Source organism: Methylobacterium longum, from assembly GCF_022179385.1.
In the GTDB taxonomy this organism is placed as follows: domain Bacteria; phylum Pseudomonadota; class Alphaproteobacteria; order Rhizobiales; family Beijerinckiaceae; genus Methylobacterium; species Methylobacterium longum.
Map to the genome: position 1 here is coordinate 1 of NZ_BPQS01000038.1, position 49,996 is coordinate 49,996.

Sequence of the window (49,996 nt, forward strand, 5' to 3'; positions counted from 1 at the left end):
CGCCGGTCCAGGTGAACACCGGGACGGGGGTGAACACCGGCGGCGGGGCGGCCCGGCGCGGCAGGTCGGCGGCCGAGGCGGCAGCGGTCAGGGCCGTGAAGGCGGCGAGTGCAGTCAGCAGCTTGGTCATCGGGGTCCGTCCAACGTTTCGATCTGACGATAAAGCTACCGATCCCTGACGAAATTGGCTGTAGTTTTACGGACACACCGATCGATGATGCGGCATGACCGCATAGTAAACCGTCGGTGAACGTGGATCAGCTAGGGGCAATACATCGCGCTATGCGCGGCTGAGCGGCACAACATCTTGGTGTCGCTTTGGTTGCAGCCTGTCGCCGAGTTGTCCGAGGGGTGTTGCGGCGAGGGCACAATCGGCGGGAGCCGCGGCTCTAAAAAGGAGTGCGCCTCATCGGGGACTTCGCCCCGTCCTGCCGATCCGGCCCGAGCACCGCTACTTCTGCCCCATTGGCTGGCCGCAGGGACAGATGGTGTGCCACCGCGGCGACGGCCGCTGGTGGGACGCTGAGGTCAATCGCTGGCGCGGTGGATGGGCCGCCGCATTCGGGCACATCAGGGGCGGACAAGCTCGGTCGCGCTCGCCGGATCCGGATCATCCTGGCGACACCGCATTGGGATCACGACACCGCCAACAACGCCGACGCCAACCTCGCAGTCTTGTGCCGGCGCTGCCACAGGATCCACGATCAGCCGGAGCATCGGCGGCGGTGACGCACGCTGTTCCGGCGCAGGGCGCTCGGCGACCTGTTCGGCGGCCCGTATGCCTGAACACGTCACTGTGAGGACCCCGTAGGGATCTCGTTAACGAGCCCGTCGCACCCTGACCGTGGTCGCTCATCCGCGGCCGCACCGGCCCGTGCCGGTGGATCGCCCCCACCCTGCTGATGTGCGTGGGGGCGTCTGCACGTGGTGGAGATCAAGGGATGCGTGGATCTGTTAAAGCCGCTGGCGCTGCTGCCCTGGTTGCTCTCACGCTATGTGGCACGATGCCGGTCGCCCAGGCCGGCGGCGGCATCGGGGTCGGCGGCGCGGTCGCACTGGGCGCGATCGGCGGCCTGGCCGTCGGCGGCGCCATCGCGTCGGCCAACAACGGTTACTACCCTGGCCGGCCGGTCTACCGCGCCCCGCCGCCGGTCTACGTCGAGGAAGTCTGCCACGTTGAGCGTCGCGGCTACATCGATCCCTACGGTGTCGAGCACATCCGCCGCGTTCGCGTCTGCGAGTAACACCGCATCCACCCGCTGAGCGGAGGCTGCGCGCCTTCGGAGGGGCCGTGCCTTCGCCGCGGCAGCGGGACTCCTCGGGATCAGCTACGGTGCAGGCGTCTCCCTGAGGCGCCCTCCATGCTCGTCCCGGCGCTCACCGTCCGCCGATGCCTGCCGCTCGGGCTCAGGCTCGCCAGTCTTGTGGTCCCGCCCGGCAGCGTCGCCGGGACTGAGTTTCAGAATGCGACGAGCGACTTGGCCTTCGCCCTGTCGGGCACAGCATCGGACCGCGTCCCGTGAAGACCCGCGCGGCGCTCATCCCGGGCCCGGCCCTGCTCCTCCGCTTGCAGGCGCGGAACCGGCCTCGACCCGGGCGGTCGACCCGACTGATCTGTCGACCACGGAGCCGCGTGGCACGGATGCGTGCGCGCGGCTTATGGTAGATGCCCCGAGCGTGGCAGCCGAGCCGGCGGCTTGCGTACTGCGCTGGGCGAATGCACGGCGCACGAGGGCGCCTATGTTGCCGCCTTGAGGGCAGTCCGTCCGGATCACGCCGACATGCCCATGCATGGCTGGGCACCGACGAGGGCGGCATATGTCGCCGTCGTGGTGGGCCCGGTGAAAGCCTGGATCAAGGCGCTGCGGCACTGATCGGACCGGGAGCCAGGGTAAGCGACCCCTTCATCAACTGTGCGCAAAGGCACGGAACGCCCTAATCCTGTCGCCCGCGTGGACGTTCTACCGGCACGCCCACCGGAAACTGGCGGCCATGCTGATCCTCAACCCACTCACCGGCCAGACTGTCGAGATCGTCGTGCCTCCGCCATGGTCCAGGACGGCTTGAGATCGCAGCAGCTTACGCCCATCTCTGATAGGACGGGCGCGCAGGACGGCCATAGGTCGGGCACCTTCGCCTACAGGCTGCCGCCCCTTTCTGACACGCCCTGCACAGGCCCCGCTCTGATTGAGCGGAACGCACACCCATGACGCTATCTGATCTCAACAAGCCCGCGGACCTCACCCTCTGGTCCAGCCATGACCCGGCCCACACCGTGCAGAGCCGTCGCTTCCCGACGTTGCGCGCGGCACTCGCCGCTGCAACCCAAGCGATGGACACCAGCGACGCCCGGCCGTGGATCATCACGGACGCCGGCGACATCCTGGCGCCGAGCTGGATCACGTCACATCGCCTGTAGTGGCCGTGGGCCGGCGCCCGCGGAGTCCAGTTTTCCCGCCGCGCCGGCCCTCACGCGACTGCCCGACCTAGACCGTACTAGGCAGCCTTCTGGTTGATCTTGCTCTCGGCCATGGCGGTCAGCTTCTGATCCGTGGCCTTCTCCTCATCCAGCGTCTGCTGCAGCACGCCGGCGCAATCATCTCGGCCAAGCCGTTTCGCCCAGGCGATCAGGGTGCCGTATTTCGTGATTTCGTAGTGCTCTACGGCCTGAGCCGAAGCCACCAGCGCCGCGTCGAGCACTTCCTTGTCGCTGATCTCGCCTGCGGTCTCGTTTGCCTCTTTGATGATGCCGTCGATGGCCGGGCAATCGACTGCCTTCGGCTTCTGACCATGCATCTGGAATACCTGTTCAAGGCGCTTGATCTGGCCTTCAGTCTCCTTCAGATGCGCTTCGAAGCCTTGCTTGAGTTGCGGATTGGTGGCCTTGCTAATCATCTTTGGCAAAGCCTTCGTAATCTGCTGCTCGGCGTAATAGATGTCCTGTAGCTGATGCACGAACAGCTCGTCCAAAGATTTGATATCGGATGTAAACAGGCCCATGGCTGCCTCCTGAAAATTTATTCGGTTATCGTTTCCACGGCGACAGATGATCAGTCTGCGCGCTTATGGAGGAAACGGTCCGGAGGGAGGCGATGTTCCTGCTGAGCCCGATCACTGCACGGTCCAGGGCTCCCCAAGGGGCAATTTCTCTAAGGTAGGGCTGGCATGAAGAGCGTAACAGGAGTTCTGTCCTGCAACCGGCAGATCTGCGACATCAACCCAACGAGCCGACTGCGGGCAAATCCCGATCCGCAGAGGGGCGGTGCTTGGTGATCTGCACCCGCGGCAGCCGCGCCATCGCTTCCCTGTAGCCCGGCACGACAGCCTCAGGCACGAGGACAACGCGTGCAGCGGCACGGTCTTTCAGGGTGGACATAGGGTACTCCGTTCAGCGCAGGGCCAAGCCCCGTGTGCGCTGCAACGGATATGGGGTGCGCCGCGGCATGCCGCTGCCGCGCGCGACGATGTGCCGGCCCTGCCAGTTGCGCCACGATCGCCCCGAGCACCGACGGCGGCACACGCTGTCCAGGCGCAGGGCGCTCGGCGACCCGTTCGCCGGGTCCCTACGCCTGAATCATTACCTGCCTGATACCGCCTGCGGATTGCGCCCACGCGGATAATCAGGGCTCAAGTGGGTGCTGGATCATTGGCACGAGGGCAACGCTCGGATACTGGTTGTCGCTGCGTATCCGGGAGAAAGGCCATGGAACATGGCGGTCGAAAGGTTGTTCCGGATTTCTCCGCCTATCCAGACATGGTTGTAATCTACCTGGGGATGAAGGTTCGGGCGCTCTACGGTGTGAAGGCGCTCCTCGGATTTGGTCCTAAGATCGAGAGGGCGGGTGCTGGAATGCCGGACGGCCTGCTGCACTATGAAAACAACATCATATTCAGCTTCCGCCCGCTGCATGTCGGTATGCGCTGGTACTGGCGCGACATGAATAGCCTGATCGCCTGGGCAAAATCTGAGCCGCACCGGCAGTGGTGGAAGGACTTCCTGCGAGATACCCGAGGCGTCGGCATCTGGCACGAAAGCTACCACATGCGCGGGGGGATGGAGGCGATCTACGGGGACATCACCCAGCCTGTGGGCTTCGCTGCCTTCATGCCGATGCACGAAGCGCGCGGTTCAATGGCCGCGCGCCACCGAGCTCATGCCAAGTCCGACCTGGCCGATCTACCGCTGGAGAACCTTCCGGACGCGCCCACCATCGGCTGAGCCCATCCAGTCGTCACCATCACCCTGCTAGCCATCAGCCCGTCCCTGCATCCGCGACAGCTGGGAGATGTGCAGGTTGATCAGCGGCAGCGCACCGCGGGCGACGCGGCGCAGCCCTGGATCCTCGCCGGACTGAGCATAGGCGCCATGGATGGCGAGCGCCTCCTGGTGGCCCTGCAAGGAGTTGGCGACGAAGGTGGCGTCGTACTGCGGGCCTGGGGGCATCGCGGTCAGCTGGGAGAGAATCTGCGCCTTCTGCGCGTCCGTGGTCATACCGCTGGGCGGCGGTGCGATCCCGAGCGCGCCGCCTGCCACGCCGGCGGCGGTGCCAACCGCAGCCACTGGCGCAGCAACGAGGCCGCCGATCAGGCCCCCAGGACCGGCCGGTGCAGCCGCCATCGGAGCACCACCCGTGTAGGCGCCGAGCTTGCGCGAGAGGTTGACCTGCTCAATCACTTCCGCCCGGGAGAACTTCTTGACCGCCGGGTTCGTCGTCTTCTCGTGCGCGTCACGGGCAGTGTTCTCGAGGAACAGGCCGCCGGTGGTGGCCATCTGAAGGTAGACGCTCGACGGGATCGCGCCGGCCGGGGTGACCTGCGCAACGGCAGTACGCGTGATGGCCAGGGCGGCGGTGGCGCCCAGCATCGTGGTGAGGATGTCGCGACGGTGCATCATCGGATGGCTCCGGGTCGTGAGAGAGGACACCGCGGCGCCAAACGTCGCTGTGGTGCCACTCCCGCGAACCGGACGACCGTGCTCAGGTATCCCGGCGTGCAGCGGCTGGGACAAACCGCCACGCATCACCGCCGGATCGTGGACGCCTCAATCGCTGCTTTCACCGTGTCCAACGTCGTCGCCGGCATCGAGCAACCAGCCGAGCAGATCGAGGCCGACATCGCCGGCTTCATCGCCGACAGGCTTGCCCAGCGCCTCACGTGGGGGCTGCGCCCGCACCTCGGCGAACAGCTCGCGGGCGGCCGGTCCAAAGCCTCGTCCGACAGCACCCGCTCGCGCCCGGCCGGCATGAGTGTATCCCCTTGCCGCGAGCGGGCCGCTCGGCCCCGCCCCGATCTGTTCACGGGGCGGGGGAGCGTCCGATCTCACCAGCGGTCGGGCCGATACGCGACGCGGCCCACAGGCAGGGTGCCAGAGCCGGGTTATCGAACCGGCCGCCGCGTTCGCTGGTGCTGTGTCCCAGATCAGGCCGCCTGTGATGCGCTCCGGCAACGCATCGGCCGGCTTAGTACTGCGTATCCCGCTCGATAAGGAGACATGGGCCGCTATTCTGATCGGCCCCAGTTCGTACGGACAGGCACATGGCGGACGGCCAAGCACGCATTCAGCATGGATCGGTTCGAGGCGAGGCCCTCGTCGCGGCCTGGAACCGCTCGGATCGGGCTTACGTCATCGACCAGCTGGCCGAGACGGTGCGGCTGGAGGCCGCCCGCCCGAAGATGCCGGAGCCGGCCGCTGTTTTCCGCCTGACCACCAGGGCCGAGTTTGAGGCGGAGTTGGAGGCGTATCCTGGGCCGCTGCCGGTCTTCAGGATCGTCGGCCTGTTCGAGGACCCCCGTACCCTCTGTCTGGTGCTTGAGGATGCTGACGGCGACACGCTGGCGGTAACGATCGAGATGGATGAGGCGGACAAGATCGCCTGTATCGTGAGCTACAGGCCGAGGGCCGAGGAGGCCTGATGCGGGTCGATCGCGCGCCGCCGAGCGCGTCAGTCCACCCCGCAAGCCAGCAGATCGCGCCGGCGCTGCTCGGAGTTCCCCTGGGCCTCGTCCTGCCAGCTGACTTCAGGCGGGTCGGAATCGGTCCTGACCGGTCGCTCGCCGGGCATGTAGAGGCTGCGGGGATCGGCAGGCAGCGCGCCCGTCGTCTCGGGATCCTGATTGCAATCACGCGCCGGCTGATGGGCTTGTGCGACGGCGGGGCCCGCGCACACGGCCAGCGCCGCGGCGATCGCGAGTAGTTTCCTCATGGGGTGTTCCTGATCAGCCAGCGTACGCACACATTCCGAACCCCCAGCGGAAACGGGGTAGGGCCCGCGGACTTAATGCAAGGCTTCGGACGCCAGCCACGTCCACGTCGGCAGGGCAGACATGCGTGGCCAGCCTCGCCGCTCGGTCACGGGTCGGCGGGGGTCTGTGTCGTGCCTGAACGGCAGCCGAAATACGTGACGCGCTCCAAGCCGGTTTCGGGAATGTGATGCGGGACGGCGTGACCGGCCGCGATCAGCACGAGGCCGGCCACTGCGAGCGCCACGCCGGCGGCCATGGGAGAGAAGGGATCCCGGCGGTCGGCCAAGCTGCGCGCTGCGACGCGCTCGTTCATCCGCCCGCTTGACGCCTCACACCAGCGCGAGGCCCAAAGGTTGCGCCCCGTTCACCGCCTCAGCCTATCGGTCGCTTCTCGGATTCGGAGAGATCAAGCCTGAGGTCTTACCTGAACAGCGGCAGGCCTGATCCGAGAAGACCCAGGCCGATCACGATGAGACTGCCACCCGTCCGCTCCAGAAGCGCGCTGCGCTGCGGCACCCTCAACGCGCCTGCGGCCAAGCCGAGGCCGAGGCCGAGACAGATCAGGCTCAAAAGAGGCATCGCTGGACTCAACGAGGGCAGGACAGCAGCGGCATGACTGCAGCATGCGGGAGGAGTCAGACAATTACCCCACCAATATCTAACCCCAAATTTGCGAATGTGCCTGAATTGGCTTCTAACTACCCACTAAAAATACATATTAGCTGCCATTTCATCAGACTTTCGTGCGGCTTGCCGGTTCTGACGGAAAACCTTCCAATTGCGACGTGCGGTGCGGGTCGGTTCGCTTGGAGCGATCGACGGCTTCCGACCTCAAGCAGGCCTCGTGATCGGGTGTTGAGCGTCGGATTGTGGTCGCGGGAACCCAGCGCCGTCGCCGAGCCGACGCGGTTACCTGCACGCAAGGCCCGCTTCGGCTGCAGGGGGCCATGCGGCAGTCGCGTCGAGGGCACCCGCATCGATGCAGATGTCCTCAGGGGTCCAAGCGAGGAGCAGCCCGGCGGCGAGCAGTGCTGCGACGCCCACCAGCACGATGCTGACGCGCTCTGGGTTGAACCAGCGAGTTTGCAGTACCGCACAGCCGCAGGTGAAGGCAGCCGCCTCCGTCAGCGGTAGAAAGCTGGCCATAGACAAGGTGAGGACCTCTTCAGCCCAGGCTACTGGGCAGCCGCCGCCTTCGGCACGGTGGGCGTCAGCGCCGTCGCAGCGGCTGCCAGGTTACGCCGGGCTTCCGCGACCGCAGCAGCCTTCGCGTCGCTCTGCGCGTTCAAGGCTTCCAGGAAGGCGGTCCAATCGGCCTTCGCTGAGGCCGGGATCTCGCCGTCGAGTTTCGCCCTCAGGCTCGCTACCCGCGCCTCAGGGGTAGTTGCCTGCGGTGCTGCCACGTCGGCATCGTACACGCCCACGGCGCACATCTGATCGCCCGCTCTCGTGTAGTACGTGGTCTTCGGTTCCTCGATCGTGCCGCCGGGTTTCGGGAACAGGTAACGGATTGAGGAGATCTGCCCGGACTTGGCCGTCTCCAGCATGGTCTTGATGAAATAATTGCCGGTTTTGTCGTGCAGGTCATGGACGTCATGGCCCTGCAGGATCGGATTGGGATGGGCGTTCATCATCCCGTCCGGTCCGACACAGAACACGTAGGTGTCGGCGGTGCGAAAGCCGTCCGTTCCCTTGGTGAACTTGATCAGTGCGGCAGCTCCGTCGCGGTCGACGGTCGCCACGACGCGCTTGAGCATCCACTTCGCACCCATCTCAGCGCCGGAACCACTGTCATCACAGGACAAACCCGCTTCGCTGTCGCCACAGGCCAGAACCGGGGTCGTTGCCACGCTCCCCACCAGGATAAGGACAACGAGTACCGAAGTTCTGGTGATCATCGCGGAACTCCGAAATCTGGTTTCATTCCCGGATCTGCAGCATAAGAGGCGGATCTCGGCGGGCTTGCAAGGTGCAAAAACAGGCATCACGCGTTCGTCATGCCGTCCGATCACAGACCGCCGCCGCATAGCTGTCCGCGCGCCACCACCCGCGAGGCTTCTCATGGGGTCGCTTCGGTCGAGGTCGCCCGCTGCCCCGGGCACCCTCGTCCCGGTTCCGTGTCCACGCCCTGCCTCCGTGGATCTCCCCTATCCGCGGGGTGAACCGTCTTGCCCCCTATGCTGCCGAGCCGCGCAGGCGCCCCGGATCGATCGGCCCGCCGGAGCCATTGCAGCCACTCCCGGCTGCTGATGCGGATCACCTTCGGATCCGATTTCCGGGCCCGGTGACGCACTCCAAGGTGCCCGGTGGTGAAGCGCCTCGCCAGCGCGGGCGGCATCGGACCGGGGCGAGCCAGCCGGCGGCGGCGCTGATGCGGGCCCGGCCCGCGCCTGCGGCAAGGATCCTTCCGGCGTGGGCGGCACGGAAGTGGCAGGGTGGCGCCGTCGCGGCCGCCCCGGAGCCGCGCACCGGGAGCGTCGGGATGGGCAGGGTATCGGCGATCGCCACCGCGGTCCGCGCGCAGCGTCACCGGGTCGAGGCGCTGTTCGAAGAGCTCGCCCGGTGCGGCCGGACGGATCCCGGGTTCACGCGGGCCTCCTACAGCCCGGAGGAGACCGCGGCGCACGCGGTGGTGACGCGCTGCGCCGCCGATCTCGGCCTCGCGACGGATCGGGACGCGGCCGCCAACACCACGATGACGCTGCCCGGACGGGACCGGAGACTGCCGCCGATCCTGATCGGCTCCCATCTCGATACCGTGGCCCACGGCGGCAACTTCGATGGGGCCGCCGGGGTGGTGGCCGGCCTCGCCGCCGTCGCGGCCATCCGCGCGATGGGATTGACCCCGGCGCGGGACATCACCGTCCTGGGCATCCGCGCCGAGGAGAGCGTCTGGTTCCAGGTCTCCTACATCGGCAGCCGGGCGGCGCTCGGATCCTTGCCCGACGGGGCGCTCGACGCGGTCCGGATCGACAGCGGCCTCAGCCTCGCCGCCCACATCACCCGGGAGGGCGGCGACCCCGACGCGCTGCGCAGCGGCCCGCCCGCCCTCGACGCCGACGCGCTCCACGCCTTCCTGGAGGTCCATATCGAGCAGGCGCCGAGCCTGGAGGAGGCGGGGATCCCGGTCGGTCTCTGCACCGGGATACCCGGCAACGTCCGCTACCCCGACGTCCGGATCCGCGGGCGCTACGACCATGTCGGGACGCCCCGCCGCTTCCGCTGCGACGCGGCCATGGCGGGCGCCGAGATCGCCCTGGCCCTCGACCGGGTCTGGGCGGACCGCGAGGCGGCCGGCTGCCCGATGGCTGTCACCTTCGGCCGGTTCCACACCGACGCCGCAGCCCATGGCCTGACGACCGTCCCGGGCGAGTTCCGCTTCAGCCTCGATATGCGCGCCTACACGCCCGAGGCGCTGGCGGGGCTGGAGGAGGCGTTCCTGGCGGCCGTGGCGGAGATCGCGGCGCGCCGCCGCGTCACGGTGGCGCTCGGGCCGCGTGCCGAGGCGGGTGTCGGCGCCGTTGCGCCTCGGATCCGCGACGGGCTCGCGGCGGCGGCGGACGCGCTCGGCATCGCGACGCGGCCCCTCGGCAGCCCGGCCTCCCACGACGCCGCCGCCTTCGCCAAGGCCGGCGTGCCGATGGCCATGCTGTTCGTGCGCAACGCCAACGGCAGCCACAATCCCGACGAGGCCATGGCGATCGACGACCTCCTCGACGCCGTCGCGATCCTCACCGCCTGGCTGGTGGAGGAGACCTGCGGCGGTTGAGGGCAGGCCCCCGTCAGGCGAGGAAGCGCGCGTGGTCGCCGATGGGCGCCCCCAGGACCGTATCGTCGCGCATGACCGGGCGGCCGCGCACGATCGTGGCGATCGGCCAGCCGACGACTTCGGTCCCGGCGAACGGCGTCCAGCCGCAGGGCGAGACGATCCAGGATTCCTCGATCCTGCGGCGGGCCTTCAGGTCCACGAGGGTGAAGTCGGCGTCGTAGCCGGCGGCGATCCGGCCCTTGCCGACGAGGCCGTAGACGCGGGCCGGCCCGGCCGCCATCAGGTCGACCAAGCGCGCCAGCGACAGCCGCCCGGCCGCCACGTGGTCGAGCATGATCGGCACCAGGGTCTGGACCCCGGTGAGGCCGGCCGGGCAATCCGGCCAGGGCTGCTCCTTCGCGGCCCGGGCATGGGGCGCGTGATCGCTGCCGACCGTGTCCACGGTCCCGTCGCGCACGGCCGCCCAGGCCGCCGCCCGGTGACGCTCGCCGCGGATCGGCGGGTTCATCACGCCGAAGCCACCCAGCGTGTCGTAGCAGTCCGGCGCCGCCTGGGTGAGGTGGTTGACCAGCACCTCGACGGTGGCGACGTCGCGGAAATCGCGCAGGTAGGCGAGTTCCTCGGCCGTGGAAACGTGCAGGATGTGGGCCGCCCGCCCGGTCCTGCGGGCGAGCGCCATGAGGCGCCGCGTGCCCAAGTAGGCGCATTCCGCGTCGCGCCACTCCATGTGGGTCCGGTAGGGCTGGCCCCGGCTGAACAGCGGCTTGCGGGCCTGAAGCCGCTCCTCGTCCTCGCTGTGGAAGGCGATGCGCCGGTGGCCCGCGCGCATCGCCCGCTCGAGGTGCACGTCGTCCTCGATCATCAGCGCCGCCGTGGAACTGCCCGCGAAGACCTTGACGGCGCAGACCCCCGGCTCGCGCTCCAGCGCGGCGAGCGCGTCGAGGTTGGTCTTCGTGCCGGCCACGTAGAGGCCGATGTCGCACCAGCTCCGGCCCGCCACGTAGTCGCGCTTCCAGGCGAGGCGCTCGGTATCGGCGATCGGCGGGACGGTGTTGGGCATGTCGAACAGGGTGGCGATCCCCCCCAGCACCGCGGCCCGCGTGCCGGTCTCGATCGTCTCCACCGCCGGGTCGCCGGGATCGCGCAGGTGGACGTGGCTGTCGATCAGGCCGGGCAGGACGTGCAGGCCCGCTGCGTCGACCACCGCCTCCGCGGTGGCCCCGGCCGGAACCGCGAGGGCCGCGATGCGCCCGTCGCGGACGCCAAGATCGATCGCCTCGGTGCCCCAGGGCGTGACGCAGGTGCCGCCGCGGATCAGGAGCTCATAGTGCATCGCCGGGTCCTTCCTCTGGGGCCGATCGGAGCAGAACCGCCCCGAGGGCCGCCGCCACCGCCTGCTGACACGGCTCGACGACCGGCCGCCCGATGGCCCGCTCGACGGCGGCCCGGTGCGGTGCCATGCCGGCGCAGCCGAGCACGACCGCGTCGGCGTCGTCGCGCTCGACCAGGGTTCGGGCCGCCGCGACGAGGCGGTCCCGAATGGCTGCGCCCGCCGTCTCGTCCGCCTGCGCCTCCACCGGCCGGCTGCCGGCGAAGCGCTCGCCGAGGCCCATCTGGCGGACCATCCGGCGCTGGCGCCGCACGCTGCCCTCCGACAGGGCGACGATCCCGAAGCGTTCGCCCAGGGTGAGCGCGCGGAGGATGCCCCATTCGGCGATGCCCATCACGGGCCGGCCCCCGGCGACCTCACGGGCGGTATGCAGGCCCGGATCGCTGAAGCAGGCGCTGACGAAGGCGTCCGCCGCATCCGCCACGATGCGCCGGGCGAGCGGCATCACCACGGAATCCGCGTCCTGCTGAGACGCGATGCTCACCGGACCCTCGGGCAGGTCCGTCACCGCGATGGCCGGGCCGCCGGCCAGGCGCAGCGGCGCCAGCGCCGCGTCGATGGCGGCCGTCACCGCCCGGGAGGCGTTCGGGTTGATGACCAGGATGCGCGGGACTCCGGTGCTGTCGCCGTGATGCATGTCGCTGTCCTGCGGAACCCACGCGAGGGCCTGCCGCTGACGACAGCGGCCTGCGCGAAGCGAAACTCGGGCCGCGCCGCGCCCCGAGGCACGCCCGATCGGGCACCGATCTTGCCCGCCCCGGCGGCGCAAGGGAGAGGTCAGCGATGCACGACGAAGCTGCAGACGGGGCGACGGGCGTCACGCGGGTAACCGGGGCCCGGTGGGTCGTCGCCTGGGATCCCGAGAGCGGCGGGCACGTCTACCGCACCGGCGCGGATGTCGTGTTCGCGGACGGCGTCCTGACCCATGTCGGCCCGGGCTACGGGGGGCCTGAGCCGGTCCGGACCATCGACGCCTCCGGCTGCATGCTCATGCCCGGCCTGGTCGACATCCACACGCACCTGTTCTCGGAGCCGATGAACAAGGGCATGTGGGACGAGGTCGGCAGCCAGCGCCTCTACAACACCTCGCTCTACGAGTACCTGCCGATCCTGCGGCCCGACGCGGAGGGCACGCGGGCCGCCTACGGCGTGGCGCTCGCCGAACTCGCCCTGTCGGGCGTCACCACCGTCTGCGACCTCGCCCTGCCGAGCGCGGGCTGGCTCGACCTCCTCGGCGCCTCGGGCCTGCGCGTCTGCATCGCCCCGATGTTTCGGTCGGGGCGCTGGCTCACCCGGAACGGCCACAGTGTCGCGTACGAGTGGGACGAGGCGGCAGGCTATCGCGGCCTGGAGCAGGCGCTCGCCGAGATCGAGGCGGCGCAGAAGCACCCGAGCGGGCGCCTGTTCGGCATGCTCTGCCCGGCGCAGGTCGATACCTGCACGGCGGAGCTGCTGCGGGACGCCCATGACCAGGCGGTCCGGCGCGACCTGCGCTTCCACACGCACGCGGCGCAGTCCCTGTCGGAATTCCACGAGATCACCCGCCGCACCGGGATGACGCCGATCGAGTGGCTCGACGACCTCGGCGTGCTGACCGAGCGCACCATCGTGGGCCACGGGATCTTCCTGGACGACCACCCCTGGACCCACTGGCACAGCCCCGGCGCGGACCTGCGGCGGCTGGCCGAGCACGGCGCCACGGTTGCCCATTGTCCGACGGTCTTCGCCCGCCGCGGCATCGCGCTCCACCATTTCGGCCGCTACGTCCAGGCGGGCATCAACATGGGCATCGGCACCGACGTCTACCCGCACAACATGCTCGATGAGATGCGCCTCGTCTCGTACCTTGCCCGGGTCGTGGCCGAGAACCCGCGCGACACCCGCGCGACGGACGTATTCCACGCGGCCACCGTGGGGGGCGCCAGGGCGCTCGGGCGCACCGACATCGGCCGGCTGGAGCCGGGCTGCAAGGCCGATTTCGTGCTCGTGGACTGCGCGCATCCGGCCATGCGGCCGTGCCGCGATCCCGTGCAGTCGCTGATCTATTCGGCCGGCGACCGGGCGGTCCGGCAGGTCTTCGTCGGCGGTCGCGAGATCGTGCGCGACGGGCGCGCCCTGACGATCGACTACGCGGCCGCTGCTGCCGCCCTGGAGGAAGCGCAGGGCCGCGCACTGGCGCAGGTCCGGCAGCTCGACTGGGCCGGGCGCAGCCCCGACGCCCTCGCGCCGCCGACCTTCCCGGGGCTGTGACGCCCCGGGCCTCTCAGGCGGGCCGCACGTTCCAGAAGGTCGGGAACCCGTCGAGGATGCCGGCAAGGCCGGAGCGGTAGGCGGTCGGCTGCAGGTACTGGCCCAGCGGGTAGTAGGGCACGTCCTGCATCGCCTGGAGCTGGATGTCCCGGCAGAGGGCGGCGCGGGCGGCCTCGTCCGGGGCTGTGAACCACGCGTCGCGTAAGGACTCGATCCGCGGGGTCGTGGCCCAGCCGGCATAGCCGCTCTCGCCGGTGCCGCGCAGGGCGATGTAGCCGGCGGGATTCAGCCAATCCATGCCCGACCAGTTGGTCACGAAGGCGCTCCAGCCGCCCTCGGAGACCGGCCCCTTGCGGTTGCGCCGCTGCAGCATCGCGTTGAACTCGACCGCGTAGACCTCGACGTTCATGCCGACCCTGTGCAGCAGGTCGGCCGCCACCTGGCCGAGCGCCAGCAGCGGCGCCGAGTTCGACGGCACCATCAGCAGCACGGTCTCGCCGGCGTAGCCGGCGGCCTTCAGCTCGGCGCGCACCCTGGCCGGATCGCGCGGACCGTTGAGCGGCCCGAGCCCGTCCGGCGAGGCCATCGGGGTGTCGGGGCAGAAGAAGCCGAGGGGCACGTGGAACAGGCTGGGATCGTCCACGCCGACGACGCCCTGCATGCAGGCGGTCTGGTCGATCCCACCCCAGAGGGCCCGCCGGATCGCCGGGTTGTCGAAGGGCGGCTGCAGGTGATTGACCCGCAGCATCGTGACGAAGCCCGTCGTGTCGAGCACGCGGGTGGTCACGCCCTTCGCGGCCTTCAGCAGCCCAAGCTGGTCGTGCGAGGCGTATTCCTGCCAATCGGCCTCTCCGGCGATCAGCGCCGAGGTCGCCGTGGACGTGTCGCCGATCACGCGCCACTCGACCCGGTCGTAATGGACGATCTTCGGACCCGACGTCCAGGTGAGCGGCCCGTCCCCACGAGGCACGTAGCCCTCGAAGCGGGTGTAGACCGTACGGTCGCCGGGCACGCGCTCGTCCGCCTTGAAGCGGAACGGTCCCGACCCGATCAGCTCGGGTACCTGCTGGAACGGGTCGGTGGCGGCGAGGCGCTCCGGCATCATGGCGCAGACCGGCACCGAGGCCTTGCCCAGCGCGACCGGCAGGAGCGGGAACGGCTGCTTGAGCTGAAACCGGATGGTCCGGTCATCGAGCGCTGAGAGCTCGTCCGTCATCGCCATGAGCGAGCCGCCGAACGGATCCCGCTTGGCCCAGCGCCGCAGGGAGGCGACGCAGTCGCGGGCGAGCACGGGCGTGCCGTCGTGGAAGCGCAGGCCCTCGCGCAGGGTTAGGTCCCAGCGGCGCCCGTCCTCCTCGATCCGGTGGCCCGCGACCATCTGCGGCGTGGCGCGGTAGGCGCTGTCCATGCCGTAGAGGGTGTCGAAGACCATGTAGCCGTGGTTGCGTGTGATGTACGCGAACGTCGTCACCGGATCGAGGGTGACGAGATCCTGCTGCGGGATGAAGCGCAGGGTCGTAGCGGTCTCCGCGCGGACCAGGGATGGTGCCGCGACAGCGCTCGCCATGAACGCTCCGGCTCCTTGCAGCAGCGTACGCCGCTTCATCAGACAACTCCCACTCTACTCGGGCGGCCATCGGACAGCCGCTCGCGGTGGCCCGGTGTGATCACCGCACCCGACGACCCGCAGGCTTGCAGGAACGAGGCCGCGGCCCAGCCGAAGAGAGGTCGCCTTCGCATTCCGGTCGGTCCGTCCACGACAGAGGACCACACCCCACCGTCCGGTCGGGTGGCTCGCCGGTCCGAAACCGGTCGGACGGCTTTCGGCCACACGACGCCATGCCGGATCGCCGATCAGCGCAAAACCTGTCGTTCGGCTTGTCGCCCGATCCGCCTGTTCAGCGGCCTCTCGCGAAGCCTTGAGAGCGGACATGTCCGGCGCCGCAGGATCCTGAACTCGGTCGGCTTCGTGGCACCGGACAGGGCGACAGGATCTCGGAGCACCGGTCTCGGGCGCGGAGAGTGGGTGGTCGGAGTTCAGACGGCAACCGACCTGTCCTACGGAGAAGCATGGTGCCGTGTCCGCTCGAACCGGTCGGCACAGGGCTTGTCGAAAAGCGCGCACGGTGGCTGAGCGCCCCACGGCTCTGCCAGCATGGGTTGTTCGCCCCTATCGCCGAGCGCGTGACGCTGGGAATACTGCGATCGCGGGTCGAAGTAGGGGTCCGACGTGTAGCTGCTCATGAACGCGCCGCCGGCAGGCATTTCGCTCTCGGACCAGGCCGGCGTGACGAGGCCGGACAAGGCAACGCAAATCAGGACGCTTATCGTTCGCTGGTTGATCATCGGTTCGTCTCGAACAGACCAGATCTGCAAAGCCTTGGGGCGCCGGGGCGATCTGTTCCGGAGACATCGCTGATCGGTATCTCGGGATCGGGCAGCACCCATCAGCGGCCGTTCAACCGCGCACGCCGAACTCCGGATGCGGGCCGAGATATCGTGAAGGTGCCTGCTTCAGCGTGGCAGAACTAGGCTGATACTCTGATGCTGTCAGTCATGGCGCGGTGTGATGACGAAGGCCGACGACCGGAAGATCGGTTGCTTGGCCCTCGGCCATCTAGGACATCCGCCCGATGGACCGCAAATGAATACAGCGCTAAATTATGAAAATAATAACATTTTTTAAAGAAGATCTTTCTTGTTCAATGCTGTCGCCCGTGGGCAGCTCAGGCGTCGGGGGCTGCGGGCTCCACCCGAGTCACAGTTCTTGAAAAATCGGCCCTATTTTTTTCAAATTAAAAATTGCTTCAAGATGTAAGGGCGAATTCATTCGAAGCACTGTCGGGAGTGATTTATAGCGTCGTGGAGCCGGGCATGAGCCCCGCTCGTCCTCCACAACGCAAGCCTCATTCTGCCACATTAAACCGAGGCCGAGGACGGGGCCCGGAGATCCGCAGGATTCGGGCGACAAGCGCGATTGGCAGCATGGATCTCGTTCGGTTCGCCCTGAAGTTCCGCAAGAGCTTCTATGTTCTTGCCGTCCTCATGTTCCTCGCCGGCATCGGCTCGATCGCGGTGGCGCCGAAGGACGTGCTGCCGTCCGTGGACATACCGGTCGTCGTGGTGGTCTGGACCTATAACGGTCTCGACGCCGCCGACATGGTCCAGCGCATCACGAACTACAGCGAGTTCTCGCTGTCGAGCAACGTGAACAACATCCGGCGGATCGAGTCGACGTCGATCCAGGGGACCGTGACCGAGCGGATCTACTTCGATTCCGCGGTCAGCATCGATCTCGCGATGACGCAGGTCGATTCGGCCATGAACGCCATCCGCTCGCGGATGCCGCCCGGGGTGCAGCCGCCGGTGATCATGCGGTTCTCCGCGTCGTCGGTGCCGGTCATCCAGATGGCCCTGTCGTCGTCCACGCTGCCGCTCACCACGGTCTTCGATTACGCCCAGTACCGGACCCGCCGGCGGCTCGCCGAGGTGCCGGGCTCGACCCTGCCGTCGCCTTACGGCGGCGCGCCGCGTCAGGTGATGGTCGACCTCGACCCGGCCAAGCTGCGCGCGATCGGCATGACGCCGCTCGATGTCCTGAATGCGGTGCTCAAGCAGAACCTCGTCGTACCCTCCGGGCTCGCGAAGATCGGGACGCAGCAATACACAGTCCGGCTCAATTCGAGCCCGCTTCTCGTCGATCAGCTCAATCGCATCCCGATCAAGGTCGAGAACAACCAGCCGGTCCTGCTGCGGGACGTCGCCCAGGTGCGGGACGGCTCGCCGCCGCAGATCAACATCGTCCGCGCCGACGGTCACCACTCCGTCCTCCTGCAGGTGCTGAAGAACGGCGCAGCTTCGACCCTGGACGTCGTGAACGCCGTCAAGGCCGCCCTGCCCGACATCCACGCCGCCGCGCCGAAGGGCATGACGATCACGCCGCTGTTCGATCAGTCGGTCTTCGTCTCGGACGCCATCTCCGACGTGGTGCGCGAGGCGGTCATCGCGGCCGGCCTCACCGGCCTCGCGATCCTGCTGTTCCTGGGCTCGTGGCGCTCGACCCTCGTGGTGCTCGTCTCGATCCCGCTCTGCATCCTGACCTCCCTGTCGATCCTGGTCGCCATCGGGCAGACCATCAACGTGATGACCCTGGGCGGCCTCGCGCTCGCGGTCGGCATCCTGGTGGACGACGCCACGGTGGCGATCGAGAACACCTATCGGATGTTCGAGGAGGGATTCCCGTTTCGGCGCTCGGTGGTCGAGGGCGTCGCGGGCATCGCCAAGCCGGCGCTGATCTCGACACTGGCGATCTGCTCGGCCTTCTCGGCGGTCTTCTTCCTCACCGACGCCCCCCGCTACCTGTTCGTCCCGCAGGCCGAGGCGGTGGTGTTCGCGATGCTGACCTCCTACCTGCTGTCGCGGACGCTCGTCGCCATCCTGATCGACGTCCTCGTCGCCCCGGAATACGCCCGGCATCACGGCGGCGCGGAGCCTGCAATCGACGGGATGGCGCCGCAGCGACGGCGTTCGGTTCTCGGCCGGCTGCTCGGCGTCGCGCGACGCCCGCTCCTCTGGGGATTCCGGTATCCGCTGCGCGGCGCCCTGGCCTTCCGGGGGGCGTTCGAGCAGGGCTTCACGCGGTTCCACGCGGGCTATGTCGGCCTCCTCTCCGCCGTGCTCCGCCACCCGGGCCGCGCCCTGTGCGGCGTGCTGTCCGTCCTCGCGGTGACCGCAGCGATCTTCCCCTTCGTCGGGCAGGACTACTTCCCACAGATCGAATCCAGCCAGATGACGCTGCATATCCGCACCCGCCCGGGTCAGCGGATCGAGCAGGCGGAGAAGCGGTTCGCGTAGGTCGAGGACGTCGTCCGGCAGGTCGTCCCGAAAGATGAGCTCGGACTCATCCTGGACAATATCGGCCTGCCGGCGTCGAACTATAACTTTGCGTTCATGGACGCATCGTTCGTCGCCTACAATGACGGCCAGATGCTGATCAACCTGAATGGCGAGCACAGACCGATCGCGTTCTACCAGGCGCGCCTGCGCAAGGTCCTGCGCGATGCCTTCCCGGACGACGTCTTCTATTTCCAACCCTCCGACATCATCACGCAGATCCTGAATTTCGGCACGATCGCGCAGATCGACGTGCAGGTCTCCGGACGCCACGACGCCGACGATCTCGCCGTGGCCCGCGATCTCGTGCGCCGGATCTCGGCGGTCCGCGGGGCGGTCGACGTCCACCTTCACCAGATCGTCGACGCGCCGCAGATGTCCGTGAATGTCGACCGCAGACTCGCCTCGGAGATGGGCGTCAGCGAGCAGTCCATCGCGCAGAACATGAATGTCTCGCTGTCGGGCTCCTTCCAAGTCAGCCCGAACTTCTGGGCCGATCCCAAGTCCGGGATGCCCTATCAGCTCTGGGTCCAGACGCCGGAATGGCGCAATGCCGACATCGACCAGCTGATGAATACGCCGGTCTCGGTCCACGCGACCGGCCATGACAGGCCGGGCATTCCGATCCTGCTGTCGAACATCGCCACGATGCAGCGGCAGCCGGAGCAGACGGTGATCAATCACGTCAACCAGCAGCCGACCCTCGACATCCTCGCCAACGTCCAGAACACCGATCTCGGCAGCGTCCGCAATGCCGTGGATGGGATCGTCGCCGACGCGCAGGCCCGTCTGCCGGCCCCGGACAAGATCCTGGTTCGCGGGCAGATCGAGAGCATGGAGGGCGCCTTCGCGCGGATCGAGATCGGGCTCGGGATCGCGCTGGTGGCGGTCTACCTGCTGCTCGTCCTGAACTACCAGACCTGGGTCGATCCCTTCGTGGTCATCGCCGCGCTGCCGCTCGCCTTCTGCGGCATCGTGATGAGCCTGTTCATCACCGGCACGGCCTTCTCGATCCCGGCCCTGTTCGGGGCGATCATGTCGGTGGGCGTCGCGAGCGCGAACTCGATCCTGCTCGTCACCTTCGCCAAGGAGCACCGGGAGGCCACGGGCTGCTCGGCGCGCGAGGCCGCCCTGATGGCCGGCCACACACGGCTGCGGCCGGTGCTGATGACCGCCTCGGCGATGTTCCTCGGCCTGATCCCGATGGCGATCGGATCGGGGGAGGGCGCCGAGCAGAACGCCGCCCTCGCCCGCGCGGTCATGGGCGGGATCGGCATGGGCACGCTCTCGACGCTGCTCTTCGTCCCGCTCCTCTACACCCTGCTCCGGCACAACCCGATCAAGCCCCTCGAGGATTATTGATGCGCGCAGATTCCGAGGCTCACGCGTTCGACGCCCACGAGGCCGCCGAGCGGGCGCATCGCCACGCCGTCGAGATCGATCCCCTGCGGCAGGACGGGGCTGGGGAGAGGCTGGCGCACGCCGATCTGCCGCCCCCGCGCAAGCGGCCCTTCCTGGTGGCTGCCCTGGCGCTCGGAAGCGCCCTCGGCCTCGGCGGCTGGCACCATTGGCAGGCTTACCAGGCCTCCCTGGTGACCCAGGCCGAGACGGCCGACTTCGTCCCCACGGTGCGCACCCTGTCGGCCACCGAAGACGGTCAGCCGATGACGCTGACCCTGCCGGGCCAGACCGAGGCCTTCGACCATGCCGACATCTTCGCCCGCGCCACCGGCTACATCGCCGAGCGCCGGGTGGATATCGGCTCGCGGGTGAAGAAGGGCGACCTGCTCGTGCGCATCGCCGCCCCCGATCTCGACCAGCAGGCGCGCCAGGCCGAGGCCCAGATCGGCCAGTTCCAGGCCCAGCTCGCCGTCGCCCGCGCCGATGTCGAGCAGGCCAAGGCCAACGTCACGCTGGCCAACGCCACCGACGCCCGGACGTCGACGCTGGCCGGACAGGGCTGGGCCTCGAAGCAGAACGCCGATCAGACCCGAGCCGGGATGCTGACGGCCACCGCGGCCCTGACCGCCGCCAACGCGAAGGTGAAGGTCGCCGAGGCGAACATCACGGCGCAGCAGGCCAAGGTGGACCGGCTGCGGACGCTGGCCACGTTCGAGAACGTGGTCGCGCCCTTCGACGGTGTCGTGACCGCCCGCATGGTCGATGTCGGCGACCTCGTCCACGCCGATTCCGGCAGCGGAACACCCCTGTTCTCCGTCGACAGCACGGATGTTCTGCGCGTCACGGTGCAGGTGCCGCAATCGGCGGCGGTGGGCATCCATGACGGCGTCCAGGCCCGCGTGCGCGTCGCGCAGATGCCGGATCACGTGTTCGATGGGACGGTCTCGCGCAGCTCGGTCGCCTTGCGCTCCTCCGTGCGGACCCTCGATACGGAGGTCGACGTCAAGAACCCTGACGGGGTCCTGCGTCCGGGCCTCTACGTCGCCGTGACCTTTGCGGTGCCGCGCACGCATCCCCGCGTGACCGTGCCGTCCGAGGCGCTGATCTTCGACGCGACGGGGACGCGCGTCGCGGTGGTTCAGCCCGACGACACGGTGCAGCTCCGCCCGATCACGATCGCGCGCGATCTGGGCACACGGCTGGAGCTGCGCGCCGGGCTCGCGAGCGGCGAGACGGTCGTCCTCAATCCTCCCGCGACCCTCCAGGACGGCGCCCGGGTCGTTCCGAAGGGCGATTCCGCCGCGAGAGCGCCCGCCGCCAAGCTCTCCGAGCAGGCCAGTGCGGAGTGAGGCGCATGGTCCGGTCTCCTCACGATCTCGTAGGCTTTGCCGGCCAAATGACGCATTCCGCCAGCGCAGACCAACCGATATTTGACAGCGGACCTGAAGAGGATAATTCCGTCTCCCCTGCAAAGCCGCAGGAGATCGAGCCGAACAGCCGAATACAAAATAAGAAGGACAAAAGAATGCCCAGTGTATTGGTCGTCGAGGATGATCGCCGCGTCGCCGCCGAGATCGGTTCGGCGCTGACGGAATACGGCTTTCAGGTCGACGAGGCGCCGAGCGGGACAACCGGTTTGCGGAAGGCGCTGGAGGGCAACTTCGACGTGATCGTCCTCGATCGCATGCTGCCGGAGATCGACGGTCTGTCGCTGCTCACCAAGCTGCGCGCCGCCAAGGTCTCGACGCCCGTGCTGATCCTCAGCGCGCTCTCGGCCGTCAACGAGCGCGTCGACGGCCTGCGCGCCGGCGGTGATGATTATCTCGCCAAGCCCTTCGAGTTCATCGAACTGACCGCTCGGGTCGACGCGCTGGCCCGCCGCAAGATGGCTGCCGAGACGGTCAACGAACTGGTCGTCGGCGATTTGCGCCTCGACCTGATCGAGCGGGTCCTGCGCTGCGCAGGCCGCGACATCGAACTGCTGCCCAAGGAGTTCGCCATCATCGAGTTCCTGATGCAGAACGCCGGCGTGCTGGTCAGCCGCAAGATGATCTTCGAGTCGGTCTGGGGCTACAGCTTCAACCATCAGTCGAGCGTCATCGACGTGCACATCGGGAAGATCCGTAAGAAGCTCGATCCCGACGGTCTGAATCCCCGGATCCACACGGTGCGCAACACGGGCTTCATCCTCCGTGCGCCTTCTTGAGGTTCGCCGCACCAGCGGCTTCCGGGTCGCGAGCCTGTTCTTCGCGACCTTCGGGGGCGCGTCGCTCGCCCTGTGCGGCTTCCTGTACGTCGATACGCGCAGCTACGGCCGCAAGGCCGCCTTCGAGTGGGTGGAGTGGGAGTCGAAGCATCTCCTGAACCTGCCCCCCCGGGCCTTGCGCGAGCGCATCGACGCGTCGGAGGATTTCGCTGAGGGCGGGCGCCCGCTCGTGCTGTTCGGACCGGATCACGCACGCCGCGCCGGCGCACCGATCCCCTACCCGGCGACGGCGCCGATCGGGCACCCTTTCGTCCTGACCCAGCAGACGGAGCACGGGACGCGCACACTGTTCAGCGAGCTCACGCGGCTGCCGAGCGGCGAGTACGTTCTGGTCAGCCGCTCGGCCAAGGATCTCCAGTCCCTCGAGAACGCCCTGGTCGAGACCTTCTCCTGGGGCATGGCGGCCACCATCGTCATCGGCCTGATCGGCGCCGTGATCTTCGGTGTCGGATCGCTCCGTCAGAACGACGCGATCACCTCGGCGGTGGTCCGCATCATGCGCGGCGACCTGAGCGAACGGCTGCCGACGCGCGGCGTCTCGGCCGACCTCGCCCACCTCACCCGCGTGGTGAACGACATGCTCGACCAGCTCGAGCGGCTGATGCTGGAGATCAAGGGCGTCAACGAGAACATCGCCCACGATCTGCGGACGCCGCTCACTCGGGTCGTCGGGACGCTGGAGCGGTCCCTGCGCAAGGCCCACAGTGTCGAGGCGTTCCGCGCCTGCAACGAGGACGTGCTCGCCGAAGTCAAGTCGATCGTCATCCGGTTCTCGGCGTTGCTGCGCATCTCCGAGATGGAGGATCGCCTGCGCCGATCCGGCTTCACGCAGGTCGACCTCAGCCGGCTGCTTGAGGATGCCGTGGAGTATTACGAGCCGCTCGCGGCCGAGCGGGGCATCCAACTCCGGTGGACGCGGCCTGACGGCGCCTCTGAGGTGGAGGGTGACCGCAGCCTGATCTTCGAGGCCGTGAGCAACCTGATCGACAACGCCCTGAAATTCACCCCGTCCGAGGGCTGGGTCGAAGTCGCGCTCCTGCAGACTCCCACGGCCATCCGCGTCACGGATAACGGCTGCGGCATCCCGGCGGAGGAGCTGACCACAGTCCGAGCCCGGTACCGCCGCGGCGCGTTCCGGGCCGACAAGAGCGGGTTCGGCATCGGGCTGAGCTTGGTCGATTCGATCGCGCGGCTGCACAGCGCGGTCTTCGACATCGCCAGCGACGGGACTGGCTGTCGCGTCACGCTGCTCTGGCCCCATCAGGGCCCTGAATCCCTTGGTCTCGGCGCGGCCTTGATCGAGGCCGTCTGAGGCCCGCGCCGTTTCCGGTCGGCACCCTACGGGGATTGGCGTCGCCTGCCGCTGCCGCGGCAGGCGACGGGGCCGGTCAGTAGGACGGCGCGCTGTGATGCCGCGTGCGGGTGTTCAGGTGGCTCCACTGCCGGTTCGACGGAACGGACCCGGTATAGACGGGCTGCTGCGGCGCGGACGCGCCGTAGCCGGTCGCGCCCTCCCACATGCCGCCCGACTTGTCGTTCCCCTCGGCGTAGGACCATGCGTCGAGACCGCTTCCGTTCGTCCGGACGATCAGGCTGGGGGCGATCGGCGCGCTGGACGCGTGCGCGAAGGCGGGGCCCGAGATCAGCATGGCGCCGAACGAGCAAGCCAGGATAAGGTTGTTCATGAATTGGCCTCTTAGTTAAGCTGTCGCGTATCGGCGACGGGAGTACACGATGCGCTGGCGCAGGTCTAAATTCCATATTTTCTTGCATAATAATTCTTTGAGTCTTTGAAAGAGTTTGAATTTATAAACTCCGCTTCACGTGGATCCGCCCGCGGTTGCTGCCCCGACGCCCGGGACTCTCACCGATGGTCTATCGGGTTTTGATCCCCGTGCCCGGCTATGAACGTCCCCCTTTGGTCATGCCGGAGGGACGGTTGCGGGCGCTGTGATCGCGCGGGAGGCGCCGCCCAGCCGGGACGCGTCCATCGCGCCAGGGCGGCCGAGTGGAGGCTGCCGCGACGGCGGTCAGGTGCTTGAGACCGGGGCTGCAACACGAAAATGCCGACCGGTTTCCCGGTCGGCGAAGTCGTATGGGTCTGAAGCTTTGGGTTCGACTCAACCTGCTCCGGTACCTGAGCCCGCCAATTCGAAACCGCAGCCAACGCCCGCTCAGCGGCAAGAAGCGCCTCCGAGGAGCTGATTGACTTGTACCTGACCCCGGGCGATGAGCAACAAAAATAGATTTTAAATGCTTAAATCATGAACGATCCAAGATATCGAAGCTGAAAAACGAAGAGCTCATCCTTTCGGCTGAGCCCTGAACACTCGAACGGGGAACGAAACGGGGATCGGCTGCGCTAGAAATCCCGTTGCACGCGGAACCGGAATTGCGCCGCGTCCTGTGCATTCACGTAGCGTAGCGAATTCTTCGAGATATCCGGTGTGACGCCGCTCTTGAGGGCGGTGCGGATGTACTCACCCTCGACGCCGATATCGAGGTCCTTCACCGGCGTCCAGATCAGGCTCCCGCCGGTGACGATCTGGTTGTTGCCGCGCAGCACAGGGCTCGTCGCAAAGGCCAGGGCATTGGCGGCACTGGCGCCCGCAGGCGCGAAGCCGAATCCGAGGAGGCCGAGGGCGTTCCGACCTTTCGTGTTGTAGTCGATCTCCGCATAGCTCCCGAAGAACGCCGAGCGCCAGGCGGGACTCCAGTAATGGAGTAGCGAAGCGACGGCCGAGAAGGTCGTCGATAGCTCAAGCCGTCCCGTGGCCGGATTCAACACGGCGTCGGCGTAGTATTGGGCGAAGGAGCCACCGCCCACGGGCGCCGCCGCGAGGGCGTCGTACGGAGCCGTGTAGTTCGAGATGCCCGTATAGCTGAGTGCGCCCTGGCCGTAAGCGCTCTGGAGGTAAAGGGTGTCGCCCGCCGCTATGAACGGCAGGTTGACCTTCAGGCCTCCCTGCACCGCCCAGCCGTAGGCGCTTGAGGCGCGGCCGGTGGGCGAGATGCCGAGGGCGGTGGTCGCGGTCGTGACACCGGCCACCGTACTGCCGGCGTCGCCGGCATTGATCTCGTGGACGGCCGCCGACAACTGTACCGACCCCCAGGCCTGGTCGATGCGCGCGACGCCGATGAAGTCAGGCATGCGGACTTTCTGGGTCACGTCGACGAAGGCGACGTTGCCAGGCCCTACGACGATGGGAGCCAGGAAGGTCGAGGGGGTGAATGGATTGAAGGCATTGCTGTAACCGGCAAACCCGCCTGCGCCCGTGAAGGCGCCGACCGCGGAACCGGTTCCGAAGATCGGGAAGCGGCGATAGGTCGGATCCTCCATCGAGGCGCTCACGGTGAGGCCGTTGCCGAGGGTGGCCGTGTAGGCCAGCACGTTCGTGCTGAATGTGTCCGAGCCGGCTGTGCCGCCGATCAGCTCGAAGTCGTGTGCGTAGAAATCGAAGAACGATGATGCCCGGCCGGCCGTCAGCCCGGCGAACTGGATGAAGGCCTTGTCGGCGTTGACGTAGGTCTGCGTCCGGTTGAAGGCGTCGGCACCGAGGCCCGGGAAGGCCAAGCCCTCCCGCTGACGGGATCCGGAGGTGAGGAAGGGACCGCTGCGGTCGGCGATGTCGAGGCGCAGGAAGGCGCGGAGCGTCCCGTAATCGGTCTGTGTGCGGGCATCCAGGTTGATGCGCATGAGTCCTAGATAGCCGGTCTGATCGCCGCCGGTTCCAGTGCGGACCTTGCTGGTCTGGTACAGGAAATCGTACCGCGCACGACCGGAAATGCGGATGCAGGTATCGCTGCCAGGAATATAGAAAAATCCCGCGCCATAGGCGTTGCACACGCGCACATACTCGATCGGCGCGGCCTGCGTGGCTGGAAGGTCGGCCGCCTGTGCCGCGACACCCGAGACCAGCGCGGCCGAACTGCACAACAGGAGCGTCTTGAGATCAGTCATCATGTCCCCGCATACGACGCCGCGAGCACGTGCGTGCAAGCGTCAACCCAAAATTCTGCGTTCAGGCCGCGGAATGACTCCGTGTCCACCAGACTGTCGCAGTATTCAAGAAATTTGACCGTTCACGATATCGGCAGCTTGACCGTATCTAAGCGAACTTTGTTTGACAAATAAATTACGATTTGTTTTGAAAACTGATATTGTATTTATAAATTTGATTTTTGAATTCAAATCGATCTGGGAGGGCAGGTGCCGTGCCTCATGAGCCGGAGCGCCAAGCGGCGCCTGTCCAAGCGGCCCATGTCCGAGCGGCCCATGTCCGAGCGGCGCCTCTCCGAGCGGCGCGTGTCGGGGCTCGATCCGGATAGCCGCCATACGCCCGTCCGTTCGCAGGTCGCGCGCTCTGCAGCTTCAATCTTTGAAAACCTATTTTGTCTCCGCCTCCTGTTTTCAGAGTTGTGTTTCGATTTCAAATTACAAACTGGGAACCGGGATAGCTTTTAAAGATCATTGTGAGTATGAAATCGGCGTCTGGGGGAATGGACTATGCGTGAGCTGGATTTCTGGATTGCTGGCGCATTCGTGATCATCCTGGCTTGGTCGTTATACGGCCTCCTCGCGTTCTCACATTCCTACGTGATGTTTCTGCCGCTGGTGGAATCGCTGAAGTACGACGATGCGGGCAACACTCTGACCGGTGCGGCCTTGATCGCGGGCAGCTCTGCCTACGCGGCAGCCGTGCTCATTCGGACGGTTTGGGCGATCCGGACTTGGCTGGTCAGGGTCCTGCGCGTCGCCGGCGCAGCGACCCCGCCGGCGTGAGGCCGCGCCATCCAAGGCCACGACACGTGCGCGGAGCGGTGGGCCACACTGCGGCGAGGCGGGCTCGACCGAGCGGCGACGCGCCGCGAGCGCCACAAGCGCTTCAGTTCAGCCTCTGCGAGCCGGGGGTGTACCGGCCTCCGGTTCTGAGTTGGCTCTACCTTGAGGGCTCCAACTGCCGGGCGCCCAAGAGCGCTCCGTTTTTCCGGGTGACCTCTCCAAATCCAAGCATCACTTCCGATCAAGCGACGTCGTGCCGAATGACCGAGGTGCGCTGCCTCCGACGTTCGGCTACTGGGGTGATCCAATGATTCGCAAAAAGAACGAACCCGCATATGCTGTCCGAAGCGCCTGGAATCGTTCGGCCGACCGCAGGAATATCAGATCGGGACGTGACGAATGATCAGGATGCCATCATTCGTACGATCCAATAGGACTCGGTCGACTCTGAGAGTGACTGCTTCGCCGCGCTAATCGTATCTCGGCGCGAACGCGGGACGACCCGGTTCATCGTCTCGGCGTGCACTGCGACCTTGTGCTGCTCTCGGCCGTGTCATTGCACCTGCCGTCGCCTGAACGTCCGCGCGCCTTCCGCAAGCGGGCCACGCGTCTCGAGCCCGGTGGCATCCTCGTCCTGACGGTGCGTCATGGCCCGAGCGAACCGGGACGCGCGATGTACCCGACCACCCTCGGAGGAATTGAGACCCTTGCGCGTGATCACGGCCTGGCTGTCCTACGGGTCCCTGACGCCGGCGATTGACGGCGCGCACGGCGACAGTGAGCAGGGAGATCAACGCCTCAGCCATCATCAGCCATTTCGCGCGGGGCGTCAGCGAGAACGTGTCGGTGGGCGAGAACCCAACTGCGCCAACGCGAGCGAAGGCCATACCGACGCGGCTCGCCGGTCCCCACGGTCCCGACGACATCAGTGAGGCCAAGAGAGAGGCCAAGAGAGAGGCCAAGAGAGAGGCCAAGAGAGGCGCCGCGCTCGGCACGCTGGCGCGGCGGCGAACGCTCAAGCGGACGGCCTATCTCAAGAGCGTGAGGCGGCAGAACTGAGGTCGGCTGCTGAGGCTACGCCAGGCGGAGCAGTAGGGGGCGGACCGAAGTATTTTCGCGGCGGCTCTCCGCCGGATTGATCGTCGGTACCCCGGTGCGCGACCGCGAACGCTACCAGCGTACCCACCCAGTCGGTTCATCACTGGTCACAGAAGTCGCGCGCGCAACAAGGCAGGATGCGGGCGCGTGCCCTGTTTGCGGGATGCGTCCCCACGCTCGCTATGGTCAAGCTTGCGGCAACCGGGGGGATGAGCCGTGACCAAGGGGCAACGGACCCGAGCCCCCGAGCGGGGCCGCCGATCCGATCTCGCGCGCGTCCTTCGCCGCAGCGTGGCCGTCAGCCTGAGCGCGGCTGCGCTGGCGGGCTGCGCGACTCTTGCCCAGCCGGGACCGGGCGGACGGCTGACGGGTAAGCTCATCGTGCAATGGGTAGGCGTGAACCAGTTTGCCTACCTGCCGGACCCGAAGGACCCGCTTACCTTCGTGACCACCGACAACCGAGTCATCATCCCGCAGCCGATGTACACCGATGGCGGCTCGATCCCGCCCATCCTCCAGCCCATCCCTGGCTTCTCGCCCTGGGGGTATGGACCGGCCTACATCGTGCACGACTGGCTGTTCGAGCAGCACCGCTGCGGCTATCCCGGCGCGGACCAGATCAGCTTCGATGACTCTGCGCGCATTCTGGGCGAGGTGATCGACACGCTGATGCGCGCGGGGATGGTTCCGCAAAATCCGCAGGCTCGCGGGCTGATCGAAGCGGGGGTGCGGACACCCTTCGCGCGTCGGTTGTGGAACGCACCTCCAACCGAGACAAACTGTCAGACGCCGGCCGTGGCGCGCCTGCGCCGGGCCGCCCCCGAGGGGCCGACCGTTGTCCAGATCGACTTCTCACGCCCGCGACGGTTCCGTTAGGTTCTGAACCGGATCAGCGTGGCCGTGCGGTGACTTCGGGAACCTGTCTCCGGCCTCGCGCAGAGTCGGTCAGCACGAGAAACCTGACCGGTTCCCAACGGCGGCGCTGGCGCGACAGCCGATCCTGACGTGGTGGCGAGCGGCTTGGGATGCCCACCCGGTGCCCTCCGGCACGCTGGCAATGCGGTCGAGGACTGGGTTACCGCTTTCGCGTCCTGGTCCTGAGGCTCAGCATTGCTCTGCCGTCGAAGCTCGCGACGCCGCGCAGCAGCAGGTCACGGTCACGGCGTTGCAACCAGACCTGCTGAGGCGTGGTCTTCAAGGGAAACGGCGTGGGTGCGCGTTCATCACGCCGAAGGCCGGGTCATCGGGCGGCTCTAGGGCTTGCTCGCGGCCTTCTTCGACGGCTCGGCGGGTTTGATGCTTCCCGTCTCGGATACACGATCACGAGCCTGATCGAAGCGCTTCTTCGAAGCGGTCAACTCGCGCTGTGAACCGGCAAGCTGACCCTTCGCCGCGTCGCGGGCCGCAACAGCTTGGCCGAGTTCCTCGCGGGCCGAGGCAAGTTTGCCTTGCCACACGCGAACGAGGTCGATGTTGGCCTGCTCCAATTCTTTCTGGCGGCCCACCAACCCGTTTCGCTCCGTCTGAAGGAGGCCGACCTGAGTTGCGAGCTCCTTGTTGGCCGAAGATTTATTCGCGTAGGCTCCCCAACCCGCCAAGGCATAAATCCCCAGGATGAGGGGTAGCAACTGAGCGCGTGTCGGCTTCCATGCAAAAAGCACCTGAAGTTTCCAGCGCAGCACGTCGAGCAGGCGAGGCATGGACCCGTTGTCTCCCGTCGCAACAGCGCGGACCTCGTTGATCCGAGCGGCTGATCGATCAGATCCGCAACCGTGCCCAAGCAGCGTTAAGGCTTGCTTACGGCACGCATCACGGCGCGGCCGAAGGATGTTCGCGAGTCCGCCTTCGGATGGCCGCCGGCTCGGATGATCGGAGCTGTCGTCGCTATTGCTTCCGGAGGACCGTGGGCCGTCAGCGGTGAGGTCTGCCGCACTAAAAATCGTCCGGCGGGGTGCGCCGCAAGCCGCTTGCGAATGTGGGCTACCTTGTGGGGCGAGCGATCGGCGCTGTGCCAAGAACCGCTGATGCGATCACTTCAGCCAAGCAAGTGGCGGTGGGCGCAGTCGTTTGCGAACTCGTCTCGGGCGGATGTTCCCTGAAAACAGGGACATTTGCCCCATTGAGAAGCTTTAGCCCCGCAGCTCATCGATGTTTGTCGCGAGCGTTCAGGAATTTACACGCATAAGTCCCTGAAAATCGGAACGGGGATCTATCTCACAATAACAGCGATCAAGACGCGCACTTTAGGGAAGCTCGCAGTCGGCCTGTGGAAAAGCCGCCGGAGTCATTGAAACACCGAGTGGCGGTTATATCTTTGGGCCGCAAACGCTGCTCGACAGCAGGCCCTGTAAGCCATCTACGCCCTCCTATACGGCCCGGCGCACACGGCTCGTGAGCGCCTTGGTAAGCCGGTGCCGACCCAACTCGCCGCCAGCATCAGGCGCCTTCTCGAGGAAGACCTCGCACGTGCTCGCGCCAGCAGAGGTCAAAGCGACCCACCTGAAGCCGCGTTCTACGACGAGCTGCCTTCCGGGAAAGGCCACGAGGTCGCGTACGCGCCCTTCCGCGTCTTTAACCTCTTCATCGCGCACGAGCTGTCTCGCTTCGGATGCAAGCAGGGCGAGGTCGTTGAGTTCGTCGCCGCGATCTCGAACAAACTGCGAGTGAACTTGCTTCGCGAAAGTGGAGAGCTCTTTTCCTGAAGGAGGAGGGTTCCGATGGCAGACCGGAAGCAGACCTTTACCCCTGAGTTTCGTGCTGAGGCGGTGCGACTGGCGCAGACGAGCGGGCGGTCTCGCCGGGAGATCGCCGCTGATCTCGGCGTCGGGCTCTCGACGCTGCGCAACTGGATCGACGGCCGGCGTGAGCGGGAGATGGACCACCCGCCGGCCGAGCGACAGGAAGACATGTCTGCCGAACTCAAGCGGCTGCGCCGCGAGAACGAGGTGCTGCGCCAAGAACGGGAGATCCTAAAGCGAGCGACAGCTTTTTTCGCCAAGGAGGGAAGTCGATGAGGTTCCGCCTCGTCGATGCGGCGAAGAAGGACTTCCCAGTCGCGCCTGTGCAAAGTCCTCGACGTCAGTCCAAGCGGCTACTTTGCCTGGAAGGACCGTCTAGCCTCGGCGCGGCAGCGCGAGGATCTCGTGCTGCTCGCTCACGTTCGCTCCGACTTCACGCTCTCGCACGAGACGTACGGCAGCCCCCCGCATGACGCACGAGTTGCGCGAGCAGGGCTTGGCGGCAGGCCGGCGGCGCGTGGCCCGGCTGATGCGGGAGAACGGGCTCAAGGCCCGCCAGCCGCGCCGCTTCCGGCGCACGACGGACAGCGGCCACGCCTTCCCAGTCGCGCCCAACCACCTCAGGGTCGAGTACGAGCCGCGCTACATCGACTTGATCATTGCCCGCTACGAGGAGGTCACGGGGAAACAGGCTGTCCGGGAGGTCGAAGGATCGCAAGCGTCACCGACAGATGGAGACGCAAGCTGGACAGTTCCTGAGTAGAAGCAGAAGCAAACGTCCGGCCGCAGTCATAGAGCGGATCTGCCGCTTTGCGCCCATCCCGGCCGTTCAGCCGTCCTTGATTGTATCCTGGAAGCAGACGTCGAGGGGTGAGTCTCGATCAATTGCCGAGAGGTATCCCTCACGAGCGATAGCGCGCCGGATTGTCGAGTGGGCCGCGTCGATGGCAGCGTGGCGGCGCAGAGCGTCTGCGGCTCGGCCGGCCTGTCCAACGCGTGGCGTGCGATGTGCCCGCGAGGTCGTCCACCTCGCCCGCTATCGCCTCCAAGCGCTCGCCGTCGGTCTCGCAGCGCGCTTCAGACCGGAGCTCCAGCAGCCGCGCGGTGGCTACTTCGATCCTTTCCCGGCGGATGTGCCCGAGGCGCCGTCTCCCTGCTTCATCCGCTACGGCCGGACGACCATCGGAAATCTGTCGGCAAGGATCGCGCAGAGCCCGTCATGGGAGCGGGTGACCCGCAATTCCTCGAACTCCGCCACCCCAGCCCGCATCTCCTCCGCTCCCCCCACGGCTGCCGACGGCATCGAAGCAGGCGTGCGCCCGATCCACGATGACCGGATTGTAAGTGGTGAAGCCGCAGACGGCCGATACTCTGCGAAGCATCCCATGCATCCTGAGGAAGGCGCTGCAGTCGAAGTCCGTGGCGGATGCGGCATGGCCACTCGACCTGATGGCCAGTACCACCAGCGAGGTTATCGCGCCGATCGCAAGGAGGGCCCTAGCCATCGACGTCGGCTCGCCGTTCCGCCAGCGCCCCTGACCCGGCTCGCTCACCACTGCGCCTTCGCCCCGGCAGATGGATATGCGCCAGAAACGGGTAGACGGCCGGCAGTACGACCAGGGTGAGAAGCGTCGCCGTGACGAGGCCGCCGATCACCACCGTGGCGAGCGGGCGCTGCACCTCAGCTCCAGCGCTGGTCGATAACGCCATCGGCAAGAAGCCCAACGTCGCCACCAGCGCGGTCATCAGCACCGGCCGCAGACGCAACTCGGCCGCGCGGGTCGCAGCCTCGCGGGCATCGAGACCGACGCGTTCGAGGTCGCGGATATAGCTCGTCAGCACCACGCCGTTCAGGATGGCGATGCCGAAGGTGGCGATGAAGCCGATGGCCGCCGAGATCGAGAATGGCAGGCCTCGAAGGTAAAGCGCGACGATGCCACCGGTCGCCGCGATGGGCACGTTCAGGAAGATCAGGCCGGCGAGACGGACATCGCCGAACATCACCACGAGCAGGACGAGGATCGCCGCCATCGCCGCGGGCACCACGACGGAGAGCCGGGCCGTCGACTCCTGCAGATTTTGGAACTGCCCGCTCCACTGGATGGAATAGCGCGGCGGAAGGGCGACCTGCGCCTTCATGGCGGCTTGGGCGTCGCGCACGAAGCTCTGCACGTCGCGCCCGCGGACGTTGGCCTGGACCGAGATCCGGCGCTGCAGCCGCTCGCGGCTGATCTGGGCGGGGCCCGTCGACACCTCAACCGAGGCAACGAGCGAGAGGGGTACCAGCGTCTTACCGGTTCGGCCCACGGGCAGGTCACGGATGCGCTCGATATCGCCCCGGTCGATGGCCCTGAGACGGACCACGATGTCGGTGATGGAGTTGTCGTCGCCGTAGATCATGCCGGCGGTGCGCCCGCCGATGCTCTCCACCACGTCGAGGACATCGCCGACGTTGACGCCGTAGCGGGCGGCCGCCGCCCGGTCGACTTGGATGGAGAGCGCCGGCATCCCCGCCTGCGCCTCAGCCTTCACGTCGGCCGCACCCGAGACGCCGGAGACCGCGCGCACGATGGCGTCCGCCTTACCCTTCAAGATCTTCAGGTCGTCGCCGTAGAGGCTGATGGCGACGTCGCCTCGAACGCCCTCCAGCAGGTCGTCCATCCGCATCTGGATCGGCTGCGAGAACGTGTAGGAGACGCCCGGCACCTCCGCGCGCAGGCGTTTGTCGAAGGCTTCGACCAGGCCCTCCTGCGTGGCCGCCGTCTTCCACGTCGACGGATCGGTCAGCGTGATGAAGCTGTCGGTGGACTCGACGCCCATCGGGTCGGTGGGAATCTCGGCGCTGCCCGTGAGGGACACGACCCGCTTGACCTCGTGGAAGCTTTTCAGGGTCTGCTCGATCCGGTGCATCACCTTGAGCGAGGCGTCGAGGTTGATGCCTGGGAGCTTCTCGGAGGTGATGACGATGGAGCCTTCCGAGAGCTTGGGCAGGAACTCGCCGCCGAGGCGCGTTGCCAGGAGGCAGCTCCCGCCGAACAGGGCCAGCGTCACCAGGACGGTCAGGCCGGTACGGCGCTCGGCGAGCCGCAGGACCGGCATGTAGCCCCCCCGCACCCAGTGGACGAGGCGGGTCTCGCGCTCGCCGATGCCAGGTCCCGCCAGGACGATGGCTGCAAGCGCCGGCATCAGCGTCATCGTCAGGACGAGGGAGCCGGCGAGCGCCAGGATGACGGTGAACGCCATCGGTCGGAACATCTTCCCGGCGACCCCTTCGAGCGCGAGGATCGGCAGGTAGACCATGATGATGATGGCGACCGCGAACAGGATCGGACGCGCCACCTCGACGGTCGCCTTGCGGATGACCTCCTCGGCTGGACGGTCCGGGTGCTCGCCGCGGGCGCGCAGGACGTTCTCAATCATCACCACGGCGCCATCCACGATGAGGCCGAAGTCGATGGCGCCGAGACTCATGAGGTTGCCGGAGAGCCCGAACAGCCGCATCCCGGCGAACGCCATCAGCATGGATAGGGGAATGGCGGCCGCTACCACGAGACCCGCGCGCAGATTGCCGAGCAGCAGGAGCAAGACGACGATGACGAGCACCGCCCCCTCCATGAGGTTGTGCTCGACGGTGCGGATGGTCCGCGCCACCAGGGTGCTGCGGTCGTAGTACGGCACAATCTCGACGCCCGGCGGCAATTGCGGGCGCAGGTCGGCGATGGTCCGCTTGACGCCCTCGACCACAGCGCTGGCGTTCTCGCCCTGCTGCATCATCGCGATGCCGACGACGGTCTCGCCGGCGGCATCGTGCGTGACGGCGCCGAGGCGGACCTTGGGCGCCTCGACCACCTCGCCCAGGGTGGCGACCGTCACCGGCACGCCGCCCGGTGCCGTCGAGACGACGACGTTGGCGAGGTCCTTGGTGTCCTTCGCGAGGCCAAGGCCGCGGATGACCTCCTGCTGGTCGTTGTGTTCGATGTAGGCGCCGCCGCGCGCGGCGTTGTTCTCGGCGAGCGCCGCGTAGACCTGCCCCATCGTCACGCCGTAGCGGTGCAGGCTCTCGGCGGAGATGCGGACCTCGTAGGTCGGCATCTGGCCGCCGTAGACGTTCACGTCTGCGATGCCGGGTGTGAGCTTGAGCTTGGGCGCGATGGTCCATTGCAGGATGCGCTTCAGCGCCATCGGCGAGTAGGCCGGCCCGCGCACCTCGAACTGGTAGATCTCGCCGAGGCCCGTCGCCATCGGACCCATCTCGGGATCGCCCACGCCGGCCGGCATCATGGTCTTCGCCAAGGGCAGCCGCTGAAAAACCTGCGCCCGCGCCTCGGTGACCGCCATGGCGTCGTCGAAGGTGACGTAGACGGCCGAGACCCCGTAGCGAGAGGTCGAGCGAAGGCCTGTAAGCCCGGGCGCGCCCGCCATCGCGTTCTCGACGGGGAAGCTGACGAGGCGCTCGACCTCCTGAGGGCCGAGCCCCGGGGACAGGGTGAGGACCATCACCTGCTTGGGCGAGATGTCCGGGACCGCGTCGATGGACAGCCCTTCGAGGTTGACGATGCCGCCGACCGCGCCGGCGAGGGCCAGAACGAGGACGAGCCAGCGGCGGCGGACGAGAAGGGCGAACCAAGCGTTCATCGCCGCCTCAGTCCGTCGAGCCAAGGAGCGCGCGCATCAGGATTGCCTTGAGGCCGAAGCTGCCCTGCGTCGCCACCGTCTCGCCGGCCCCGATGCCCGAGCGCACCTCCACCCAGTCGACGCGCTGGACGCCGAGGGTCAGGTCCCGCTTCTCGAAGCGGTCGTCCCCGGTCCGCACGAAGGCGATGGGCCCCCCCTCGGCCTGCTGGATCGCGGCGGCCGGCACCGTGACGCCGTCGCGGCCGAGGTCGGCGGCGATCTCTACCGACACGAACATGTTGGCGCGCAGGACCCCGTCCGGGTTGGCGATCTCGATCCGGGCCGGAGCGGTGTTGGTCGCCGGGTCGATGGCGGCGTTGACCGAGCGCACCCGGCCCTCGAAGCGGGAATGCGCCGCGACCGGAGCCTCGATTGTCGCCGGGTCGCCCGCCTTCACGGTGGCGATGTCGCGGCCGTAGAGATTGGCGAGTACCTGTATCCGCGAGGGATCGGCCACCGTGAAGGCGTCGCGGTTTGTGTCGACCACCTCGCCCAGGGTGATGCCTGCCGCCGTGACGACCCCATCGATGGGCGAGACGATGGCGCTGACGCCGGGGGACCCGCCGGGCGCGGGGGCCAAGCGTTCGTACTGGGCACGATAGAGATCGACCTGCGACTTGGCCGACAGGGTGGCGGCATGGGCCTTGGCGAGTTCGACCTGGCGCCGGTCCACCTCCGCCTGGGCGACGCCGCCGATCCTCACCAGGTCGCTGCCGCGCTTCAGGTTGATCTCGGCGACCTTCTCGGTGGCCTGCGCCTCTCCCAGGCTGGCCTGGGCGGCAGCGAGGCCGTTCCGAGCGTCAAGGACGCCGGAGGCATCGAGGGTGGCCAGCGTCTGTCCGGCGCTTACACGGTCGCCCGGCTGCACTGACAGGGAGAGGACCCTGCCTAACGTCCTTGGTTTCAGCCGCGTGACCCTGCGCTCGTCAAAGGCGACCATGCCGGGCGTCCGGACAAGCGACTCGATCCGGCGGCTTTCCGACGTCCCGAATTCCAACCCGAGTCGGCGCTGGCCGTCGGCATCGAGCCGGACGACGTTGTCTTCGACCGGCTCTCGGGGCGCTGCGGCATCCGCATCCGCGGCGGACTCGGGTGCGGTCGAGGCGGGGCCGAGAAAGCCGAGCAACGGCTCGACGTAGGGCGCGGCTTCATCCCCATAGCGCCATCCGCAAACCCCGACCGCGATGAGGCAAGGGACCGCGAGCCATGCCCGCCGCCTCAATGTGCTTGCGCGGACCGTGGTCTGAGGCGTTTTGTGGATCGGGTCCCGGTCGTTCGGCCCGTCATCCCCGTGCGTCGCCACGCCTCTTCCCGCCTCCGCCAGCACGATGTCGATCGCCCATCAGATTAGACTTGTTCTAAGATATAGGATGGCTCGTCGCCGGGGCGATTAAATTCGCGTTCACAGTCGTGGTGCCGGACCCATGCCGAACCACATCACGTCCGAATAGCGCGACAGCTCCGGGGATGGATCGAGTGGCGAGGCTGCTTCTGATCGAGGATGACGCAGCGACGGCCGAGGAGGTCCTCGGCGACCTTCGCGGGCGGGGGCACGAGGTCGCGTGGGCCGCCACGGGGCCGGACGGTGCGACCGCCGCCCGTTCGGGGCCGTGGGATGCCATCATCCTGGACCGGATGCTTCCGGGCCTGGAGGGGCTCGCCTTGTTGCGCGACCTGCGTGGGGCCGGCAACCGGACGCCGGCGCTGGTCCTAAGCGCGCTGGGCGACGTCGACGAGCGAATCCGCGGCCTCCGCGCCGGCGGTGACGACTACCTCGGCAAGCCCTTCGTCCTCGGCGAACTCGCAGCCCGGATCGAGGCATTGCTACGGCGTCCGACCGATACGCGTGAGACCGTGCTGCGGGTGGGGTCCCTGGAACTCGACCTCGTCGCCGGTAACGGTCGGAGGGGGCTTCGAAACCTCGACCTGCTACCGCGCGAGCTCAAGCTGCTCGAATACCTGATGCGTCGGCCGGGACAGGTCGTGACCCGAGCAATGATGTTCGAGGAGGTCTGGAACTACCGTTTCGCGCCGAAGTCCAACCTCATCGATGTCCATGTCGGACGTCTGCGTAGGAAGCTCGAAGTCGAGGGCGAGCCAATTCTCATCCACAACGTCCGCGGAGAGGGATTCACCCTAACCCCGGATGCCTAGGCTCATCCTGTCCTTCGCATTCCGCTGGGCGCTTGGCATCGCCGTATGGTCGACCCTGCTGTCGCTACTCCTGTTCGCCTTCGTGTACTGGCAGACCGCCGCGTTCATGCAGAACGAACTCGCCCAGGTACTGCGCCACGAGGCACGCTACGCAGCCCGCGAGCCGGCGAAGGCGGTCAATCGTATCGAGACATGGATCAGCGAGGACCTACACAGCGTCCACTTCGCCGGTCTGTTCGGGGCTGATGGTACCAGGCTCGCAGGAAACCTCGACGCTCGGCCGGCAGACCTGCCCCTCGACGGGGAGGTCCACCGAATCGGCGCGCAGGTCGCCATCGCGGGACGGCGCCTGAACGAGGAGCTCTGGTCGGCGGCTGTGGCCCTGAGCGACGGCAGCATCGTGGTCGTGGCCCACGACACCGACGAGATCGACCGCGCCAAGGCGACGGTGATCCGGGCCCTCGGCCTTGCGCTGGTGCCAACCCTGGCGTTCTCGATCCTCGGTGGCTTGCTGCTCGCCGGGCGTGCCAAGCGCCGCCTCGCCTCGACGGAGGCGGCGGTCGCACGGGTGATGCGCGGGGACTTGCGCCAGCGTCTGCCCGTCGGTGACGCCGGGGATGAGTTCGACCGCCTGGCCCGGGACGTCAACGGGATGCTCGACGAGATCGAGCGCCTCGTAGAGGAGGTGCGCGGCGTCGGCGACGCGGTCGCCCACGACCTGCGGACGCCGCTCACCCGCTTGCGGCTGCGTCTGGAGCGAGGCCGCGACCAGGCACGCGACCTCGACGAACTGCGCGAGGCCGTAGACCAGGGGCTGGCCTGGATCGACCAGACGCTGGAGATGGTGACGGCCGTGCTACGCATCGGCGAGATTGAGCATGGCCGCCGATGCGCCGCCTTCGCTCCGGTCGATCTTGGGCTCGTGGCGAGCGAGGCCGCGGAACTGTTCGAGCCCCTGGCCGAGGACAAGGGGATCGTGCTCGCGATGGAGGTGGATGGCGGGATGCCCCCAGTGGAGGGCGACCGCAGTCTGATCTTCGAGGCGGTGTCGAACCTCCTAGACAACGCGATCAAGTTCACGCCGCCTGGCGGCAAGGTGAAGGTCGGGCTCATCTATCGCGACGGTAAGGCCGTGATATTCATCGAGGACACGGGATCGGGCATCGCCGCCAGCGAGCGCGACCAAGTCTTCAAGCGGTTCTATCGCGCGGAGCGGGCGAGACAGACGCAGGGCAATGGCCTCGGTCTCGGCCTCGTCGCCGCCATCGCCAAGCTGCATGGATTTTCCCTGACCGTCGTTGATGGAATCGATGGTGGATGCCGCTTCGAGTTGGGGTGCCAGATGGCGGCAGGCCATTTGGACGCGACGCAGTATAGTTGCGCCTTGCCGGTGGTCGAGGCGACGGAGAAGGTCGATCCGACGACCTCAAACCTCCTGCAGGAGGTCGAGCACGGCATCGCCAAGTACCAGTGGCAGATGCGGGCGCCGATTCAGCGGACCCGTACTGACCCGAACACCGGGTGGGACCTGAACGATAGCAAGCCGGTAGACCTGCAAGGTCAACAAGCGCCGAACCAGAACGACGGCTCTTCCAAGCGCTGACGCGGGAGCGGTTCCGCCCGTTCAGGTTGGGGCCACCGACCGCTTGCGCCCGGGGCTAAGATTGGAATAGCTCCAAGCTGTTCATGGGCAGGCTCGACACATCACGGATCTGGCGTTCCCTCACCGCGGGACAGCGAACCATGCTGTGTCGCCTGGAGCGTGAGGGGTCGCTTCATTCACTTGGTCCATGGGAGATGCGCACCGTGCGCTCCCTGCTTGAACGCGGGCTCGTCAAGCCGAGACCGCGCGGCGGCTCCGCTCCTGGCCTGTGGTTCCTCAGCGCCAAGGGGCGCCGCCTCCTGCCGCGCCGTTTCTTCGATGCGGATGTGGCGGGGAGCCGCGTCGTCCCATCCACTTCCTCTACCGCCGCAGAGGAGATGCCGCGATGAGTTCGAGTACGATACACGTCACCGGCGCCGAGGTGCGGGACGGATTGACCTACGACCGGGGCACCATCGCCCTGCATTGGCTGACCGCCGGCCTCGTCTTGGCCCTCTGGCTGATCGGCACCTTCCTCGAAGACCTCCTGCCGAAGGGGCCGCTGCGCTCGGGAATCTGGTCGGCTCATTTCGACTTGGGCTTCGTGCTGACCGCCGTCATCGTCGCCTTGCCGGTCTGGCGCCATACCGGCGGGCGTCAGCTTCCCGTCGACGATCCCGGGCCCCGTCATGTGCTCGCCAAGGCGACCCATGCCGTCCTGTACCTGCTGCTGTTGGTAATCGCCGGGCTTGGCATCGCCAACGCCCTCGTGCGTGGCGTCGCCCTGGGGGGACCGCTGGCATTGCCCGCCCTCGGCGACCCGGAATGGCGCCGGCCGCTCACGCACTGGCACGGGCTCGCCGCCAACATCCTGATGGCGGTGGCGCTGTTCCATGCCGCGGCCGCCTTGGTGCACCACTACCTCTGGCACGATGGCATCCTGCGCCGCATCCTGCCGGGTTCGGGTCCCACCGCCCCGACCGAGAGACCCTGATTGCCATGCGCCAGCCCCACGCCGAGAGCCACCTGATAGACCGGATCGGCTGGCTTCGTGCCGCCGTCCTCGGCGCCAATGACGGACTCGTCTCCACTGCGAGCCTGATCGTCGGCGTCGCGGCCTCGGCGGCGGCCACCGGGGAGATCCTGGTCGCGGGCACGGCTGGGCTGGTGGCTGGCGCGATGTCGATGGCGGCCGGCGAGTACGTTTCCGTGAGTTCCCAGTCCGACACCGAGCGGGCCGATCTCAGCCGCGAGCGCCGCGAACTCGAACAGGACCCGGCGGCCGAGCGCGAGGAGTTGGCGGCGATCTACGTCGGCCGCGGCATCGACCGCGAGCTCGCGCTGAAGGTGGCCGACCAGCTCATGGCCAAGGACGCACTGGGCGCCCATGCCCGGGACGAGCTCGGCATCTCGGAGTTCACGACGGCGCGCCCCATCCAGGCCGCGCTGACCTCGGCGGCGACCTTCTCGGCCGGGGCGGCGATGCCCCTCCTCGTGGCCGCAGTTTCCCCGGAGAACCTCGTGGTCTACTTCGTCTCCGCCGCCTCCCTGGTATTCCTCGCGGTCCTCGGTGCGCTCGGCGCGAAGGCCGGCGGCGCACCGGTCCTGCGAGCGACGGCGCGCGTGGCGTTCTGGGGCGCCCTCGCGATGGCGGTCACGGCCGGCATCGGCCACCTCGTAGGCAAGGCCGTGTGAACGTTCATCGCTCTCCGAAGCAGCCATTCCGCTTACGGCCGGGTCCTGCCGGCGCCGACGGCCCTCAGAGCGTCCTGGATGGGTGGAACAGCCTGTCCGCTTCCGGGCAGAAAAGTTTCGAAGCAGACTGAGCCTTCACGTCCGCTCCCGACACGTTGCAGGCTTGGCGGTCGGCCGCCAAAAAATGAAATCTAAAACCCGAATCAGCATGTAAAGTGTAAGCTCGAGTGCGACTGGCAAGGCTTTCGGATACCGAAGCTAATCAAACGCCTCCGGAATGGCTGAGCGAGCGTCGGCGAGGCCGTCTGAAAAAGTGGCCGTTGCATCGGTACGGAGAAACCCCTTCCGATATGGTCGAGCGTGCTCCTGGCAGTTCGTAACCGTCGTCACTGCTTCGCCTAGACATTGCTCAAATTGGCCTTCGATAATCGACAGAAGTGCGGCGGAGGGTGGGGATATGAGACGACGTCAATTCATTGCGTCAAGCGCGACGCTGCTTGCGTCGACCGCCCTCGTCCGGGCCCAGCCTCGTCGCTCCTACAAGCTCGCGATCGCACATCCTGATCGACCAGCCAGTCTGATGACGAAGGACAACAGCCCGACTTTCCGTGCATTTTTCGACGAACTTTCAAAATCCGGGTTTACAGAAGGTAATAATCTTGATGTTCGCCGATTTGATGGAGGCGGTATATCCGACAACTATAAGACCACCGCAGAAGCGGCTGTAAAGTGGCATCCAGACGTGATCATGGCAATCTCGGATCGCATGACAAAATTGATCAAGGATATGACTTCGAACATTCCGATCGTCGCCATGACTAGCGACCCGGTTTCCTATGGACTTGCGCAGTCATTAGCCCATCCTGAGGGCAACGTTACGGGGGTAATGGTTAATTCAAGCCCTGAGATATTTGCTAAACGCATCGAATATTTGCGAGAAATAGTCCCGGAAACCCGCGGTGTTTTCCAGTTAACATCTCGAACGCTCTGGGAGAGCCCCTTGGGGTCAAGTGTGCAAGCTGCTGTTGAGCAGGCTGGCCTTCAGCTAATAGGTCCACCTGTGGAAAGTCCACATCGTGAGCCACAGTACAGGGCAGCGTTTTCTGCTGCAGCCGCTCAAACAAAAACGGTATTAGTCACAACTGCAGTCGAGAATTTCAACAATGTTGATCTTATTGTGAAGCTCATGAACGAGTATCGTTTAGTAGCGTTCTACCCTCTGCGAGAATACATTACGCGAGGCGGTCTCATCGGTCATGACATCAATCCCATCGACCTGTATGATCATCTCGGCCAACAAATATCATTGATTTTGAAGGGCGCAGATGTCGGCGCCATCCCATTCTATCAGCCCATGCGTCTCAAGCTATCAATCAATTTAGCGTCCGCAAACGCAGCGCGTATCAGCATAGCAGCAAGCATACTCGCAAGAGCTGATGAAGTGATCGAGTAATTTCGGCGGAGCTTGGCGTCAGCAGATATAACATTCTTTACGGCTGATTAGTCGGGTTGAGACAGGCGTGCGGCAACCGTCGTGTCTCGGACCACCTGGATCACGGAGTCCGACAAGCTTGCTTCGGTCCACGCGGATAGGTCCGAGAACGAGCCATCCGCGTTCGGACAGGAGGTCAAAGTCTGCTCAACGCGGATTTCGTTGAAAAACTCGGGACCGGGTCGACGGAGCACTGTGGGCCGCTTTAGACGTAGAAGTTCCTGCTATCACCTTGCCTAGAGCTCAGTGAGCAAGGGTCGATGATGGGCCATGAGAGATGAAAATTCTTCAGGGCTCGCCTTGGATGTCGCCTGAAGAGCCGCCTCCGAATTTTTTCAACAAAATCCACCCCATGCCGAAGTTGCCAAGCGGCCGATGAATGGCCGCTTTCGGGAAACACGAACGGCGGTCTGTAGGGCCGATTTGGGTTGATAGGAGGCCGTCCGTTTTTCCGGCAGGTCTTCTCCGAAGCAGGCGAGCCGCTGTTGGCCAGGAGTGACCGTGCGCCGCTGACTGCTCCTGGTGCTTCGAGACCGTCGCAGCATTTCGAAGGGGGCGTGGCTATGCCATGCTGCCTCGCCCGGAACACCGGATTCAAAGCACAACCGGGCTACCCAGCCCCGAGCTGGAGCCGGGTCGGAGCGAGGCAGCATGTCCGACGACCGCTACCACAAGAAGGCGCTTGGCAACCGCCCGCTCCATCCCGAAACTCTGATGCTCGGCTATGGCTACGATCCCGCCTTGTCCGAGGGCGCCGTGAAGCCACCGGTCTTCCTCACATCCACCTTCGTCTTCACCTCGGCCGAGCACGGCAAAGCCTTCTTCGACTACGTCTCCGGGCGGCGCGAGCCCCCAGTCGGCGAGGCGGCGGGGCTCGTGTACTCGCGCTTCAACCATCCAAACAGCGAGATTGTCGAGGATCGGCTAGCCGTGTTCGAGGGGGCCGAGGCCGCGCTGGTCTTCTCCTCCGGAATGTCGGCGATCGCGACCACGATCCTGGCCTTCGCGCGGCCCGGTGATGCGATCCTGCACTCGCAGCCGCTCTATGGGGGCACTGAGACGCTGATCGCCAAGACCCTAGCAGGCTTCGGCATCGTACCGTTCGGATTCGCCGATGGGGTCGATCCAGCGAGCGTGCGCGCGGCGGCCAACCAAGCCGCCGAGGCGGGGCGCGTCAGCGTCGTCATGATCGAGACACCCTCGAACCCGCTCAACACCCTCGTCGATCTGAGCCTGATCCGCGCGGTCGCAGACGAGATCGGCGCGCGGCAGGGCGGTGAAGCTCCGGTCGTGGTCTGCGACAACACCCTGCTCGGTCCGCTCTTCCAGCACCCACTGCGCCACGGCGTCGACATCTCGGTCTACTCGCTGACGAAGTACGTCGGCGGCCACTCCGACCTGATCGCTGGCGCAGCTCTGGGCTCAGCAGCGCGGATAAGGCCGGTGCGGCTGCTGCGCTCAGCGATTGGAACCGGCCTCGACCCGCATTCCTGCTGGATGCTCGGGCGCTCGCTCGAAACCTTGACGCTGCGGATGAGTGCCGCAAACCGCAATGGCGAGATCGTCGGCCGTATGCTGGCTGCGCATCCGAAGGTGTCGCGCCTTCATCATCTCGCGCATCTGGAACCCGGATCGCAGCGGGCGCGCGTCTATGCCGAGCAATGCGCGGCGCCAGGATCGACATTCTCATTCGACATTGTAGGCGGCGAGGCAGAGTCGTTCCAAGTCCTCAACGCTCTTCAATTGTTCAAGCTCGCCGTCAGCCTGGGCGGCACGGAATCCCTCGCCAGCCACCCGGCCTCTACAACCCATTCAGGTGTGCCAAAGGCCGTGCGTGACCGCTTAGGAATCACGGACGCGACGATCAGGGTATCGATCGGGATTGAGCATCCTGCCGATTTGGTCGCCGATTTGGTCGCGGCTCTCTCTGTTCTTGGCTAAGCGGCGCTCCGCCTGCGGTCTATGCGGAAGTTTGGCAATGCCGACCCGGTCGCCCCAGCTTAGCCGTACACCGACGTGGGGACTTGGCGGAAGGCGGACCTTCGGCTGTGCGCCCAGATCAGACATTCAGATGGGTCTCATGACATCCTGTAAGCGGACGCTACGCAGGACGAGCCGTTCGGGCCCGTGATCTGCTGGTCCCGGTGTGTTTCAGTCACGGCGATGCGAATTCGACACACCAACACAATATGTGGCGCTGTTCAGATTGTAGCGATTGATCGACCGCGCTTTCGAAAATAGGCCGATACAGGTTGTTGCTGTACGGTGAGGTGCCTGGTGATGCGTCAGCCATGGATGATTGCCGCAGCCTTCGTTCTGATATTGCCGACGACGCTTCCGGCGCACGCGCAAGTCGTGGCCGGCAATGGAAACGGTAATGGGAACGGGAACGGAAGCGGGAGCAACAACGTCGTTTCCAACTCGGTGGCCCTTCATGCCCGACGCCAAGCGCCCGCGGTGATCGCGCCCGGACTGGCCGCCGCCGGCATTGAGAGTTGCCTCGGCAGTACCAGCATTGGGGGTGCAGCCCCCGGATTTGGCGTGAGCATCGGTGGAACCACGACTGACCGTGGCTGCAATCTGCGTCTGTACGCACGCACTTTGTTCGCGCTCGGCCACAGGGTCGCTGCGACGCAGATCCTCTGCAACGATCCCGACGTCGCACAGGCCCTGTTGGCGGAGGGTATCCGTTGCCGGATCGGCCTCGGTCCGGAGGTTCAGCGAGCCGCCGATCCGCTTCCCGATTCTCCCTACGCGCCTGTGGAGGCGGACTCGGCGGTCGCCTCCGATGTCGATATGGTCGACCAGATCCGCGGAAGACGACGGGTCCAGCGCCGGGTGCGCGCGGCGAGAAGCAATCAGCCTGCGACCTAGACGGCGCCTCCGGCCGATCGTGCCGGCGCCGAGTGTCGGTCCTGCCGGGGGGGGGGAAGATGCTGTTGGCCGAATCGATGCCGACGGTGGTGATTTCCATGGGGATGGCACCTGCCTCCGCTCGGCTACCTGGTGAGCAGCCACATTCTGGCAAGCATTTGCCGTCAGTCGAGGCGGACATCATCCACCTTATCTGCTGTTATGGTAGTCCGACTCCAAAGCAGCTCTTCTGCTCTCGGCCACTTTCTGCCCTCCGGATTGCGCCATAAGCGGAAGGTCGCCGGTCGTCGTGAAGCGGACGTTCCGCATCCGACCCAAGTCGTCCCTACTGACGGCCGTTGGCGTTTCCCAAAAGCGGTCATTCGTCGGCCACTCGGTAACTTCGGCTTGGGGTGGCGAGCGGGCCTTGGACTTTCGGCTAGAACCGGACGTTCCGCCCACGAGCCGACATAGTCGTACAAATTTCCTCAAGATCTTCTGGAATGCGGACCTTGACCCCGATCAAACTCGACCAAGCGGGCTCAAATCGAGTTGTTCGAGAATGCGCATCAGCGTCACCCGATTGTTTTTGTCTTCTGTGCTTTCGAGCGCATCCTGTAGTACCAGACGGATATCCTCGGCTTCGACCTTCTCCATGTCCCAGTTCGGATAGAGGCGCTCTCGCTCTTCCTCGCTCTGGCTCAGCGAAACGATGTCATGATGACGCTTGTCGCGATGCAGGGTCGCGATCAGTTTCTGTATCTCGGCAGCCGGCCCCTCAATCCACTGGAAGAAGACGCCGCTGCCGAAAACCAGAACCCCGGTGATGCCGTGTGCGAGATTGTTGCGCTGGGCCACCGCGACGATGCGGGAAACTTCGGCGTCGTCAACACCTTCTGCGGCACGACTACAGTAAACAAAATGGTAGAGTGGGACCAGCGTAGCTTCGTCTAAATCTGCGCCGCGCGGAATGCCGTATTCGTCGAACATCAGTAAGCTCGCCTCACTTATGCTGGGTAGATCTATGGGCAGCTTGAACCGGGCCAATGCCCGCATTCACCGAAGGACATCGGTCCGATCCGACTAGTAGCTTTTCATCGATTGCAGATTTTCTAGCCGGTCATAAGGCGCGCTATGCGTCTTCCCGTTCAGGTTCAGCTGCAAGCCGCTCGAATATTTTGAGTGCTTGCAGGTAAGTGGCTTGATCTATCGCTCCGTTCGCAACTTCAGATTGTGACCACATCCAAGATCGGGCTGGATCATCGCGCATGGCCCAGCCGGGGAATAAACGGTCCGTCACAGTGTGATAAGATAGGCGTCTGATCTCCAGATGCCGGTCGTCCCTTAAGATCCGGGCATAGGTGGCATCCAGCGCTGCGGCCGAACCCTCTAACAACTGCAGATAAACATCTGCCCGACAAATGAGGGCGCCGGTAATCCCATCGCGCGAGTTGCATCGCCGCGATTGCGACAAGATGCCATTGAGCATCGCTTGATCAAATCCGAAGGGGCGTGAGGCATAGATGAGCTGAACGACAGACATTGCTGCTGGATCCTATCAGGCCGTCGGATCGTGGAAGAACCTACATTCGTTCGCTCGCAAGCCCGGAGGATGATAACTGGCTTCGGCGGTTGCAGAATTTCCTCATGGCCTTATCGAGCGTTCTGACCTTGCAGATGGGAGCAGTCTCTGCGCGAGGAGCACCGCGGTGGGGGCATCGACCGCCGAGGCATCAGCGCCGACCCGTTCGACATATTCGGGATGTTCAAGGAAGACGGGTCCCCCAACCATGACGCCTATCGAAGGGTTGAGGGACGCCTGTCGTACCGCCTGGATCGAGGAAGCAAGTTGATCGAGGTGGCTCTCCCGGCTCAGCGTCAGACCCACCACGCCGAACAACTCCGAACCTACGAGATTGGAGATTTGTTCAGGAGTGGAGGCAAGGCCGCTCGCCACATGCCAGCCGGCCTTCCGCATGAACTGCTCGACAATCGCCAAGCCGAAGGTGTGTAGTTCGCCTGGTGCTCCCATCAGGAGGATACGGCGCTCACTATCGTAGGGCGCGATGCCTCCGTCTGAGCCGAACGTGGCCAACAGGAACTGAAGTTGGGCGAGGCCGACCGTTACCTCGATGAAGTCGCACAGATCGTCGTCCCACATGCGTCCCAGCAGGGCCGCCGTAGGTGCCAGCAGGTCGAGGAAAAGGTCGTCGACGCAATAGCCCTTGGACGTCAGAGCGGTGAAAGCGTCCATGACGGCCGCGACGTCGTGCCTGAGGATCAGATCTGTGAAGCCCGCGACCGTTTCTGTATCCAGCTTCGGTAGAACGTCTGATCGGACCTGCTTGTCGCCGCGATCAACCAATATCAGCCGAGGGATGATGTCCGTCTGAACGATGTGGCCGAGCGCAAGGGTTCGCTGCCGTGCCTCGTCGACGGATCTCCGTCGTGCATAATCCTCGCGGACATACGCCGCCTCAGCGATCCCCTCCGTGATCAGACCGGCCCACTCTCGGTGGGGTGATCCCTGATCCAGCATTGTCTCATCCCCATGGTCCGGGGTTGGCATCCCCGCTCATTATTGGCCGTCGTCCGGCGAGTACGAGGCGTAACAGAGACGCAAATGCGCAAGTTGTAAAGAAGGCGGCTTTTCTACCACACGCGGCCGATATCGGCGGGCTGCGGCGGGCTGAGAAACACAGCCCCCATTCGCTGAACTACAGGTCTTCGAACGTCCGCCTCTCGTCGACCGCAGCCTAAAGCGGACCGACCGCTCCCCACCCAACCTGGTCGTAGGTCCTCGTCCACCAAGCTGCCTCAGAGCAGACGTTCTGAGCTTCTGCAAAGGGTCAACAGCTTCCGTCAGCATGTAAGCAGTGGATTGCTGCGAGCAGGGCCGAGCTCAATCGGTAAGGTGCTGGACCTGCCCTGGACTGTGCCGGCAAAGCACGCATTGCTCTGGGCGTGACAGGCTGATGATCCGCAGCCCGGTCCGATCCCGCTGGCCCATAGCCACTCGCGGGGTCTGCTCAGTGACAGCGCTACGCTGCCGCCAAAACCGGATCATGCCATGTACCGCAAATCCAAGTCCGACACGCTCAGCCCGATCCAGCACCTCATCCTCACCGCCGCCGTCAGCCATCCCGGACACCGGCTCGCCCGGCCTGAGGACATCAAGCCGCCGACCTACCGCTCTGCCCTTCAGGCCCTGCGCCGCCGCGGTCTGGTCATCGACAGCGTTGCAGAGGGTGGTTCAGGACGCAGGTCCGCCGCACCCGTTTTGTCGGAGGCCGGCTTCGCCCACGTGGCTCCCGCCACTCTCGAGGTGCAGACGGTCGCGAAGCCCGAGCTGCCCACGGTCCGCTCCCCACGTGCCGGCTCGAAGCTCGATCGCCTCGTCGCCATGCTCGCTCGCCCGGACGGCGCGGGCATCGACGAGCTCGTCGGTGCCCTGGGATGGCTGCCACACACCACCCGCGCCGCGCTCACCGGGCTGCGCAAGCGAGGCTACGCTCTCAGCACGGTACGCACCGCGGGCGTGCCGATCCGCTACCGCATCGCTGCCGACGAGCCGCATGCCAGCGACACCGCGGTGCCGCCCGCCGGTGAGATTGCCACCATCACTGAAGAGGCCGCTTGACGAGCAGCGACCTCGTCGCAACCTTGGCTGCCTTGCCGGGCCTTAGCACGGTCGAGTTGCGCACTGAGTGGCGCTGCCTCTTCCGCACTACGCTCCCGCTGCTCAGCCGCGACCTGCTCGTGCGCGCCCTGGCCCACCGCACCCAGGAACTCGCACACGGCGGCCTGACCAAAGCTACCCAGCGCCGCCTGCGCGCCCTGACAGAGATGGCGTTGGATGCAGATCCATTATGCTCCGATGCGAGAGCCCCCGCGCTCCGACCAGTCACGCTCTCGCCGGGCACGCGGCTCGTGCGCGAGTGGGGCGGTCGCACCCACGTGGTCACCGTCACTGCGGACGGCTTCGAACATGACGGCCGGCGCTACCGGTCGCTCAGCCACGTCGCCAGCACCATCACCGATGCGCACTGGTCAGGACCCCGCTTCTTCGGCCTGACCGGAACCAGAGGAGCCGCACGCCATGGCTAAGCCGAAGCCGGCAGTTCCCGCCCGCACCGGCCAACCGCGACTGCGCTGCGCGGTCTACAGCCGCAAATCCAGCGAGGAAGGCCTGGAGCAGAGCTTCAACTCGCTCGATGCCCAGCGCGAGGCTTGTGTCGCCTTCGTTGCCAGCCAGCGGCATGAGGGCTGGCAGCTCCTGCCCGCCCACTACGATGATGGCGGGTACTCCGGCGGCACCATGGAGCTACCCGCCCTCAAGCGCCTACTCGCCGATGTGGAGGCGGGCCGGATCGACGCGGTCGTGGTCTACAAGGTCGACCGCCTCACCCGCGCGCTCTCGGACTTCGCCAAGATCGTCGAGGGGCTCGATCGCCGTGGCGCTTCGTTCGTATCGGTGACGCAGGCCTTCAACACCACCAGCAGCATGGGCCGGCTGACGCTGAACGTGGACTTGCCTCAGTTCAGTGGAGAGCGGTTTGGTGGGCGATGCCCCTCTCGAACTGGGTGGGGCTTGTGAAGCCCAGCGCCGAGTGACGGCGGCAGGGATTGTAGAAGCCATCGATGTAACGGGCCAGCGCGGCGATGGCCTCGGCTCGCGTCTGGAACGCGGTGCGCCAGACCAACTCGCTCTTCAG

At 66.3% G+C, this 49,996-nt stretch carries 43 protein-coding genes and 4 pseudogenes; 25 read left to right on the forward strand and 22 right to left on the reverse strand.

What is annotated here, in order from left to right; genetic code table 11:
- Window positions 1-941 precede the first annotated feature (941 nt).
- Together MFF58_RS23510 and MFF58_RS23515 are read left to right on the forward strand one after the other, a co-directional pair.
- Window positions 942-1,244, forward strand: coding sequence for a hypothetical protein (locus MFF58_RS23510; protein WP_238291424.1), 303 nt, complete (start codon window positions 942-944; stop codon window positions 1,242-1,244).
- Between the two features lie 962 nt (window positions 1,245-2,206).
- Window positions 2,207-2,419: a hypothetical protein gene (locus tag MFF58_RS23515; protein WP_238291425.1), complete on the forward strand. Its 213-nt coding sequence runs from the start codon at window positions 2,207-2,209 to the stop codon at window positions 2,417-2,419.
- 77 nt (window positions 2,420-2,496) lie between these two features.
- Here MFF58_RS23515 and MFF58_RS23520 read toward each other — a convergent pair whose 3' ends face one another.
- Together MFF58_RS23520 and MFF58_RS23525 are read right to left on the reverse strand one after the other, a co-directional pair.
- Window positions 2,497-3,000 (reverse strand): YciE/YciF ferroxidase family protein, encoded by a 504-nt coding sequence (locus MFF58_RS23520; protein ID WP_238291426.1) that lies wholly within the window; start codon window positions 2,998-3,000, stop codon window positions 2,497-2,499.
- Between the two features lie 214 nt (window positions 3,001-3,214).
- The gene (locus MFF58_RS23525; protein ID WP_238291427.1) at window positions 3,215-3,376 is read right to left on the reverse strand and encodes a hypothetical protein; all 162 of its coding nucleotides are present in this window, start codon (window positions 3,374-3,376) and stop codon (window positions 3,215-3,217) included.
- A gap of 327 nt (window positions 3,377-3,703) precedes the next feature.
- On the opposite strand from MFF58_RS23525, the gene MFF58_RS23530 reads away from it, so the two are divergent.
- On the forward strand, window positions 3,704-4,219 hold the full coding sequence (locus tag MFF58_RS23530; protein ID WP_238291428.1) for a phenylacetaldoxime dehydratase family protein: 516 nt from the start codon (window positions 3,704-3,706) through the stop codon (window positions 4,217-4,219).
- Window positions 4,220-4,246: 27 nt separating this feature from the next.
- Here MFF58_RS23530 and MFF58_RS23535 read toward each other — a convergent pair whose 3' ends face one another.
- On the reverse strand, window positions 4,247-4,891 hold the full coding sequence (locus MFF58_RS23535) for a DUF4142 domain-containing protein (protein WP_238291473.1): 645 nt from the start codon (window positions 4,889-4,891) through the stop codon (window positions 4,247-4,249).
- A 150-nt stretch (window positions 4,892-5,041) separates the two neighbouring features.
- On the reverse strand, window positions 5,042-5,173 hold the full coding sequence (locus tag MFF58_RS32345; RefSeq protein ID WP_279602971.1) for a hypothetical protein: 132 nt from the start codon (window positions 5,171-5,173) through the stop codon (window positions 5,042-5,044).
- 362 nt (window positions 5,174-5,535) lie between these two features.
- Between MFF58_RS32345 and MFF58_RS23540 the strand changes: the two genes are divergently transcribed.
- Complete coding sequence (locus MFF58_RS23540; RefSeq protein ID WP_238291430.1) at window positions 5,536-5,913, forward strand: hypothetical protein; 378 nt, start codon at window positions 5,536-5,538, stop codon at window positions 5,911-5,913.
- A gap of 29 nt (window positions 5,914-5,942) precedes the next feature.
- Here MFF58_RS23540 and MFF58_RS23545 read toward each other — a convergent pair whose 3' ends face one another.
- From MFF58_RS23545 to MFF58_RS23565, 5 genes are all read right to left on the reverse strand, one after another.
- The gene (locus MFF58_RS23545) at window positions 5,943-6,203 is read right to left on the reverse strand and encodes a hypothetical protein (protein WP_238291432.1); all 261 of its coding nucleotides are present in this window, start codon (window positions 6,201-6,203) and stop codon (window positions 5,943-5,945) included.
- Between the two features lie 146 nt (window positions 6,204-6,349).
- Window positions 6,350-6,556, reverse strand: a complete 207-nt coding sequence (locus MFF58_RS23550; protein ID WP_238291433.1) for a hypothetical protein — start codon at window positions 6,554-6,556, stop codon at window positions 6,350-6,352.
- 107 nt (window positions 6,557-6,663) lie between these two features.
- Window positions 6,664-6,822: a hypothetical protein gene (locus tag MFF58_RS23555; protein ID WP_238291434.1), complete on the reverse strand. Its 159-nt coding sequence runs from the start codon at window positions 6,820-6,822 to the stop codon at window positions 6,664-6,666.
- Between the two features lie 330 nt (window positions 6,823-7,152).
- The gene (locus MFF58_RS23560) at window positions 7,153-7,389 is read right to left on the reverse strand and encodes a hypothetical protein (RefSeq protein ID WP_238291435.1); all 237 of its coding nucleotides are present in this window, start codon (window positions 7,387-7,389) and stop codon (window positions 7,153-7,155) included.
- A gap of 29 nt (window positions 7,390-7,418) precedes the next feature.
- Complete coding sequence (locus MFF58_RS23565) at window positions 7,419-8,141, reverse strand: cache domain-containing protein (RefSeq protein ID WP_238291436.1); 723 nt, start codon at window positions 8,139-8,141, stop codon at window positions 7,419-7,421.
- 584 nt (window positions 8,142-8,725) lie between these two features.
- Between MFF58_RS23565 and MFF58_RS23570 the strand changes: the two genes are divergently transcribed.
- Entirely contained in the window at window positions 8,726-10,012 is a 1,287-nt protein-coding gene (locus tag MFF58_RS23570) for a hydantoinase/carbamoylase family amidase (RefSeq protein WP_238291437.1), read from the forward strand.
- Window positions 10,013-10,025: 13 nt separating this feature from the next.
- On the opposite strand, the gene MFF58_RS23575 is transcribed toward MFF58_RS23570, so the two are convergent.
- Window positions 10,026-11,345, reverse strand: a complete 1,320-nt coding sequence (locus tag MFF58_RS23575; protein ID WP_238291438.1) for a dihydroorotase — start codon at window positions 11,343-11,345, stop codon at window positions 10,026-10,028.
- Window positions 11,335-12,039, reverse strand: coding sequence for an aspartate/glutamate racemase family protein (locus tag MFF58_RS23580; RefSeq protein WP_238291439.1), 705 nt, complete (start codon window positions 12,037-12,039; stop codon window positions 11,335-11,337). The genes MFF58_RS23575 and MFF58_RS23580 overlap by 11 nt, the downstream gene beginning before the upstream one ends.
- A 146-nt stretch (window positions 12,040-12,185) precedes the next feature.
- Here MFF58_RS23580 and MFF58_RS23585 point away from each other — a divergent pair, with 146 nt between their 5' ends.
- A complete protein-coding gene (locus tag MFF58_RS23585; protein WP_238291440.1) occupies window positions 12,186-13,652 on the forward strand; it encodes an amidohydrolase family protein in 1,467 nt (488 codons plus the stop codon).
- Window positions 13,653-13,665: 13 nt separating this feature from the next.
- On the opposite strand, the gene MFF58_RS23590 is transcribed toward MFF58_RS23585, so the two are convergent.
- Window positions 13,666-15,258, reverse strand: a complete 1,593-nt coding sequence (locus MFF58_RS23590) for an ABC transporter substrate-binding protein (protein ID WP_238291441.1) — start codon at window positions 15,256-15,258, stop codon at window positions 13,666-13,668.
- 1,379 nt (window positions 15,259-16,637) lie between these two features.
- On the opposite strand from MFF58_RS23590, the pseudogene MFF58_RS23595 reads away from it, so the two are divergent.
- The 4 genes and pseudogenes from MFF58_RS23595 to MFF58_RS23610 all read left to right on the forward strand — a co-directional run bounded on the left by MFF58_RS23595 (window position 16,638) and on the right by MFF58_RS23610 (window position 23,524).
- Window positions 16,638-19,907: pseudogene (locus MFF58_RS23595) on the forward strand (efflux RND transporter permease subunit).
- A complete protein-coding gene (locus MFF58_RS23600; RefSeq protein WP_238291443.1) occupies window positions 19,907-21,295 on the forward strand; it encodes an efflux RND transporter periplasmic adaptor subunit in 1,389 nt (462 codons plus the stop codon). The pseudogene MFF58_RS23595 and the gene MFF58_RS23600 overlap by 1 nt, the downstream one beginning before the upstream one ends.
- A gap of 176 nt (window positions 21,296-21,471) precedes the next feature.
- Window positions 21,472-22,152, forward strand: a complete 681-nt coding sequence (locus tag MFF58_RS23605; RefSeq protein WP_238291474.1) for a response regulator transcription factor — start codon at window positions 21,472-21,474, stop codon at window positions 22,150-22,152.
- On the forward strand, window positions 22,139-23,524 hold the full coding sequence (locus MFF58_RS23610; RefSeq protein WP_238291445.1) for a sensor histidine kinase: 1,386 nt from the start codon (window positions 22,139-22,141) through the stop codon (window positions 23,522-23,524). The genes MFF58_RS23605 and MFF58_RS23610 overlap by 14 nt, the downstream gene beginning before the upstream one ends.
- A gap of 76 nt (window positions 23,525-23,600) precedes the next feature.
- Here MFF58_RS23610 and MFF58_RS23615 read toward each other — a convergent pair whose 3' ends face one another.
- Together MFF58_RS23615 and MFF58_RS23620 are read right to left on the reverse strand one after the other, a co-directional pair.
- The gene (locus MFF58_RS23615) at window positions 23,601-23,897 is read right to left on the reverse strand and encodes a hypothetical protein (RefSeq protein WP_238291446.1); all 297 of its coding nucleotides are present in this window, start codon (window positions 23,895-23,897) and stop codon (window positions 23,601-23,603) included.
- Between the two features lie 677 nt (window positions 23,898-24,574).
- Window positions 24,575-26,176, reverse strand: a complete 1,602-nt coding sequence (locus MFF58_RS23620; RefSeq protein ID WP_238291447.1) for a porin — start codon at window positions 26,174-26,176, stop codon at window positions 24,575-24,577.
- Between the two features lie 543 nt (window positions 26,177-26,719).
- On the opposite strand from MFF58_RS23620, the gene MFF58_RS23625 reads away from it, so the two are divergent.
- From MFF58_RS23625 to MFF58_RS23635, 3 genes are all read left to right on the forward strand, one after another.
- Window positions 26,720-26,995, forward strand: a complete 276-nt coding sequence (locus MFF58_RS23625; RefSeq protein ID WP_238291448.1) for a hypothetical protein — start codon at window positions 26,720-26,722, stop codon at window positions 26,993-26,995.
- A 777-nt stretch (window positions 26,996-27,772) separates the two neighbouring features.
- Entirely contained in the window at window positions 27,773-28,054 is a 282-nt protein-coding gene (locus MFF58_RS23630) for a hypothetical protein (RefSeq protein WP_238291449.1), read from the forward strand.
- A gap of 255 nt (window positions 28,055-28,309) precedes the next feature.
- Window positions 28,310-28,969, forward strand: coding sequence for a DUF1353 domain-containing protein (locus MFF58_RS23635; protein WP_238291450.1), 660 nt, complete (start codon window positions 28,310-28,312; stop codon window positions 28,967-28,969).
- Window positions 28,970-29,346: 377 nt separating this feature from the next.
- Here the strand turns inward: MFF58_RS23635 and MFF58_RS23640 are convergent, their stop codons facing one another.
- Window positions 29,347-29,793 carry a hypothetical protein gene (locus MFF58_RS23640; protein WP_238291451.1) on the reverse strand — a complete coding sequence of 149 codons (447 nt, stop codon included), beginning with the start codon at window positions 29,791-29,793 and terminating at the stop codon, window positions 29,347-29,349.
- A 711-nt stretch (window positions 29,794-30,504) separates the two neighbouring features.
- Between MFF58_RS23640 and MFF58_RS23645 the strand changes: the two genes are divergently transcribed.
- Both MFF58_RS23645 and MFF58_RS23650 read left to right on the forward strand, forming a co-directional pair.
- Window positions 30,505-30,795, forward strand: coding sequence for a hypothetical protein (locus tag MFF58_RS23645; protein WP_238291453.1), 291 nt, complete (start codon window positions 30,505-30,507; stop codon window positions 30,793-30,795).
- A 15-nt stretch (window positions 30,796-30,810) separates the two neighbouring features.
- Window positions 30,811-31,465: pseudogene (locus MFF58_RS23650) on the forward strand (IS3 family transposase); the annotation flags it as partial.
- 195 nt (window positions 31,466-31,660) lie between these two features.
- On the opposite strand, the pseudogene MFF58_RS23655 reads toward MFF58_RS23650, so the two are convergent.
- From MFF58_RS23655 to MFF58_RS23665, 3 genes and pseudogenes are all read right to left on the reverse strand, one after another.
- Window positions 31,661-31,982, reverse strand: a pseudogene (locus MFF58_RS23655) (hypothetical protein); the annotation flags it as partial.
- Window positions 31,983-32,328: 346 nt separating this feature from the next.
- Window positions 32,329-35,466 (reverse strand): efflux RND transporter permease subunit, encoded by a 3,138-nt coding sequence (locus MFF58_RS23660; RefSeq protein WP_238291455.1) that lies wholly within the window; start codon window positions 35,464-35,466, stop codon window positions 32,329-32,331.
- A gap of 7 nt (window positions 35,467-35,473) precedes the next feature.
- Window positions 35,474-36,445, reverse strand: coding sequence for an efflux RND transporter periplasmic adaptor subunit (locus MFF58_RS23665; RefSeq protein WP_238291456.1), 972 nt, complete (start codon window positions 36,443-36,445; stop codon window positions 35,474-35,476).
- A 536-nt stretch (window positions 36,446-36,981) separates the two neighbouring features.
- Here MFF58_RS23665 and MFF58_RS23670 point away from each other — a divergent pair.
- From MFF58_RS23670 to MFF58_RS23700, 7 genes are all read left to right on the forward strand, one after another.
- Complete coding sequence (locus MFF58_RS23670; protein ID WP_238291457.1) at window positions 36,982-37,659, forward strand: response regulator transcription factor; 678 nt, start codon at window positions 36,982-36,984, stop codon at window positions 37,657-37,659.
- 106 nt (window positions 37,660-37,765) lie between these two features.
- On the forward strand, window positions 37,766-39,262 hold the full coding sequence (locus tag MFF58_RS23675) for an ATP-binding protein (RefSeq protein WP_238291458.1): 1,497 nt from the start codon (window positions 37,766-37,768) through the stop codon (window positions 39,260-39,262).
- Window positions 39,263-39,647: 385 nt separating this feature from the next.
- Window positions 39,648-40,235, forward strand: a complete 588-nt coding sequence (locus tag MFF58_RS23680) for a cytochrome b (protein WP_238291459.1) — start codon at window positions 39,648-39,650, stop codon at window positions 40,233-40,235.
- Between the two features lie 5 nt (window positions 40,236-40,240).
- Window positions 40,241-40,936 carry a VIT1/CCC1 transporter family protein gene (locus tag MFF58_RS23685; protein ID WP_238291460.1) on the forward strand — a complete coding sequence of 232 codons (696 nt, stop codon included), beginning with the start codon at window positions 40,241-40,243 and terminating at the stop codon, window positions 40,934-40,936.
- Window positions 40,937-41,516: 580 nt separating this feature from the next.
- Window positions 41,517-42,389 carry an ABC transporter substrate-binding protein gene (locus MFF58_RS23690; RefSeq protein ID WP_238291461.1) on the forward strand — a complete coding sequence of 291 codons (873 nt, stop codon included), beginning with the start codon at window positions 41,517-41,519 and terminating at the stop codon, window positions 42,387-42,389.
- A 690-nt stretch (window positions 42,390-43,079) separates the two neighbouring features.
- Window positions 43,080-44,369: a cystathionine gamma-synthase family protein gene (locus tag MFF58_RS23695; protein ID WP_238291463.1), complete on the forward strand. Its 1,290-nt coding sequence runs from the start codon at window positions 43,080-43,082 to the stop codon at window positions 44,367-44,369.
- A 339-nt stretch (window positions 44,370-44,708) separates the two neighbouring features.
- Window positions 44,709-45,302 (forward strand): hypothetical protein, encoded by a 594-nt coding sequence (locus MFF58_RS23700; RefSeq protein ID WP_238291464.1) that lies wholly within the window; start codon window positions 44,709-44,711, stop codon window positions 45,300-45,302.
- Window positions 45,303-45,803: 501 nt separating this feature from the next.
- Here the strand turns inward: MFF58_RS23700 and MFF58_RS23705 are convergent.
- The 3 genes from MFF58_RS23705 to MFF58_RS23715 form a co-directional block, all read right to left on the reverse strand.
- Complete coding sequence (locus tag MFF58_RS23705) at window positions 45,804-46,271, reverse strand: BLUF domain-containing protein (RefSeq protein ID WP_238291466.1); 468 nt, start codon at window positions 46,269-46,271, stop codon at window positions 45,804-45,806.
- A gap of 142 nt (window positions 46,272-46,413) precedes the next feature.
- Window positions 46,414-46,824: a BLUF domain-containing protein gene (locus MFF58_RS23710; RefSeq protein ID WP_238291468.1), complete on the reverse strand. Its 411-nt coding sequence runs from the start codon at window positions 46,822-46,824 to the stop codon at window positions 46,414-46,416.
- Between the two features lie 102 nt (window positions 46,825-46,926).
- Window positions 46,927-47,820, reverse strand: coding sequence for a cobalamin B12-binding domain-containing protein (locus MFF58_RS23715; protein WP_238291470.1), 894 nt, complete (start codon window positions 47,818-47,820; stop codon window positions 46,927-46,929).
- A 531-nt stretch (window positions 47,821-48,351) separates the two neighbouring features.
- Between MFF58_RS23715 and MFF58_RS23720 the strand changes: the two genes are divergently transcribed.
- The 3 genes and pseudogenes from MFF58_RS23720 to MFF58_RS23730 form a co-directional block, all read left to right on the forward strand.
- Window positions 48,352-48,921, forward strand: coding sequence for a DUF3489 domain-containing protein (locus tag MFF58_RS23720; RefSeq protein WP_238291471.1), 570 nt, complete (start codon window positions 48,352-48,354; stop codon window positions 48,919-48,921).
- On the forward strand, window positions 48,918-49,388 hold the full coding sequence (locus tag MFF58_RS23725) for a DUF2924 domain-containing protein (protein WP_238291472.1): 471 nt from the start codon (window positions 48,918-48,920) through the stop codon (window positions 49,386-49,388). The genes MFF58_RS23720 and MFF58_RS23725 overlap by 4 nt, the downstream gene beginning before the upstream one ends.
- A pseudogene (locus MFF58_RS23730) lies at window positions 49,381-49,848 on the forward strand (recombinase family protein); the annotation flags it as partial. The gene MFF58_RS23725 and the pseudogene MFF58_RS23730, both read left to right, overlap by 8 nt.
- On the opposite strand, the gene MFF58_RS23735 reads toward MFF58_RS23730, so the two are convergent.
- Window positions 49,823-49,996 (reverse strand): IS3 family transposase (locus tag MFF58_RS23735; protein ID WP_238291475.1); only part of this gene is annotated, 174 nt, incomplete at its 5' end. The pseudogene MFF58_RS23730 and the gene MFF58_RS23735 sit on opposite strands and share 26 nt — an antisense overlap.

Bases quoted from the DNA above. Each gene is read 5' to 3' on its own strand.
- MFF58_RS23510 (WP_238291424.1), top strand. From the start codon at position 942: ATGCGTGGATCTGTTAAAGCCGCTGGCGCTGCTGCCCTGGTTGCTCTC.
- MFF58_RS23515 (WP_238291425.1), top strand. From the start codon at position 2,207: ATGACGCTATCTGATCTCAACAAGCCCGCGGACCTCACCCTCTGGTCC.
- MFF58_RS23520 (WP_238291426.1), bottom strand. From the start codon at position 3,000: ATGGGCCTGTTTACATCCGATATCAAATCTTTGGACGAGCTGTTCGTG.
- MFF58_RS23525 (WP_238291427.1), bottom strand. From the start codon at position 3,376: ATGTCCACCCTGAAAGACCGTGCCGCTGCACGCGTTGTCCTCGTGCCT.
- MFF58_RS23530 (WP_238291428.1), top strand. From the start codon at position 3,704: ATGGAACATGGCGGTCGAAAGGTTGTTCCGGATTTCTCCGCCTATCCA.
- MFF58_RS23535 (WP_238291473.1), bottom strand. From the start codon at position 4,891: ATGCACCGTCGCGACATCCTCACCACGATGCTGGGCGCCACCGCCGCC.
- MFF58_RS23540 (WP_238291430.1), top strand. From the start codon at position 5,536: ATGGCGGACGGCCAAGCACGCATTCAGCATGGATCGGTTCGAGGCGAG.
- MFF58_RS23545 (WP_238291432.1), bottom strand. From the start codon at position 6,203: ATGAGGAAACTACTCGCGATCGCCGCGGCGCTGGCCGTGTGCGCGGGC.
- MFF58_RS23550 (WP_238291433.1), bottom strand. From the start codon at position 6,556: ATGAACGAGCGCGTCGCAGCGCGCAGCTTGGCCGACCGCCGGGATCCC.
- MFF58_RS23555 (WP_238291434.1), bottom strand. From the start codon at position 6,822: ATGCCTCTTTTGAGCCTGATCTGTCTCGGCCTCGGCCTCGGCTTGGCC.
- MFF58_RS23560 (WP_238291435.1), bottom strand. From the start codon at position 7,389: ATGGCCAGCTTTCTACCGCTGACGGAGGCGGCTGCCTTCACCTGCGGC.
- MFF58_RS23565 (WP_238291436.1), bottom strand. From the start codon at position 8,141: ATGATCACCAGAACTTCGGTACTCGTTGTCCTTATCCTGGTGGGGAGC.
- MFF58_RS23570 (WP_238291437.1), top strand. From the start codon at position 8,726: ATGGGCAGGGTATCGGCGATCGCCACCGCGGTCCGCGCGCAGCGTCAC.
- MFF58_RS23575 (WP_238291438.1), bottom strand. From the start codon at position 11,345: ATGCACTATGAGCTCCTGATCCGCGGCGGCACCTGCGTCACGCCCTGG.
- MFF58_RS23580 (WP_238291439.1), bottom strand. From the start codon at position 12,039: ATGCATCACGGCGACAGCACCGGAGTCCCGCGCATCCTGGTCATCAAC.
- MFF58_RS23585 (WP_238291440.1), top strand. From the start codon at position 12,186: ATGCACGACGAAGCTGCAGACGGGGCGACGGGCGTCACGCGGGTAACC.
- MFF58_RS23590 (WP_238291441.1), bottom strand. From the start codon at position 15,258: ATGAAGCGGCGTACGCTGCTGCAAGGAGCCGGAGCGTTCATGGCGAGC.
- MFF58_RS23600 (WP_238291443.1), top strand. From the start codon at position 19,907: ATGCGCGCAGATTCCGAGGCTCACGCGTTCGACGCCCACGAGGCCGCC.
- MFF58_RS23605 (WP_238291474.1), top strand. From the start codon at position 21,472: ATGCCCAGTGTATTGGTCGTCGAGGATGATCGCCGCGTCGCCGCCGAG.
- MFF58_RS23615 (WP_238291446.1), bottom strand. From the start codon at position 23,897: ATGAACAACCTTATCCTGGCTTGCTCGTTCGGCGCCATGCTGATCTCG.
- MFF58_RS23620 (WP_238291447.1), bottom strand. From the start codon at position 26,176: ATGATGACTGATCTCAAGACGCTCCTGTTGTGCAGTTCGGCCGCGCTG.
- MFF58_RS23625 (WP_238291448.1), top strand. From the start codon at position 26,720: ATGCGTGAGCTGGATTTCTGGATTGCTGGCGCATTCGTGATCATCCTG.
- MFF58_RS23640 (WP_238291451.1), bottom strand. From the start codon at position 29,793: ATGCCTCGCCTGCTCGACGTGCTGCGCTGGAAACTTCAGGTGCTTTTT.
- MFF58_RS23660 (WP_238291455.1), bottom strand. From the start codon at position 35,466: ATGAACGCTTGGTTCGCCCTTCTCGTCCGCCGCCGCTGGCTCGTCCTC.
- MFF58_RS23665 (WP_238291456.1), bottom strand. From the start codon at position 36,445: ATGGTCGCCTTTGACGAGCGCAGGGTCACGCGGCTGAAACCAAGGACG.
- MFF58_RS23675 (WP_238291458.1), top strand. From the start codon at position 37,766: ATGCAGAACGAACTCGCCCAGGTACTGCGCCACGAGGCACGCTACGCA.
- MFF58_RS23680 (WP_238291459.1), top strand. From the start codon at position 39,648: ATGAGTTCGAGTACGATACACGTCACCGGCGCCGAGGTGCGGGACGGA.
- MFF58_RS23685 (WP_238291460.1), top strand. From the start codon at position 40,241: ATGCGCCAGCCCCACGCCGAGAGCCACCTGATAGACCGGATCGGCTGG.
- MFF58_RS23690 (WP_238291461.1), top strand. From the start codon at position 41,517: ATGACGAAGGACAACAGCCCGACTTTCCGTGCATTTTTCGACGAACTT.
- MFF58_RS23695 (WP_238291463.1), top strand. From the start codon at position 43,080: ATGTCCGACGACCGCTACCACAAGAAGGCGCTTGGCAACCGCCCGCTC.
- MFF58_RS23700 (WP_238291464.1), top strand. From the start codon at position 44,709: ATGCGTCAGCCATGGATGATTGCCGCAGCCTTCGTTCTGATATTGCCG.
- MFF58_RS23705 (WP_238291466.1), bottom strand. From the start codon at position 46,271: ATGTTCGACGAATACGGCATTCCGCGCGGCGCAGATTTAGACGAAGCT.
- MFF58_RS23710 (WP_238291468.1), bottom strand. From the start codon at position 46,824: ATGTCTGTCGTTCAGCTCATCTATGCCTCACGCCCCTTCGGATTTGAT.
- MFF58_RS23715 (WP_238291470.1), bottom strand. From the start codon at position 47,820: ATGCTGGATCAGGGATCACCCCACCGAGAGTGGGCCGGTCTGATCACG.
- MFF58_RS23720 (WP_238291471.1), top strand. From the start codon at position 48,352: ATGTACCGCAAATCCAAGTCCGACACGCTCAGCCCGATCCAGCACCTC.